The 55,602-nt window shown below is 67.6% G+C and carries 57 protein-coding genes and 2 tRNA genes (1 of these 59 running past the window's edge); 29 read left to right on the forward strand and 30 right to left on the reverse strand.

Features of this window, described 5'->3' with window-relative positions:
• The first annotated feature begins 421 nt into the window (after positions 1-421).
• The 5 genes from F5X71_RS07700 (at position 422) to F5X71_RS07720 (ending at position 4,951) form a co-directional block, all read left to right on the forward strand.
• Positions 422-640, forward strand: coding sequence for a helix-turn-helix transcriptional regulator (locus F5X71_RS07700; RefSeq protein WP_203218271.1), 219 nt, complete (start codon positions 422-424; stop codon positions 638-640).
• Entirely contained in the window at positions 637-1,824 is a 1,188-nt protein-coding gene (locus F5X71_RS07705; protein ID WP_167461314.1) for a type II toxin-antitoxin system HipA family toxin, read from the forward strand. The genes F5X71_RS07700 and F5X71_RS07705 overlap by 4 nt, the downstream gene beginning before the upstream one ends.
• A 68-nt stretch (positions 1,825-1,892) precedes the next feature.
• Complete coding sequence (locus F5X71_RS07710) at positions 1,893-2,279, forward strand: hypothetical protein (RefSeq protein WP_167461315.1); 387 nt, start codon at positions 1,893-1,895, stop codon at positions 2,277-2,279.
• Between the two features lie 298 nt (positions 2,280-2,577).
• Positions 2,578-3,402 carry an acetoacetate decarboxylase family protein gene (locus F5X71_RS07715; protein ID WP_167461316.1) on the forward strand — a complete coding sequence of 275 codons (825 nt, stop codon included), beginning with the start codon at positions 2,578-2,580 and terminating at the stop codon, positions 3,400-3,402.
• A gap of 49 nt (positions 3,403-3,451) precedes the next feature.
• The gene (locus F5X71_RS07720) at positions 3,452-4,951 is read left to right on the forward strand and encodes a GMC oxidoreductase (RefSeq protein WP_167461317.1); all 1,500 of its coding nucleotides are present in this window, start codon (positions 3,452-3,454) and stop codon (positions 4,949-4,951) included.
• Between the two features lie 54 nt (positions 4,952-5,005).
• Here the strand turns inward: F5X71_RS07720 and F5X71_RS07725 are convergent, their stop codons facing one another.
• Together F5X71_RS07725 and F5X71_RS07730 are read right to left on the reverse strand one after the other, a co-directional pair.
• Positions 5,006-6,280: a GGDEF domain-containing protein gene (locus tag F5X71_RS07725; RefSeq protein ID WP_167461318.1), complete on the reverse strand. Its 1,275-nt coding sequence runs from the start codon at positions 6,278-6,280 to the stop codon at positions 5,006-5,008.
• Positions 6,281-6,443: 163 nt separating this feature from the next.
• Positions 6,444-7,463: an aldo/keto reductase gene (locus F5X71_RS07730; protein ID WP_167461319.1), complete on the reverse strand. Its 1,020-nt coding sequence runs from the start codon at positions 7,461-7,463 to the stop codon at positions 6,444-6,446.
• Positions 7,464-7,620: 157 nt separating this feature from the next.
• Between F5X71_RS07730 and F5X71_RS07735 the strand changes: the two genes are divergently transcribed.
• A complete protein-coding gene (locus F5X71_RS07735; protein WP_167461320.1) occupies positions 7,621-8,460 on the forward strand; it encodes a helix-turn-helix transcriptional regulator in 840 nt (279 codons plus the stop codon).
• 90 nt (positions 8,461-8,550) lie between these two features.
• Here the strand turns inward: F5X71_RS07735 and F5X71_RS07740 are convergent, their stop codons facing one another.
• From F5X71_RS07740 to F5X71_RS07765, 6 genes are all read right to left on the reverse strand, one after another.
• Complete coding sequence (locus tag F5X71_RS07740; protein ID WP_167461321.1) at positions 8,551-8,871, reverse strand: hypothetical protein; 321 nt, start codon at positions 8,869-8,871, stop codon at positions 8,551-8,553.
• A 368-nt stretch (positions 8,872-9,239) separates the two neighbouring features.
• A complete protein-coding gene (locus F5X71_RS07745; RefSeq protein ID WP_167461322.1) occupies positions 9,240-10,547 on the reverse strand; it encodes a sensor histidine kinase in 1,308 nt (435 codons plus the stop codon).
• Between the two features lie 56 nt (positions 10,548-10,603).
• A complete protein-coding gene (locus tag F5X71_RS07750; RefSeq protein ID WP_167461323.1) occupies positions 10,604-11,287 on the reverse strand; it encodes a response regulator transcription factor in 684 nt (227 codons plus the stop codon).
• A gap of 329 nt (positions 11,288-11,616) precedes the next feature.
• Positions 11,617-11,784 (reverse strand): hypothetical protein, encoded by a 168-nt coding sequence (locus F5X71_RS07755; RefSeq protein ID WP_167461324.1) that lies wholly within the window; start codon positions 11,782-11,784, stop codon positions 11,617-11,619.
• A 2-nt stretch (positions 11,785-11,786) separates the two neighbouring features.
• Positions 11,787-12,179 (reverse strand): type II toxin-antitoxin system VapC family toxin, encoded by a 393-nt coding sequence (locus F5X71_RS07760; protein ID WP_167461325.1) that lies wholly within the window; start codon positions 12,177-12,179, stop codon positions 11,787-11,789.
• Positions 12,179-12,478 (reverse strand): type II toxin-antitoxin system Phd/YefM family antitoxin, encoded by a 300-nt coding sequence (locus tag F5X71_RS07765; RefSeq protein WP_167461326.1) that lies wholly within the window; start codon positions 12,476-12,478, stop codon positions 12,179-12,181. The genes F5X71_RS07760 and F5X71_RS07765 overlap by 1 nt, the downstream gene beginning before the upstream one ends.
• A 316-nt stretch (positions 12,479-12,794) precedes the next feature.
• Here F5X71_RS07765 and F5X71_RS07770 point away from each other — a divergent pair, with 316 nt between their 5' ends.
• Both F5X71_RS07770 and F5X71_RS07775 read left to right on the forward strand, forming a co-directional pair.
• Entirely contained in the window at positions 12,795-13,040 is a 246-nt protein-coding gene (locus tag F5X71_RS07770) for an IS3 family transposase (protein WP_167461327.1), read from the forward strand.
• The gene (locus F5X71_RS07775; protein WP_167461328.1) at positions 13,024-13,167 is read left to right on the forward strand and encodes a hypothetical protein; all 144 of its coding nucleotides are present in this window, start codon (positions 13,024-13,026) and stop codon (positions 13,165-13,167) included. Before F5X71_RS07770 ends, F5X71_RS07775 begins: the two co-directional genes overlap by 17 nt.
• Positions 13,168-13,328: 161 nt before the next feature.
• Here the strand turns inward: F5X71_RS07775 and F5X71_RS07780 are convergent.
• Positions 13,329-13,404: transfer RNA gene (locus tag F5X71_RS07780), tRNA-Lys, on the reverse strand.
• Between the two features lie 335 nt (positions 13,405-13,739).
• On the opposite strand from F5X71_RS07780, the gene F5X71_RS07785 reads away from it, so the two are divergent.
• A complete protein-coding gene (locus F5X71_RS07785) occupies positions 13,740-14,924 on the forward strand; it encodes a L,D-transpeptidase (protein WP_428981455.1) in 1,185 nt (394 codons plus the stop codon).
• A 47-nt stretch (positions 14,925-14,971) separates the two neighbouring features.
• Here the strand turns inward: F5X71_RS07785 and F5X71_RS07790 are convergent, their stop codons facing one another.
• The 3 genes from F5X71_RS07790 to orn all read right to left on the reverse strand — a co-directional run bounded on the left by F5X71_RS07790 (position 14,972) and on the right by orn (position 17,773).
• The gene (locus tag F5X71_RS07790; protein WP_174817022.1) at positions 14,972-16,639 is read right to left on the reverse strand and encodes a bifunctional 3'-5' exonuclease/DNA polymerase; all 1,668 of its coding nucleotides are present in this window, start codon (positions 16,637-16,639) and stop codon (positions 14,972-14,974) included.
• 358 nt (positions 16,640-16,997) lie between these two features.
• A tRNA-His gene (locus tag F5X71_RS07795) sits at positions 16,998-17,070 on the reverse strand.
• Positions 17,071-17,125: 55 nt separating this feature from the next.
• A complete protein-coding gene (gene orn, locus F5X71_RS07800; RefSeq protein ID WP_167461330.1) occupies positions 17,126-17,773 on the reverse strand; it encodes an oligoribonuclease in 648 nt (215 codons plus the stop codon).
• A 220-nt stretch (positions 17,774-17,993) separates the two neighbouring features.
• On the opposite strand from orn, the gene F5X71_RS07805 reads away from it, so the two are divergent.
• Positions 17,994-19,817, forward strand: a complete 1,824-nt coding sequence (locus F5X71_RS07805; RefSeq protein WP_167461331.1) for a helicase HerA-like domain-containing protein — start codon at positions 17,994-17,996, stop codon at positions 19,815-19,817.
• A gap of 57 nt (positions 19,818-19,874) precedes the next feature.
• On the opposite strand, the gene F5X71_RS07810 is transcribed toward F5X71_RS07805, so the two are convergent.
• The 4 genes from F5X71_RS07810 to F5X71_RS07825 form a co-directional block, all read right to left on the reverse strand.
• Positions 19,875-21,143, reverse strand: a complete 1,269-nt coding sequence (locus F5X71_RS07810) for a diaminopimelate decarboxylase family protein (protein ID WP_238815774.1) — start codon at positions 21,141-21,143, stop codon at positions 19,875-19,877.
• 145 nt (positions 21,144-21,288) lie between these two features.
• Positions 21,289-22,632: a diaminopimelate decarboxylase gene (gene lysA, locus F5X71_RS07815; RefSeq protein WP_167461332.1), complete on the reverse strand. Its 1,344-nt coding sequence runs from the start codon at positions 22,630-22,632 to the stop codon at positions 21,289-21,291.
• Between the two features lie 229 nt (positions 22,633-22,861).
• Positions 22,862-23,665: a mycolate reductase gene (gene cmrA, locus F5X71_RS07820; RefSeq protein WP_167461333.1), complete on the reverse strand. Its 804-nt coding sequence runs from the start codon at positions 23,663-23,665 to the stop codon at positions 22,862-22,864.
• A gap of 49 nt (positions 23,666-23,714) precedes the next feature.
• Positions 23,715-25,073, reverse strand: a complete 1,359-nt coding sequence (locus tag F5X71_RS07825) for an MFS transporter (protein ID WP_167461334.1) — start codon at positions 25,071-25,073, stop codon at positions 23,715-23,717.
• 131 nt (positions 25,074-25,204) lie between these two features.
• On the opposite strand from F5X71_RS07825, the gene F5X71_RS07830 reads away from it, so the two are divergent.
• Positions 25,205-25,762, forward strand: a complete 558-nt coding sequence (locus F5X71_RS07830; RefSeq protein WP_167461335.1) for a PadR family transcriptional regulator — start codon at positions 25,205-25,207, stop codon at positions 25,760-25,762.
• A 19-nt stretch (positions 25,763-25,781) separates the two neighbouring features.
• Positions 25,782-27,812: an NADPH-dependent 2,4-dienoyl-CoA reductase gene (locus tag F5X71_RS07835; RefSeq protein WP_167461336.1), complete on the forward strand. Its 2,031-nt coding sequence runs from the start codon at positions 25,782-25,784 to the stop codon at positions 27,810-27,812.
• Positions 27,813-27,849: 37 nt separating this feature from the next.
• On the opposite strand, the gene F5X71_RS07840 is transcribed toward F5X71_RS07835, so the two are convergent.
• The gene (locus F5X71_RS07840; protein WP_167461337.1) at positions 27,850-28,308 is read right to left on the reverse strand and encodes a hypothetical protein; all 459 of its coding nucleotides are present in this window, start codon (positions 28,306-28,308) and stop codon (positions 27,850-27,852) included.
• 336 nt (positions 28,309-28,644) lie between these two features.
• Here F5X71_RS07840 and F5X71_RS07845 point away from each other — a divergent pair, with 336 nt between their 5' ends.
• Complete coding sequence (locus F5X71_RS07845) at positions 28,645-28,854, forward strand: hypothetical protein (protein ID WP_167461338.1); 210 nt, start codon at positions 28,645-28,647, stop codon at positions 28,852-28,854.
• 165 nt (positions 28,855-29,019) lie between these two features.
• Here the strand turns inward: F5X71_RS07845 and F5X71_RS07850 are convergent, their stop codons facing one another.
• The 3 genes from F5X71_RS07850 to F5X71_RS07860 all read right to left on the reverse strand — a co-directional run bounded on the left by F5X71_RS07850 (position 29,020) and on the right by F5X71_RS07860 (position 30,292).
• Positions 29,020-29,355: a YnfA family protein gene (locus tag F5X71_RS07850; RefSeq protein WP_167461339.1), complete on the reverse strand. Its 336-nt coding sequence runs from the start codon at positions 29,353-29,355 to the stop codon at positions 29,020-29,022.
• A gap of 200 nt (positions 29,356-29,555) precedes the next feature.
• Complete coding sequence (locus F5X71_RS07855) at positions 29,556-29,951, reverse strand: MerR family transcriptional regulator (RefSeq protein ID WP_167461340.1); 396 nt, start codon at positions 29,949-29,951, stop codon at positions 29,556-29,558.
• A complete protein-coding gene (locus F5X71_RS07860) occupies positions 29,948-30,292 on the reverse strand; it encodes a hypothetical protein (protein WP_167461341.1) in 345 nt (114 codons plus the stop codon). Before F5X71_RS07860 ends, F5X71_RS07855 begins: the two co-directional genes overlap by 4 nt.
• Positions 30,293-30,594: 302 nt before the next feature.
• Here F5X71_RS07860 and thrS point away from each other — a divergent pair, with 302 nt between their 5' ends.
• From thrS to F5X71_RS07880, 4 genes are all read left to right on the forward strand, one after another.
• Entirely contained in the window at positions 30,595-31,812 is a 1,218-nt protein-coding gene (gene thrS / locus F5X71_RS07865; RefSeq protein WP_167461342.1) for a threonine--tRNA ligase, read from the forward strand.
• An 81-nt stretch (positions 31,813-31,893) separates the two neighbouring features.
• Positions 31,894-32,538, forward strand: a complete 645-nt coding sequence (locus F5X71_RS07870) for a glyoxalase (RefSeq protein WP_167461343.1) — start codon at positions 31,894-31,896, stop codon at positions 32,536-32,538.
• Positions 32,539-32,572: 34 nt separating this feature from the next.
• Positions 32,573-33,523, forward strand: a complete 951-nt coding sequence (locus F5X71_RS07875; RefSeq protein WP_167461344.1) for an ADP-ribosylglycohydrolase family protein — start codon at positions 32,573-32,575, stop codon at positions 33,521-33,523.
• Positions 33,524-33,661: 138 nt separating this feature from the next.
• Positions 33,662-34,504: an alkylmercury lyase family protein gene (locus F5X71_RS07880; protein ID WP_167461345.1), complete on the forward strand. Its 843-nt coding sequence runs from the start codon at positions 33,662-33,664 to the stop codon at positions 34,502-34,504.
• Between the two features lie 13 nt (positions 34,505-34,517).
• Here the strand turns inward: F5X71_RS07880 and F5X71_RS07885 are convergent, their stop codons facing one another.
• The 3 genes from F5X71_RS07885 to F5X71_RS07895 form a co-directional block, all read right to left on the reverse strand.
• Entirely contained in the window at positions 34,518-35,117 is a 600-nt protein-coding gene (locus F5X71_RS07885; protein WP_167461346.1) for a TetR/AcrR family transcriptional regulator, read from the reverse strand.
• Positions 35,118-35,153: 36 nt separating this feature from the next.
• The gene (locus F5X71_RS07890; RefSeq protein WP_174817023.1) at positions 35,154-36,938 is read right to left on the reverse strand and encodes an N-acyl-D-amino-acid deacylase family protein; all 1,785 of its coding nucleotides are present in this window, start codon (positions 36,936-36,938) and stop codon (positions 35,154-35,156) included.
• Positions 36,939-37,067: 129 nt separating this feature from the next.
• Entirely contained in the window at positions 37,068-37,676 is a 609-nt protein-coding gene (locus F5X71_RS07895; RefSeq protein ID WP_167461348.1) for a TetR/AcrR family transcriptional regulator, read from the reverse strand.
• 103 nt (positions 37,677-37,779) lie between these two features.
• On the opposite strand from F5X71_RS07895, the gene F5X71_RS07900 reads away from it, so the two are divergent.
• Positions 37,780-38,175 carry a nuclear transport factor 2 family protein gene (locus tag F5X71_RS07900; RefSeq protein WP_167461349.1) on the forward strand — a complete coding sequence of 132 codons (396 nt, stop codon included), beginning with the start codon at positions 37,780-37,782 and terminating at the stop codon, positions 38,173-38,175.
• Between the two features lie 145 nt (positions 38,176-38,320).
• Positions 38,321-40,075: a flavin monoamine oxidase family protein gene (locus F5X71_RS07905; RefSeq protein WP_167461350.1), complete on the forward strand. Its 1,755-nt coding sequence runs from the start codon at positions 38,321-38,323 to the stop codon at positions 40,073-40,075.
• Positions 40,076-40,091: 16 nt separating this feature from the next.
• Here F5X71_RS07905 and F5X71_RS07910 read toward each other — a convergent pair whose 3' ends face one another.
• Entirely contained in the window at positions 40,092-40,511 is a 420-nt protein-coding gene (locus F5X71_RS07910; RefSeq protein WP_167461351.1) for a nitroreductase family deazaflavin-dependent oxidoreductase, read from the reverse strand.
• A 109-nt stretch (positions 40,512-40,620) separates the two neighbouring features.
• Positions 40,621-41,241 carry a TetR family transcriptional regulator gene (locus tag F5X71_RS07915; RefSeq protein WP_238815775.1) on the reverse strand — a complete coding sequence of 207 codons (621 nt, stop codon included), beginning with the start codon at positions 41,239-41,241 and terminating at the stop codon, positions 40,621-40,623.
• Positions 41,242-41,441: 200 nt separating this feature from the next.
• On the opposite strand from F5X71_RS07915, the gene F5X71_RS07920 reads away from it, so the two are divergent.
• The 3 genes from F5X71_RS07920 to F5X71_RS07930 are packed head-to-tail and all read left to right on the forward strand — an operon-like array spanning position 41,442 to position 44,050.
• A complete protein-coding gene (locus F5X71_RS07920; RefSeq protein WP_167461353.1) occupies positions 41,442-42,557 on the forward strand; it encodes a ferredoxin reductase in 1,116 nt (371 codons plus the stop codon).
• A gap of 20 nt (positions 42,558-42,577) precedes the next feature.
• The gene (locus F5X71_RS07925; RefSeq protein ID WP_029894585.1) at positions 42,578-43,726 is read left to right on the forward strand and encodes a fatty acid desaturase family protein; all 1,149 of its coding nucleotides are present in this window, start codon (positions 42,578-42,580) and stop codon (positions 43,724-43,726) included.
• The gene (locus F5X71_RS07930) at positions 43,727-44,050 is read left to right on the forward strand and encodes a hypothetical protein (protein WP_029894587.1); all 324 of its coding nucleotides are present in this window, start codon (positions 43,727-43,729) and stop codon (positions 44,048-44,050) included. It begins immediately after the preceding gene.
• Positions 44,051-44,067: 17 nt separating this feature from the next.
• Here F5X71_RS07930 and F5X71_RS07935 read toward each other — a convergent pair whose 3' ends face one another.
• The gene (locus tag F5X71_RS07935) at positions 44,068-44,592 is read right to left on the reverse strand and encodes a DUF4254 domain-containing protein (RefSeq protein ID WP_238815776.1); all 525 of its coding nucleotides are present in this window, start codon (positions 44,590-44,592) and stop codon (positions 44,068-44,070) included.
• A 392-nt stretch (positions 44,593-44,984) separates the two neighbouring features.
• Here F5X71_RS07935 and F5X71_RS07940 point away from each other — a divergent pair, with 392 nt between their 5' ends.
• Positions 44,985-45,305, forward strand: a complete 321-nt coding sequence (locus F5X71_RS07940) for a hypothetical protein (protein WP_029894591.1) — start codon at positions 44,985-44,987, stop codon at positions 45,303-45,305.
• A 109-nt stretch (positions 45,306-45,414) separates the two neighbouring features.
• On the opposite strand, the gene F5X71_RS07945 is transcribed toward F5X71_RS07940, so the two are convergent.
• Positions 45,415-46,080 (reverse strand): TetR/AcrR family transcriptional regulator, encoded by a 666-nt coding sequence (locus F5X71_RS07945; protein ID WP_029894592.1) that lies wholly within the window; start codon positions 46,078-46,080, stop codon positions 45,415-45,417.
• Positions 46,081-46,212: 132 nt separating this feature from the next.
• Here F5X71_RS07945 and F5X71_RS07950 point away from each other — a divergent pair, with 132 nt between their 5' ends.
• Positions 46,213-48,270 carry a CocE/NonD family hydrolase gene (locus tag F5X71_RS07950; protein WP_238815777.1) on the forward strand — a complete coding sequence of 686 codons (2,058 nt, stop codon included), beginning with the start codon at positions 46,213-46,215 and terminating at the stop codon, positions 48,268-48,270.
• Between the two features lie 184 nt (positions 48,271-48,454).
• Positions 48,455-49,153 carry a DUF4389 domain-containing protein gene (locus F5X71_RS07955; protein ID WP_051727625.1) on the forward strand — a complete coding sequence of 233 codons (699 nt, stop codon included), beginning with the start codon at positions 48,455-48,457 and terminating at the stop codon, positions 49,151-49,153.
• A gap of 36 nt (positions 49,154-49,189) precedes the next feature.
• Here the strand turns inward: F5X71_RS07955 and F5X71_RS07960 are convergent, their stop codons facing one another.
• From F5X71_RS07960 to F5X71_RS07970, 3 genes are read right to left on the reverse strand one after another with little or no spacing between them, the layout of a single operon-like run.
• Positions 49,190-50,179 (reverse strand): ABC transporter ATP-binding protein, encoded by a 990-nt coding sequence (locus tag F5X71_RS07960; RefSeq protein ID WP_029894597.1) that lies wholly within the window; start codon positions 50,177-50,179, stop codon positions 49,190-49,192.
• 1 nt (position 50,180) lies between these two features.
• Positions 50,181-51,005: an ABC transporter permease gene (locus F5X71_RS07965; protein ID WP_029894599.1), complete on the reverse strand. Its 825-nt coding sequence runs from the start codon at positions 51,003-51,005 to the stop codon at positions 50,181-50,183.
• Positions 50,998-51,852: an ABC transporter permease gene (locus F5X71_RS07970; protein WP_203218272.1), complete on the reverse strand. Its 855-nt coding sequence runs from the start codon at positions 51,850-51,852 to the stop codon at positions 50,998-51,000. The genes F5X71_RS07965 and F5X71_RS07970 overlap by 8 nt, the downstream gene beginning before the upstream one ends.
• Positions 51,853-52,066: 214 nt before the next feature.
• On the opposite strand from F5X71_RS07970, the gene F5X71_RS07975 reads away from it, so the two are divergent.
• From F5X71_RS07975 to F5X71_RS07990, 4 genes are all read left to right on the forward strand, one after another.
• Entirely contained in the window at positions 52,067-52,390 is a 324-nt protein-coding gene (locus F5X71_RS07975; RefSeq protein WP_167461355.1) for a hypothetical protein, read from the forward strand.
• The gene (locus tag F5X71_RS07980) at positions 52,387-53,766 is read left to right on the forward strand and encodes a hypothetical protein (RefSeq protein ID WP_167461356.1); all 1,380 of its coding nucleotides are present in this window, start codon (positions 52,387-52,389) and stop codon (positions 53,764-53,766) included. The genes F5X71_RS07975 and F5X71_RS07980 overlap by 4 nt, the downstream gene beginning before the upstream one ends.
• Positions 53,753-54,760 carry a hypothetical protein gene (locus F5X71_RS07985; RefSeq protein ID WP_167461357.1) on the forward strand — a complete coding sequence of 336 codons (1,008 nt, stop codon included), beginning with the start codon at positions 53,753-53,755 and terminating at the stop codon, positions 54,758-54,760. Before F5X71_RS07980 ends, F5X71_RS07985 begins: the two co-directional genes overlap by 14 nt.
• Positions 54,761-55,114: 354 nt before the next feature.
• Positions 55,115-55,602 carry the 5' portion of a respiratory nitrate reductase subunit gamma gene (locus F5X71_RS07990; protein WP_167461358.1) on the forward strand. The gene runs 214 nt beyond the window's last position, so the window shows 488 of its 702 coding nt (coding positions 1-488); the start codon lies at positions 55,115-55,117; its stop codon lies beyond the right edge, outside the window.

A 55,602-nucleotide genomic window follows, 5' to 3' on the forward strand; every position in this document is an offset into this window, starting at 1 on the left:
CAGAAGGCCCGTCACCCTTTGATCTTCTCCACGCGCTCGCCGTGCGAACGTCTACTTCTCGATTCGTGAACGCGAGATTTCGACGCGCTCGGACCGGGCGCACTGGGCGTCTCCGAGCAGCGCATCTACCTGCTCCGTGCAAGGTGCCCTCACGCCCGGTCCAGCGGTAGCGTCTGTATAGCAGGTCCGAGACTGTACGCATCACTCCGAAGCTCTTGACCGGGCAGCTTGGTGCCACGAGGTCGTCGCGGGGATCGATCACATCTGGACCGTAGGCCTGTATCGGCAATATGCTGCCGATTTCCCCTTGTCATGCCGCGCAGTGTGGGTGTACCGGTAAGGAATCGGCAGTATTTCGCCGATTTCGTGATGGATTGCGGTAACCTAGTGGAGTCTGCGCCGTATCGGCAGAATATTGCCGATGAATGGAGGTGATGCGATGGCCGGGGTAGCGAGCATTGGAGATGCCATTCGTGCGGCACGCCGCCGTCATCGGCTGACGCAGGAGCAGTTGGCGGAGTTGGCGGGCACCTCGACTCGTACGGTCCGCGAGATCGAACACGGCAGTGGCTCGACGAGCATTTCCACTGTCGCCACGGTGGCCGACGTGGTCGGACTCACCCTGGGTGTGGTCGGTTGACGGATCTCGAAGAGTTTCGGCGGGTTGCCCGAGCGGATGTGTACAAGGCCGGTCGGCATGCCGCTGTGTTGGCGCGGACCCCGGATGGTGGCATCGAATTTCGTTACGAGAAGGACTATCTCGCCGACGGTACGCCGGTAGCCACGACGCTCCCGCTCGGCCCGGACCCGGTGCGTAGCATCGCCGGTGCGGTGCCGCCATTCTTCGAAGGTCTTCTGCCCGAGGGGCATCGGCTCACGGTGTTGCGGCGTGCCATCAAAACCAGCGTCAACGATGAACTGAGCTTGCTGCTGGCGGTCGGTAGTGATGTGCCCGGGGATGTGCAGATCGTTCCTGCTGATCAGCCACTCGCCGACATTCCGGCACTGGTTGAAGGAGACTCGCCCGCTGAACTCGAGTTCGCGCGATTCGTAGACGAGATAGATACCCATGCGCTGCCGGGAGTGCAGCGTAAGGCCAGTGCGTCGATGATCAGTGTGCCGTTCTCTGCGCAGTATGGGCGGTTTATTCTCAAGCTCTCACAACCGGAGTACCCCCATCTGGTGGAAAACGAAGCCGTGCATCTGAAGGCCGCGAGGTTGATGAAAATCCCTGTGGCCGAGGCGAACCTGGTAACTGACCGTGTTGGCGACACCGGTCTGCTGGTGCGGCGGTTCGATCGGGTACGCGAGGGACAGTCGTGGCGGCGCTTGGCATTCGAGGATGCGACACAGGTGCTGGGCTTACCTCCGGCGTCGAAGTATCAGCACGATGCGGTCACTGTGGTCAACGCACTAGCGGGGATCGCTGAGGCTCCGATAGTGGCCCGTCGCAACCTCTACTTGCAGTTTCTCTTTGCCTGGCTCACCGGAAACGGTGACCTACACGCGAAGAACGTCGGTGTGGTCGAGGGGCCCGGTGGGAAATGGGATATCGCACCGATATTCGACATACCGTGCACTCTGGTCTACGGGGACAACTCGATGGCGCTGCCGATCTGTGGCCGGACCCGCAAGTTACGCTCCCGCGACTGGGCGGCGTTCGCCGCGGAGGTCGGGCTCACCGAGCGAGCCGCGGTTGCGGCACGCGCTGTCGCACTCCGAGCGGCCACAGCCGTCGATTACGCCGCCCTGCCGTTTCGGGGGTCTCCCGTGCACCAGTTGGAGCGCGAGTTGCGTTGGCGACGTGCCGAACTCGGGCACTGAGAGGCGTTGGCATCCATCCGGCCGTGAACCCGTCGCCGGGGATTGCCGCGTCGGTTACGTTCGGTGGGGTGATCTATCCACGGAGGGGCTCGGCGGGGCGGGTGGCGCGGCTGGCGAACGTGGCGAGGGAGAGCTGGATGCAGGATTGGCCGATTGAGGTGGCTGATCCGCGGCGGCTCGGTGAGTTCGTCGAGTTGCTCAACGCGAACAAGGCGGATTGGGAGCTGAGTTTCTGGCTGCTGGATCTGGTGCTCGAGTCGGCCGAGGGTGGTCTGCCCGAACGGATTGAGCCGTTGGTCGACACTCTGGTCGCGGTGTGGGCGGCCACTCGGGCGCCGGGAATCGCGCACAGACTCGAGTACTGGGCGCTGCCGGACGCCTGCGACCCCGAGGAGATGTTCGCCGTGACGCCGCTGGTGCGGGAGGTTCGCCGGCGAATCGGGCACGATACGTGACACTTTCGGGGCGTCGGCGAGGTCGGCGCGCCCCGTAGCGGGCACGGACCAGTCGATGCGCGATCGTCAGCAATGACCTGAACTCGGACGGAATCACGTCCTATATAGGTTTACGCAGCCGCCGGTTCACTGTCTGTATTTGTCGAAAGCGCCTGACCTTAAAAGTATTTCAAGGTCAGCTAACAATGTGTTTTCGGGACTGCGTTCGGAAGACGGAGCTGTTACGGTTCGTTGCCGAGGGAAAGGACTTTCGGTGGCTGCTGAAGTAAAGCATCGAAATCGTAGGCGCTGGAATATCTTGGCAGCGGTACTACTCGCCGGATTCACGACGATCACCATGAGCCCCGCCGCGGTCGCCGCGCCGGAGCATTGCGCATCCGACGCCTGGGAGTCGATCACCTCGACCATCCCGGAGGCGAGGCTGACCGATTCGATGCGGCAGCAGATCCGGAAGGGGCCGGACGTCGGCGGATCGTGGGATCTGAGTTCGACCGACGGGTTCGTCATCTGGATGATGGCCCCCAGATTGGGCGGGCCGTCCCTGCTGCCGAAGGACGTCGCCGACGGTGCGCTGCCGCTCGCGAAATACGGCTTCGCCACCAGGTATTCGAATACGCCTGTGGGACCGTACAACGAGATCACCGGTATGCTCTCCTACGCGCGGTTGCGTAACCCGGGGATGTTCGCGCATTCGCCGTTCATGGTGGTGGACAGTCCGGAGACCGCCAAGAACGGGCGCAACAACTGGGGTTTCCCCAAGTCGCTCGCCGACTTCGTCGGCACCCCGCGCATCGGGGAGACGCTCACCGCCGGCGGCGACGGATGGTCGGTGTCGGTGTCGTCGAAACCCTTGCTCTTCGATATTCATATGAGTCTGCCGGAATTCCTCGGCTACATTCAGATGCCGGAGCAGATCTCGTTCGAGCAGCCCTCGCCGGCGTGCGGTATCAAGAAAATGCGCAGCCTGCGTCTCGGTGGTCTGTCGGGTTCGGTGCAGGTCGCGCTCATCACGGTGAAAACCGAAGGCAGTGACGAGTTGCGCGCGTTGCTGCCGAGCGGGGTATATCCGGGCGGATACATCACGTTCGATCATCTGGGTTTCGACAAACCCGGCATGAATTAGCCCGATGTACGGATCCTCATCGACGCGCCGCGCCGTACTGAAAAGTGGTGTGGCGATCGCCGCGGCGGCGTGGGGCGCGCCGCTCCTGTCGCCCGCGCGGGCTCGAGGGCAGGCGCGGTCCCGGTACGACGCGATCGTCATCGGCAGCGGGTTCGGGGGCGCGATCGCGGCCTACCGGCTGGCCTCGGCGGGAGTCGATGTCCTCACCCTCGAGCGTGGCCGCGCCTGGTGTCAGAGCGACGACGCGATCGTTTACGACTCCGCCCTGGACTACCGCGACCCGCGGTGGCTGTGGGATCCGGCGCTGACCAAGACGGCAGGACTGGTGCAGCCGTATCTCGCGGGCTCGGTCGGTATCGCGACCACGGCCTGCGTCGGCGGCGGGTCCGTCGTCTACGCCGGAGCCACGGTGGCGCCGGTGCGCCGGTACTTCGAGAAGATCTTTCCGGCGGCGCTGAGCTACGACGAGCTCGAAAAGGTCTACTGGCCAAGAGTTTTCGATCGTCTAGGGGCGAGCACCGTGCCCGCTGACCTGCTCGCCGGCGCCGCCTTCGCGCACGTGCGGTCCGCTGACGCGCAGCTGGCGCGCGCGGGGATCGCGACCGGGCCGGTGCGCTCCACGTTCGACTGGGACATCGTGCGGCAGGTGTTCGACCGCTCGGGCGGGTCGCCGACCGTCGACGCCGCGGCGTGCTCCTGGAACCGGAACTCCGCCAAGAAGTCCGTGACCCGCAACTACCTCCGCTGGGCGGCCGAACGGCCTAACTGGAGCATGCTGACGCTGCGGGATGTGCGCCACATCGCGCACGAGAACGGCAGGTTCGTCCTCGACGTAGCAGCGCTCGATCACGACGGCGGCGTCGAAACCTACACCTGTAAAAGCCTTTTCGTCGCCGCCGGGTCGCTCGGGACCACTCGGCTCCTGCTGCGGTCGAGATCCGACGGTGGATTACCCGATCTCAACGAGCACCTCGGCACGATGGTCGGCGACAATGGTGACCAGATGACCTGGCGATTCGCCGACGATCTGACCGCCGCCGGGCCGCAGGCCAGCGCGATCGTCAGCTCCGCGCTGGTCGACGACGAGGCGGAGCACCCGCCGATCCGAGTCGAGGCGGTGGGCTTGCCCGGCCCGCCCGGGTCGGCACCGATTCTGGCGCAGTTGTCGACCACCGCCGACTGGGAGAATCGGGCGTCCTGGACCATGCGCGACGGCGAGCCGGCGCTGTCGTTCGCGCCGGACAGCTGGCGGGACTCGCTGGCCGCGGCACTGCGCGTGCACGAACGGGTCGGTGCGTCGGCGAGCGCGCTGCCCCGGTTCGATGGCGCCCCGTTTGTGCCGGAGATCTCGCTCACCGCGCACCCACTTGGCGGCGTGCCGATCGGACTCGCGACGGATCTCGACGGCCGCGTATTCGGTTGTCCCAACCTGTATGTCGTCGACGGTGCGCTGATACCGGGCAATTGCGCGGCCGCCAATCCGTCGCTCACCATCGCCGGTATCGCCGAACGAGTGCTGGACCGGGTGCTCCCGGACGTCGTCGCGTAGGTTTTGGCGACCGCGGTAAGCGTCGTGGCCGGGCCAGCGCCAGGCGACGGCCGATCAGGAGCGGCCGATCGTTCTCGAGAAGTGTTGCCGACTGTCGGCATCGGCGGTGCTCTCCGGCTCTTCGATCGCTACGGTATTGCCGCCCATGCGTTTCGCCTCGTACATCGCGAAGTCGCAGCGGTGCAGGGTGTGTCGCGCGACCATCGGGTCGCGCAGCCCGGCGATGGGGCACAGAGACGCACCGACGCTGGCGGTGACGGCGACCGGTAAGCCGGGCATGGTTTCGATCGCGCCGCGCAGCCGCTCGGCGACCGCGACGAGCGGCTCGTCGCGCAGCCGGCCCAGAACCACGAATTCCTCACCGCCGGTGCGTGCGACGATGGCGTCCGGGTCCGCGGCCGAGCGCAACCGCTCTGCTGTGCGCACCAGGACCTCGTCGCCGAACGAGTGGCCGAACGTGTCGTTGACGTCTTTGAAGCGATCCAGATCGAGCGTGGCCATGTAGGCGTATTCCGTGGTGTCGGAGCGGAATACGTAGGACAGGTGGTAGTCGAGCCCGCGCCGGTTCAACAGCATGGTCAGCGGGTCGAGCAACGCGTGCTGCCGCCACAACCAGTGACAGAACTGCACGGTGGGCAGTCCGACCACATTGAGCGCCACCAGGATCAGCATGATCGCGACGGCGAGCCGGACATCGCCCGCGGCGACGCCGGTGTGGACCGGGTCGTCGGTCACCAGCAGCACGACGAGCACCAAGCCCGACAGCAGCGACCAGCAGATGTGCAGGCCGAGGATGAGCGGCCCCTGGAAGATCACGAACATGCCGACGACCACCATCAGCGTCGACACGAGGGCGCCGTAGACGCGGTGTTCGGCGGCCAGCGCCCCGAAGGTGATGGCGAGATCGGCTCCGGCGCACCACAGCAGCGCCTCCACCCGGCTCGGCCAGGGAAACAGCCACCAGCGCAGCGCCCACAGCGCGGTGAGCCCGACGATCAGCCAGCAGCCGACCGCGAAGAAGGCATTGCGCGGGCCGATGTTCGAGACCAGCGACACAGCGGTGACCAGACACATCACCGCGCCGCCCGCGCCGATCATCGCCCGCACGGAGCGCAAGGCCGAGTGGAGTCCGAGCACGTCGACCAGCCAGTCGTAACCGGCTCGGTCATGCCACCAGCTTCGCATCAGTGTTCGGCTGTCGGCCATCAGAACCACCGCCTTGTTCGGCGGACCCGCGGTCCGCCGTTGTACTGTGCTCAGCGCCACAGCTGAGTAGCTGGATAGTAACTGTTCTGTGACCTTTTTCCAACTGGAATTATCGGTACCCATACGACTTCGATGGGGGCCGGAAAGCGCCCGCCGCCGCACGCGCACCGAGCGGTCGGCAGGGCCTAGGAGTCACCCGCGTATACGCCTGCGTGACCGGCTCATCGCCGACCCTGGCCTTCGCGCCGGCGTAGGGGATTCGGGTTCTGGAAGACTTCCCGGCTGGTCAGGCCGCCGCTCGGTCGCCAGCCGGTCGGCGGCGCAGGCGGGGGTCCTGGATCGCTGGAGGCTGGTACTGCTGGTCGAGCGCGCTGACATCCGTGCCCGGCGGGACGATCGTATCGATCCTGTCGAGCAGGTCGTCGGACAGCTCTACCTCGACCCCGGCGAGCAGGTCGTCGAGGTGGGCCATGGTGCGCGGGCCCAGCAGCGCGCTGGTGACGCCCGGGTGGGCGATGGTGAACGCCATCGCGAGGTGGGTCATCGGCAGGCCCGCCGCGCGAGCGAGCGGTACGAGCTGCTCGACGACATCGAGGCGGCGCTCGTCGGTGAGATGGCGGGCGAACCGGGCGCGGGTGAGGTCGTTGTCGCCGCCCCTACGGACCCGCCCTGTGAGCAACCCCTGGCCGAACGGTCCCCACACCATCGTCCCCATGCCGTATTCCTGGGCGATCGGCAGGACCTCGCGCTCGATGCCGCGGTTGAGGATCGAGTACGGCGGTTGCTCGGTGCGCAACCGATGCAACCCGCGCCGCTCGGCGATCCACTGCGCCTGGACGATCATCGACGGCGGCGTTGTCGATGACCCGATGGCCCGTACCTTGCCGGCCTGGACGAGATCGGTCAGGGCCGACAGGGTTTCCTCGAGATCGGTCGCCGGGTCGGGGCGATGGAGCTGGTAGATGTCGATGTAGTCGGTGCCGAGCCGGCGCAGGGATCCCTCGACGGCGGCGGTGATCCAGCGGCGCGAGCCACCCTGATGATTGGGATCATCGCTCATCGGCATACCGACCTTGGTGGCCAGCACGACCCGGTCCCGGCGGCCCTGGAGCGCCTTGCCGACGATCTCCTCGGAGTCGCCGTACCGGTCGGCGCTGTCGACCAGGTTGATACCCGCATCGAGCGCCTTGTGGATGATCCGCACTGACTCGGCGCGGTCGTTGCCCAGCGTGGAGGCGAACATCAACGTCCCGAGCGCGTACGGGCTCACCCGGATTCCGGTGCGGCCGAGGCTGCGGTACTCCATCATGTGCTCCTGTCGACGTGGACCGGCGGGCGGCACTGTTTCCGACCGCACAGGACCGGCAGCGCGCCGGCACCTCCACACTGCGTGCGCCGCGACGCGGCAACCAGTGCCCTGCCGGTACCAGGACCGGCCACGCGGCACGGCCGATACTGGAGACATGAGCGCAACCACCGACCTCGGCCGCGCCCTGCATGCGTGGCGGGACCGTCTCGAGCCGACCGAGGTGGGCTTGCCCGCCGACAGCCCCCGACGCGCGCCCGGACTGCGGCGCGAGGAACTCGCCCGGCTGGCGAACCTGTCGGTGGACTACATCATCCGGCTCGAGCAGGGCCGGGCGACGAACCCGTCACGGCAGGTGCTGTCCGCTCTCACCCGCGCCCTGCGACTGTCCGTGGCCGAACGCGAGCACCTCTACGTTCTGGCCGGCCACGCGGCGCCGAACCCGGCCCATGTATCCGACCACGTCCCACCCGGCGTCCAGCGCCTGCTCGACCAACTCACCGCAACCCCGCTGAGCGTGTACGACGCCGCATGGAACCTGATCACATGGAATCCGCTGTGGGCCGCGCTGTTCGGCGACCCGACACCGCTGCGTGGCCTCGAACGCAACGCCGTGTGGTGGGCCTTCGTCGACATGCCCGCCGAATTCCCGCCGGCGGTGAACCGGGGCTCCGGCGCCAGGGCCGCCTACGTCTGCGACCTGCGGACCGCGTCGGCCCGCTACCCGCACGACCGCGCCCTGCATCACCTGATCCGCGAGATACGCACCGCCAGCGCCGATTTCGCCGCCCTCTGGGACGCCGCCGCGGTCGGTGTGCACGAACCGATGACCAAAACTGTCGAGCACGCGGAAATCGGCCCGATCACACTGGACTGCGACATCCTCGCGGCACTCGGCACCGACCTGCGCATCATCGCCCTCAGTGCGCCGACCGGCAGCCCACCCGCCGAACAGCTCAGGATGCTCGACGTCTCTCGGCGCCTCGCAGCGACATAGCCGACCCTGCGGCGGATGCTGGGTGATCAGAAAAGTAGGGGTGAGCATCCGGCCGGTTCGGCGTGCCCGGCCGGATGCTTGGGGATCGCGCTACTTCCCGTACTTGTCCATGATTTCCTGCACCATCTGTTGATAAATCGGAGATTCGGGATTGAGCAGGTGCAGCCGCTGCGCGACCGTGAGATCGGGTTCGGTAAACGGGTCCACCGGAAGGCAGGCCTCTACGCCGGGGGCCATGTTTCCATCAGCATCCATGTATTCGGTACACGGGCGCAGCTGGCTGATGTCGAAGTCCGGCTCGGCATTGGCGCCACTGGCCAGCGCGACCCCGCCCAGAACAACACTGGTTGCCACCGCGGACGCAGCCAGAATCCGGTTGAATCGACTCCGGTAAGCGGGTTTCGAACTCATTCTCCATCTCCCTGTCTCTATGTTCGCCGCACTTCTGTGCGACGCCAACTACGTTGCCGATGGCATGTAACAGGAATGTCCCAGTTGGGAACTGGCGCGGTCGCAACCAAGCGGGCAATCGCCGTGACAATGGCAATTCGAATTTGTTGCCCTGAGCCGCTTTCGCGTCGCTGGGGCGATGTCAGCCAGCGGCGATGGTGGCCGAGGCGATAGCGGCGGTCACGCCGCTGGTCGGCAGCATCCGGTAGCGACGAGTCCGAGCCGGTAGCGCAAGCAGCAGGCCGGTCGCGGCGGCGATATGGCCGCTGGGGAAGCCTGGGCAGCCGGTTGCCGTGCGGCTGGTGCTCGCCCGCCGAGCGTCGCAGATCTCATCGGGGCAGGACGCAGCGGAAAACGGTCGTATCGCCTTCGCGGTGGTAGACGACATCGCCGCCCAGGAGCCTGGCGTTCTCCCTCGCGATGGCCAGCCCGAGACCTGCTCCGCCGGTGCGGGTTCGCGATTCCGATACCTTGTACATCCGTTCGAAGACGCGATCGGCCTGTTCGGCGGGTATACCAACGCCGTGGTCACGGACTTCGACCCACGACGAGGCCGCAGAGCTGCCGATGGTGATGGTGACCGGTGGGTGTCCGTGCCGGAGCGCATTGCCGACGAGGTTCGCGATGATGGCCTCCAGGCGGCGCGGGTCGCTGTTAATCGTTGGGCCCACACCGGTTTCGGGCAGCACCGTTACCCGATGAGACCAACCACGCAGCCGTAGCGTGCGAAGCGTCAGGTTGGCGAGATCGACCGATTCCGACAGGACCGACGCGGTGCCGCGGTCGCGTTGCGACATTTCGAGCAGGTCGTCCACCAGGCGCGCGAGATCCGTGATCTGCGAACCGATCAGCCGCGCGGCGGTTCCGGCGTGGCCGCCTTGCCCGGCCAGCTCCTCGTCGAGTACCTCCGCGGCCGGCACGAGTGCGGCGAGCGGACTGCGCAATTCATGTGCGACGTCGCTGACGAAGCGCTTGGCGCGTTCGTCCTGTTCCGTCAAGCCGCGGATGGTTTCCCGTTGCCGCTCCACCATGTCGTTGAATGTGGTTGTGACATCCTGGAATTCGTCGATATCGGTGTCCGGCAGCCGGCTGTCCGGCGCGCCGTCGGCGACTTCGCGGGCGGCACTCTGGATGCCGCGCAGGGGGCGGACGATGGATCGCGTGAGAGCGAATCCCAGTGCTGTGCCGATGACCGCGCAGCCGAGTACCGACAGCACGATGATCCACAGGAGCTGGTGCAGTTTCTCCTGCACTCCGGCTAACTCGCGAACGGTATAGATGGAGACGTAACGGTCTGTGGCACCGCTTGTTTCGGGAGCGGAATAGCCGATGGCCACTCTCCGGCCCGGCAACCGTTGGAACAGATACATGTCTCGCGAGCGGTCGAGCTTCTCGCGCAGCCCGGCGGAGATCTCGCCCAGCTGAGTGTCCCCTTGACGCACCACCGCGCCGTTCACCGTCACGGTGTAGTTGTTGTACGGGGAATTGAGGTAGTCGGTCCCGTGGCCCGACTTCTCGATATCCCGCCGAAACTCGGTGTAGACACTCTGCTGCGCACCTTCGTAGACCCAGCCCCGCACCTTCACCGCGAGCGCACCACCGGTCGACATGGCCGTCACACAGGCGACGAAGATCATGGCCACCAGGATTCGGTCGCGCATGCTCGTGAGCACGCGCCACCGCGCCCGTCGTCTCACGGCGCGGCTCGGAATCGGTAGCCGAATCCGCGGACCGTCTCGATCATGCTGTCCCCGTTCGCATCGTCGAGCTTGCCGCGCAGTCGTAGGACGGCATTGTCGACGAGCCGCGAATCGCCGAGAAAGTCCTGTTTCCAGGCCAATTCGAACAGCTGCTCGCGACTGAGCACCTGTCCCGGGTGGTCGGCGAGCACGAACAGCAGGCGCTTCTCGGTCGGGCTGAGGCGCAACGGGACACCGTCGCGGGTGACCTCGGCGGCGAGCCGATCGATTCGCACGCCCGATCCGGCGCCGTCCGCCGGTGGCGGATCGGCAACGGCCGACGACGACTGCCGCCTGACGAGTGCCTTGATCCGGGCGTCGAGCACGCGCGGACTGACCGGCTTGATCACATACTCGTCCGCCCCGACCTCCAGCCCGGCCACGATGTCGACGTCGTCGGATCGTGCCGTGAGCATCAGGATCGGGATCGAACTCCACCGCCGGATATTCCGGCAGATCGCGAACCCGTCCTCGCCCGGCAAACCCACATCCAGCACGACGACATCGGCCTCGGCCACTCGCGCCGCGAGATCCGCCGTCGCCTCCGACAGATGGTCGACGTGATGTCCGAGACGTTCCAGCGACATCACAAGAGCCTCGACAATCTGCGGGTCATCCTCCACCAGTAGTAGGTTCATCGACCAATTGTCTCCCGCGGACCACGCTGTTCCTCGAAGAGGCACGCCAGCCCAGCGTCCACCGGCATCGGGTTCAGGCGGCGGACAGCCCGGACGGCGGTGAGTTCGAAATGCCAGAACTCGTTCGCATATGTCTGGCAAAAGCCGTAGTCGCCGACATACCGCGCCACCCAATCGACTGCCTGCACCGCCGGTCCGAGACCACCGACCACACCAGCGACAGCAAGGCGGCCGACTTCATCGAAGTGTGGAAGTCGCGGCAGGGTACGAACCGAAAGGGGTTGCGGGGGTGAGCTGGTCGGCGCCGTCGCTACTGGTGGGTGTGCCGCTCATGACTCTGTGGCCTCGTCGATGGCCTCATCGAGGCCGATGGTGATGGCCCGTGCTTCGAACTGTGCCCAGGCGTAGAGGTCATCGAGGCGGGAACGAACGGGATCGCCGAAGAGTGGAACGGCAATCGCCCTGATGGGGTTGGTGTGGAAGAACTTCTCCGACACCGTCAGTGAGGTGCTTCCCAGGCCAGTCCAGCGGCTTCCGCCGCCTCGCCGAGGCGTTTGTCGTATGCGACCACCGCGGTGAGGTCCGCGCCCATCTCGAGGGCTGTGGCGAGATGGATCGCATCCAGGCTGCGCACTGATGCTGGTGATACAGCGGCTGCGTTCGCCCGGACGATGCCATCGATTTCGAGCATGTCTATCCGGGCGAGCACTCCGGGTACGTGGACGAGATCAGCTGGTTCGGCGGCCCGCACGGCACGGGCCAGTTCGACCTCGACGAGAGAGGATGCGACCCAGGGCAAGTCGGGTCGTTCATCGAGCCACCGGACGAGCGCCGCCGTCTCGGCTTCCGGATGGACCAACTTGACCAGGGCGCTGGTATCGAGATAGAGCATCAGTACCGCTCGTTATCGCGCAGAGCCTGCAGGGCGGCGCCCACTCGGTTCGCGTTATCGGCGGGTGCGCGATCGAGCCGGCGACGAATATCAGCGAGTAGGTCTGCGCGTCCCCTCGAGGCCGGACGCATTCTGCCTTCGGCCGTCAATCGGGCCCGCGCATCACGCGTCGGATCGACCGGGACGATTCGGCCGACGATCGTGCCCCGCTCGGTGATGTCTACGGTCTCTCCCGCCTTGACCAGAGCCAAGGTCCGCGCGGTGTGGTGTGAGAGTTCGCGGATTGGGATGGCGGTCATATACCGATTGTGACACAAAAATGTGTAACAGAGATGGAAAGGAGGCACGGATCGCGCGCGGGACAGGACTGGTCGAAAGCCGGATCGCCGCGGTGGCCGACCGAGGCGCCGCCAGCGTATCGCTGTTCGTCGGCACCCTGGCCTCGCCGCGGCACGCGCTCGCCCGCCTGGGCACCGTTCGGTGCGAGCTCGCCGCCGCCCTCACCCTACCGACCCGAACACAGTGGACAGGCTGGGATTCCAAGCCAGCTGCCCGAACCCGGAAATCCGATCACACCATCACCGCCTCGGAGCTCGGCCAGACCCGGCGGTGATCGTGGCGTTCGTCAGCGAACACCCGCAGCACCCGGCCGAGCTCCTCATGGAGAACTTCTTCTCTACCTTGAAGACCGAGCCGGCGCATCGGAACAGTTGGCGGATAAGGGAAGATGCAGAGAGCGCACTGTTCGCCTACATCGATGGCTGGTACAACACCCAGCGGATCCAGAAGAAGCTCGGTTGGCGGTCACCCGACGAGTACGAAGCCAGTTATCATCACCGGGTTCATGCTGGAACCAGATAATCCGCTCTCCGTATTGGCGGGGGTTCCTCAGATCGTCGAGGCGTCGGATTCGAAGACCGCCGCCAAGCAACTGGGGCACTCCCGCGAGGGGATCACCGAGCGGCACTACATCGCGTCACCCGAGTAAGCGCAGGACTCATCGGCGGTGCTGGAGTTGGGTTTCGGCGGAGCCAGCTGACGAACACGGCTGGGTGCGCGAAGGTTTGGGATATTTTTGGGAACGGTCCGATTCACCCGGTCAAACAACACGGCCCCTGACCTGGCATGCCAAGTCAGGGGCCGTGTTTGTGGTGCGCCATCAGGGACTCGAACCCCGAACCCGCTGATTAAGAGTCAGCTGCTCTGCCAATTGAGCTAATGGCGCTTGCTCCGTGTTCCGGTGCGTGAGAAACCTTAACAGGCCGAGGGTGCAGATGTGAAATCGCGCCCTGACCGGCGCGAATGGGTGCCTGGGTTGTCGTGTTAACAACCGAGGGGGTGGTTCGGATCTATCCCGTGTAACACCACAGTGTCGACGCGGGATTCGCGTTGGTGCGGGACCCGCGGACTGGCAGAATGTCCGAATGTGGTCTCGACCGTTCCGCGGACACGGCTGGTTGAGCTGTAGCGGTCGGGATCCGAAGCCATCGGTGTGCTTCTGATGCGCCGAGACTTGAAACGGGGTTGGAGATGAGCGTTGGTCGAGGTCAGCGTCGGTGGATGCGACATATCAGCGGGCCTGTTGCCGTGCTTGCGGTGGCAGCACTGGCCCTGTCCGGTTGCTCGTCGTCGAGCACGACGGACTCGTCCACGGCCATGATCGACCGTAATCCGGTACTGGAGCTGATCAAGCCGAAGTTGCTGTCCCCGATCAAAGATGGCGATGTCGGTGTGTCGCCGGGTGTGCCGTTGGCCTTCAACGTGGAGGACGGCCGGTTCACCAATGTGACGTTGGTCAACGCGCAGGACAAGCCGGTGGCGGGCAAGCTGGCCGCCGACGGCAGGTCGTGGGAGACCACCGAGGTGCTCGGCTACGGCAAGACCTACCGGTTGAAGGCGGACGCGATCGGCCTGGGCGGCGCGAATTCGGCCACGTTGAGCTTCACCACCAGTTCCCCGGACAGTCAGACCAAGCCGTATCTGCTGCCCGGCGAGGGTGATGTCGTCGGCATCGGCCAGCCGGTGGCGATCCAGTTCGATGAGAACATTCCGGACCGCAGGGCCGCGCAGGACGCGATCAAGATCACCACCGAGCCGCCGGTGGAGGGCGCGTTCTACTGGGTGAACAACCGCGAGGTCCGGTGGCGGCCGGAGAACTTCTGGGCGCCGGGGACCAAGGTCACCGTCAATGTGAACGTCTATGGCCGTGATCTCGGTAACGGGCTGTACGGCCAGGACAACATCCAGTCGTTCTTCACCATCGGCGACGCCCAGATCTTCACCGCCGACGACAACACCAAGCAGGTGGTGGTCGAGCGCAACGGCGAGGTGATCAAGACCATGCCCACCTCGATGGGTAAGAACAGCACGCCCACCGACAATGGCATCTACATCGTGGGCGACAAGTTCGACAAGATGATCATGGACTCCTCGACCTACGGCGTCGCGGTGAACTCGCCGGACGGATACAAGACGCCGGTCGACTATGCGACCCGAATCTCCTACAGCGGCATCTTCTTCCACTCCGCGCCGTGGTCGGTCGGGCAGCAGGGCTACAGCAACACCAGCCACGGTTGCCTGAACCTGAGCCCCGCCAACGCGCAGTGGGTGTACCAGAACGCCAAGCGCGGCGACATCACCATCGTCAAGAACACCGTCGGCGGAACGCTTTCCGGCACGGACGGGCTCGGTGACTGGAACATCCCGTGGTCGGTCTGGAAGGCAGGCAACGCCGACCGCGGCTGACGGTGGGACTCGGACGGGCCATCAGTGCGAACTGGTGGCCCGTTCGTCTATTTGGCGTCGAAATAGCTCTCGACGATCGCCGTGGTGAACGGGAAGCGGACCGGTGTGCGGCCGAAGGTGAGGTGGCCCGCGTTCTCGGCCGCGGTGCTGATCGCGGCGGCGACCGTTTCGGCCTCCTCGGCCGGACAGTGCACGATGACCTCGTCGTGCTGGAAGAAGACGAGTTCGGCGCGCAGGCCGGCCTGTGACATCGCGTGCCGCAGACCGGCGAGCAGCAGCAGTGCCCAGTCGGCGGCGCTGCCCTGCACAACGAAGTTCCTGGTGAAGCGGCCGCGCGCCCGGGCGGCGGAGGTGCCGAACCCGCGGAACTCCTCCTCGTCATGGATCGGTTCGACCTCGGGCGCGGTGACCGGCGGGCAGGTGCGGCCCAGCCAGGTGCGCACCAGGCGACCCTCCTCGCCCGCGTGCGCGGCGTCGTCGACGTAGGCCATCGCGGCCGGGTAGCGGCGCCGGAGTTCGGCCAGGTGCGTGAGCGCATCGCCGGAGGTCTGGCCGTACATCGCGCCCAGCATGGCGATCTTGGCCTGGTCGCGTTCGCCGCCGAACGCGTGGGCCGCTAGATCCGCGTACAGGTCGTGGCCGCGGCCCGCGAGTTCCATCAGCCCGGGGTCGCGGGACACCGCGGCGAGCACGCGCGGCTCCATCTGCGCGGCGTCGGCGACCACCAATCGCCAGCCGGGATCGGCGCGAATGGCCTGGCGGATCACCTTCGGGATCTGTAGTGCGCCGCCGCCGTTGGTGGTCCAGCGGCCCGAAACCGTGCCGCCGGGCAAGTATTCGGGTCGGAATCGTCCGTCGTGCACCCACTGTTCCAGCCAGGACCAGCCGTTCGCGGTGTGCAGCCGGTAGAGCGACTTGTACGCCAGCAGCGGCGCGATCGCCGGATGATCGATGCGCTGCAGCTCCCACTTTCGCGTGGACGACAGCGGAATCCCCACCCGGGCAAAGGCTCTGATGATGTCCTGGGGCAGGTCGGGGCGAACCCGCACGCCGTTGCCGAACGCGCGGGAGACCTCGTCGGCGAGCTCGGCCATCCGGCGTGGCTCCAGCCCACCCGGAAAGCGTTCGCCCAGTAGGTTGTCCAGCAGTTCGCGGTGGACGTCCGCGCGCCAGGGGATGCCGGCGCGGTTGAGTTCGGTGGCCACCAGCATGCCCGCCGACTCGGCCGCGAGCAGCAGCCGCATCCGGTCCGGATGCTCGGTTTTCGCGGTCCTGGCCACCTGCGCCGCGTACACCTCGAGCAGCGCGGTGAACTCGTCGACGCCGGGCGGCGGTGGCGCCGGGCCGGAATCGAACAGTGACGGTTGGGTTTCCGCGGCCCGCACCGGCGCGTCCGGTGGGACGGGCAGGTTGTGCAGCCGGGCCCAAGCGGCCGCGAGCGAGCGGGGTTGGCCCGACTGGCCTTCCTCGTGGCCGATCAGCAGGGACTCGGCGGCCTGCACGTCGTAGCAGCGCGCCACGCGCACGCCCGCCGCCAGCAACGGCCGGTAGATATCGGTGGTACTGCGCCAGACCCACCGTTCGACCTCGGGCCGGGACCGCACGGCATCGATGAGCGACGGCTCGTGCCGCACCGGGCCCGCGGGTCTGCCGTCGGCATCGAGCGGGCACAGCCGGGCGCCGCCCTCGCCTGTTTCCGCCACCGCCCACCGCATGCCCAGAGTCTGTCAGCCAGGACCGACAATCTCGGCCCGGAACGCAGCGCGTTGCCGAGTACCTGCGCGCTGCGGTTCGGACGCGACAAAGTGAGATGCCGATGCCCGAGCGGGTGCGGTGCACTCGACGCGTGAGGATCAGACCAGAAGCCCGCCAGGACGCCGGGGCCGTCGCGGCACTGCACACGAAACGCTGGACGAACGCCCCGCCCACTTCGACCAACGTTTCGAGTTGACCGAGCTCGAATACACCTGGCTCCTAAAGGATCCGCCGGGGTAGGCGGGGAGCGCGGTGGCGGAGGCACTCGGTATGCAAAGAAAAGGGCCAGGTCAGGGGAAACCTGACCTGGCCCGTTCGGGTGACCGACGGGACTCGAACCCGCGACAGCCAGGATCACAACCTGGTGCTCTACCAACTGAACTACGGTCACCATCGCCGGTGTAATACCGGCGCCGTCGATATTAGCGTGTCAACCCTTCGAGTCCCTAATCGGTTTCCGGCGAGCCGCTGACCTGGGCCGATTCTGCGGTCGACGCGCCGCCGATCTCGGCGGCGACGGCGGCGATCTCCGCGGTGGACGGGCCGGGGGCCGCGACGAACGCCGTGCGGCGGTAGTACTCGAGTTCGCGGATCGACTCCTTGATGTCGGCGAGCGCGCGGTGCGCCAGGCCTTTTTCCGGCTGACCGAAGTAGATGCGCGGGTACCAGCGACGGCACAGCTCCTTGATCGAGCTCACGTCGATCATGCGGTAGTGCAGGTGCGCGTCGAGCGCGGGCATGTCACGGGCGATGAAGCCGCGATCGGTTGCGATCGAGTTGCCGGCGAGCGGGACCGTGCGCGGTGTCGGCACGTATTGGCGGATGTAGTCGAGCACCTGCTCCTCGGCCTCGGCCATGGTGACGGTGGAGCGGCGCACCTCTTCGGTCAGTCCGGAGCGCGCGTGCATGTCGACGACCACCGGGGGCATGGCGGCCAGGGCCGCGTCATCGGCGTGGATCACGATGTCCACGCCCTCGCCGAGGATATTGAGATCGCTGTCGGTGACGAGCGCGGCCACCTCGATCAGCTTGTCGCTCTCCAGGCGCAGGCCTGTCATCTCGCAATCCATCCACACCACATATTTGTCCGACACGGCAGCAACATTAGCTCTGTCCCGTTTGCGGTGCCGTCGCGCCGCGTGTCCGCGGCGGGGTGTCGCGGGGGGTCACCGGTGTGGCGACAATCTCGCTGGGGCGTGCCGCGCCCGATCCGGCGTCGCGGAGATACAGTTTCGGGCAGATCGGCACGGGCGTTTTCGGTACGACAGCAAACACTGCGTTACGCAGTTCGAGTCAGACCAGACGGAGGGCGCAATGGAGGCAGAGTCGCGCAGCGATTCGACGGGCGGCGGTCAAGAGGCGGGCGAGCTCACGCCTCAGGAAAAAGCTGCCGCGGCGCGTAAGGCTGCCGAGGAGGCGGCGCGGATCGCGGCGGAGGCGGCGGCCGCCGCCGAGGCGGCCGAGCGCGAACTCGCCGAGCAGGAGGCGGGGGCGAGCAAGGCGAAGGCACAGAGCGCGGCGGCCAAGGCCGACGAGACCGCCGCTGCCGCCGAAGCCGCCGCGACCAAGGCCGACAAGAAGGAAGCCGCTGCCGCGCAGGCCGACAGCCCTTCGGGGTCGGCGGCCGCGCAGGAGATCGCCGCCGGGTACGCGTTCGACGGGGTGGCGCTGGAGCTCGGCACCGTCGTGGTCGACGGTGCGGTGGATTCCACGGCGCGCGTGCGGATTCCGATGCGCACGATGAACCGGCACGGCCTGGTTGCGGGTGCGACGGGTACCGGTAAGACGAAGACGTTGCAGGGCATTGCCGAACAGCTCTCGCGCGCAGGCGTTCCCGTGGTCCTCGCCGACATCAAGGGCGACCTGTCCGGCCTTTCCCAGCCGGGCCAGACCAACGACAAACTCAGTGCCAGGGCGGCCGAGACCGGCGCGGACGACTGGGCGCCCACCGGATACCCGACCGAGTTCGTCTCGCTCGGCACCAACGGTATCGGCGTGCCGATTCGCGCGACGATCACCTCGTTCGGCCCGGTGCTGCTCAGTAAAGTGCTGGGGCTCAACGAGACTCAGGAGTCCACGCTTGGCCTGATCTTCCACTGGGCGGACAAGAACGGCCTGGCGCTGCTCGATCTGAAGGACCTGCGCGCCGTCATCACGCACCTCACCAGCCCGGAGGGCAAGGAGGACCTCAAGGGCATCGGCGGTGTCTCCGCGGCGACCGCGGGCGTGATCCTGCGCGCGCTGGTCAACCTGGAGGCCGACGGTGGCGACACGTTCTTCGGTGAGCCGGAACTGGATCCGAGTGACCTGGTGCGGGTCGTGGGCGGGCAGGGTGTGATCACGCTGTTCGAGCTCGGCGCGCAGGCGGCGCGGCCGGTGATGTTCTCCACCTTCCTGATGTGGGTGCTCGCCGACCTGTTCCAGACGCTGCCCGAGGTGGGCGACGTGGACAAGCCGAAGCTGGTGTTCATCTTCGACGAGGCGCACCTGCTGTTCGCCGACGCTTCCAAGGCGTTCCTGGACCAGGTGGAGCAGACCGTCAAGCTGATCCGCTCCAAGGGCGTCGGCGTGTTCTTCTGCACCCAGCTGCCCACCGATATCCCGAATCCGGTGCTGTCCCAACTGGGTGCGCGCATCCAGCACGCGCTTCGCGCCTTCACCCCCGACGATCAGAAGGCGCTGTCGAAGACGGTCCGTACCTACCCGAAGACCAGCACCTACGATCTGGAGAAGGCGCTCACCTCGCTCGGCACGGGCGAGGCGGTGGTGACGGTGCTTTCGGAGAAGGGCGCGCCGACACCGGTGGCGTGGACCAGGATTCAGCCGCCGCGTTCGCTGATGGACACCATCGGGGACGACGCGATCAAGTCGCGCGCACTGTCGAGCGCGCTGCACGGCAAGTACGGCCAGACCGTCGACCGGGAATCCGCCTACGAGATTCTCGCCGCGAAAGTGGCGGCGGCAGAACAGAATCCGGAGGTAGCCGCGCCCGCCCCCGGTCGCTCCTCGAAGGGCGACGACGAGTCGACGGCCGAGCGCATCATGAAGAACCCCGCGGTGAAGAGCTTCCTGCGGTCGGCCGCCACCGCCGCCGGGCGCGAGATCAGCCGCAGCATCTTCGGCACCCGCAAGCGCTGACCGCTGCCCGCCCCCGATCCGGCTCGGGGGCGGGAAGTCGTTGGTGGCGCCGATATTTCAGCTCGCGTCGCGATCCAGCAGGTGTGGTTCGCGGCGCAGCAGTTCGACGCATCGGCCGCCCCGCACGCCGATCACCGACATGGCAGGCCCGCTATGGTAGGCGCCGGTGCACGGCACGGCCAGCAGTTCGCCGGGCCGCAGATCCGCGGGCAGCCGGGCATCGGTCACGAGAATGACGTCGCCCGCGCGGCCCGCCAGGGTCGCGGTGCACAGCGGTCCGGCCGCCTTGCGATTCGCCACGACCGCCCCGGCGTAGGCGCCGCCGCGTTCCTCGCTGTCGATGACGACCGAAATGCGCCCGCCGTCACCGCGTTTCACCGAGAGCACGCGATACAGCGTGACGCCCGCGCGGGCGACGATGCCGCGGCCCGGTTCCAGCGCGATCTTCGGCCGGGGGAAATGCTGCCGAGCGCAGGCGGCGTCGAGCGCGTCCTCGATGATCGCCGACAACTCGGTGAGGTTCATCTCCGCGTCGCCGCCGCGCCGCGCGACCGCGTGCCCGCCGCCGAGGTCGAGGTCGGTGAGCAGGCGCCCGTGCTCGCGGCGGACCTGCGCCATTTCCGCGACCAGTCGCCGGATGGCCTCCCCGTAGTGATCCGGGTTGTAGACCTGTGCACCGAGATGGCAGTGCAGGCCGATCAATTCGAGTGTCGGTGTGCCGAGCACCCTGGCCACCGCCGTGGCCAGCTCGTCGAGCGGGAAGCCGGGCGCCGCGGCGTCGTCCCAGGTCGGATAGCCGTCGCGGCCGATCCCCGGCGCGACGCGCAGCAGCACGCGCTGGGGACGGGTGGCGATCGAGGCGAGCACGCCGATCTCGTCCAATGACCCGAGCACCACCCGGCCGACCCGGTGCGCCGCCGCCGTCTCGAGCGTCGCGCGTGGCAGGCCGCGGGCGTGCAGGATGATCCGCTGCGGATCGACGCCTGCGGCCAGCGCGGTGGTCAGGTCGTCCTCGGTGGACGCGACCACCGAGAGCCCCTCGGCGGTGATCCGGTCAACGACGCCATGCACCGGCAAAGCGGCTGCGGCGTAGCCGATCTCGGCCTCGGCGAAGGTCTTGCGGTAGACCCGGCATCGCTGTCTGACCTCGTGTTCGTCGACCACCCGCAGCGCGGTGCCGTAGGTGTCGGCGATCTCGGTGAGCGCGACGCCGCCGAGCACGATCCCGTCGTCCGCGTCGTACGCGGCGCCTGCCGGCCACACCGCGGAATCCAGCGGCGCCGCCGTTTCCGGCCGGGGTGGCGACAAGAAGTCCACTAGCGTCACGGCTGATCTCCTGACCCGCTCCCCGCTTTCTCCGTTCTGCGGGGCCTACCAACTACTACGTCCTTGCGTAGACCCTGAGTGGGTCGCTTAGCACAACCTTGACCCCGCGTGCGGCGATCTTGACGAATCACTGACACGCCGCCGCTCAGTAGCCCACGTCGCGACTCAGCAGGTCCGCGGTGGTTTCCCGGCGGACCAGCTCGCGGCACTGGCCGTGGCGCACCGCGACGATCGGCGGGCGGCCGACGCTGTTGTACGACGAGGCGAGGCTGTGGTGGTACGCGCCCGTGCTCGGCACCGCGAGCACTTCGCCGGGGCGCAGGTCGACCGGCAGTTGTACGTCGGTGGCCAGGATGTCGCCCGCCTCGCAGAACCGGCCCGCGACCGTCGCGGTCATGCTCGCGCAGGTGGGGTGTCGGTTCGCCACGACGACGGTGTAGCGCGCCCCGTACAGCGCGACGCGCGGGTTGTCGCTCATGCCGCCGTCCACCGTGACGTAGGTGTGCCCGCCCTCGATGTGCTTGACCGAGAGCACTCGGTACAGCGTCACCCCGGCGTGCGCGACGATCGCGCGGCCCGGTTCCAGCGCGAGGGTCGGGCGGGGAAAGTGCCTGCGCGCACAGGCCGCGTCGAGCGCGTCCTCGACGATGGCGGCCAGGTCGGTCAGGTCCATCGCGGAATCGCCGGTGCGGTAGGCGACGGCGTGCCCGCCGCCGAGATCGAGCTCGGTGAGCAGGTGGCCGTGGTCGGTACGAACCCGCGCCATCTCGGTGATCATCCGGCGCACCGCCTCGCCGTAGTAGTCCGGGTCGTGGATCTGCGAGCCGAGGTGGCAGTGGAAGCCGACCAGGTGCAATTTGGGCTGGCGCAGGATCCGGGCGACCGCCTCGGCCGCCGCCGCGCCACCCAGCGGGAAGCCGAACTTCTGGTCGGTGACACCGGTTTTCACCGCGGGATGGCCGTGCACATCGATGCCGGGGGACAGGCGCAGCAGGACATTCTGCGAATCGGTGACCAACGCCGAGAGCAGGGTGATCTCGGCCAGCGAGTCGACCACGATCCGGCCGACCCCGGCCTGTACCGCGGCGGTCAGCTCGTCGAACGATTTGCCGTTGCCGTGCATGATGATGCGCCGCGGTGCGACGCCCGCGGCCAACGCGATGGCCAGCTCCCCTGCGGAGCACACGTCTACCGACAGTCCCTCCTGGGAGACCCAGTTGGCGACCGCGCGGATCATCAAAGCCTTACCGGCGTAGATGATCTCGGCCTGGGGGAAGGCCTTGCGGTAGGCCCGGCAGCGTTCCCTGACCTCGCGCTCGTCCAGGACATAGGTCGGAGTTCCGTACTGGTCGGCGATATCGGCGAGGGCGACTCCGCCGATCGTTATGCGGCCCGCATCGTCGTAATGGGTGTCGTGCGGCCATACCGCCGAGTCGAGGCGCGAGGGCATTCCCGACTTCAGCGACGGGAAGATTTCGAGCAGCGTCACGGTGTCTCCTGTGTGCGTCCCCGCTATTCCGTATGCGGGGCCGCTGTCAGGACTACGCCGATTCCACCAGGCCAAACATCCAGCTTACGTCTACTTGACGATCCCGCCCCCGATCTTGACGCAACCTTGACCCCGCCCGTGAGCTGGACGACAGATCAGGAGGAACTGGTGGCGGCATCGTCCGAGAGCGCGCCGCCACCAATTCCTCCTGATCGAGTGACCAGAGCGCTCAGCCACCCAGCTTTCGGTAGAAGGCGCCCGCGATGGGCGCGGTGACGGCGCGCGGACCGTACTGGCCCGCGACACTCATGCCCTTGCTGATCAAGCCGGGCACCACCCGCATCTTGTTGCGGGCCAGGGCGTCGATGGAGACCTTCGCGGTGTATTCCGAGGAGACCCACATGAAGTCGGGCACCAGCCGGTCGACGATCGACGCCTCGGCGGGATCGGGCGTCTCGGTGCGCACCGGGCCCGGCGCCAGCAGCGTGACGTGCACGCCGGAATCCTTCAGCTCGCCACGCAGCGACTCGCAGAAGGTGTTGGCGAAGGCCTTGCTCGCGGCATAGGTCGCGTTGTTCGGGATCGGCATGTTCCCCGCGGCCGAGCCGCTGATCAGGATGCCGCCGCCACCGCGAGCGATCATGCCGGGCAGCACGGCGAGCGTGAGATCGTGCACCGCAACGGCATTGAGCTCCATCTGCGCCCGCTCGTAGGCGAGATCGAGCTCGGCGACCGCGCCGAAGGTGGCGATGCCCGCGTTGTTGCACAGGATCGCGATGTCGCGGGCGCCGAGTTCCTCGACCAGCGCGCCGCGTTGCGTGCGATCGGACAGGTCGACCGCGCGCACCTCGGCGGTGATGCCGTGCGCCAGCGTCAGCCGCTGGGCGAGCTCGGTGAGCACGTCCCCGCGCCGGGCGACCAGGATCAGCGAATAGCCGCGGGCGGCGAGGTCGGCGGCCAGCGCGGTGCCGATGCCGGAGGAGGCGCCGGTGACCACGGCGCGGTTCTCGGAGGTGGGGGAGGGCAGGCTCACGTCAGGGAGCCTAAGCGATGTTTCAGAACGGCCGGGCGTGCGGTCTCGGCTATCCGGCGGCCTTGTCCGCGTGGCCGGGTTGCACGTCCGTCGGTTCCGGCGACCGGACCGGCAGCAGTGCGGCCAGCCCGAGCACGAGCACCAGGACCAGCCCGACGATGCCCGCGCGATCGGCGTCGAACACCACAACGAACACCCCGAACAGGACCGGCGCGAGGAACGACACCGCACGCCCGGTGGTGGTGTAGAGGCCGAAGATCTGCCCTTCGCGCCCGGGCGGGGCCAGGCGGGCGAGGAATGATCGGGACGCCGACTGCGCCGGGCCGACGAACACGGTGAGCAGCAGCCCGAATATCCAGAACAGCAACGGCCCCGACACCGCGAGCAGCACCAGCCCGCACACGATCATCGCCACCAGCGAGACCACGATGACGGTCTTCGGTCCGCTGCGGTCGTCGAGCCGTCCCGCGACGATCGCGCCGAGCGCCGCGACCACATTGGCGGCGATGCCGAACAGCAGCACATCGGCGTCGGCGATGCCGTACACCCGGACCGCGAGCACCGCACCGAAGGTGAACACGCCCGCGAGTCCGTCGCGGAACACCGCGCTGGCCAACAGGAACCAGACAACGCGCTGATCGGCTCGCCACAGCTCGCCGAGATCGCGGAACAGCACCCGGTAGGACGCGACGAAGCCGGCGTTCGCGGCGCCGGGATCGGCGTCGGTGCGCGGCAATTCGGGGACGCTGAACAGCACCGGCAGCGCGAACGCGGCGAACCAGACCGCGGCGACCACGGCGACCAGCCGGATGTTGAGCCCGTCGTCGGTGGGTATGCCGAGCAGTCCGCGATTGTCGCCGCTGCCGGAGATGAAGCCGAAGTAGCAGATCAGCAGCAGGAAGATGCCGCCGAAATAGCCCATCGCCCAGCCGAATCCGGAGACCCGGCCGACGTTCTCCGGGGTCGACACCTGACGCAGCATCGCGTTGTAGGGCACGCTCGCCAGCTCGAAGAACGCCGAGCCGAGCCCGAGCAGCAGCAGGCCGTACCAGAGGTAGTGGTAGTCGTCGTGCACGAAGAACATCAGCGTCATCGCCGCGATGCAGAGCCCGGTCAGGAAGGCAAGGGAGCGTTTGCGTTTCGCGGACGCGTCGAACCGCTGCCCGAAAACCGGCGCGGTCACGGCCACTATGAGTCCGGCGAGCCCGAGCGCCCAGCCGAGCCACGCGCTCGCCGAGATGCCGCCGGGCAGATCGTCGCCGACCTTGTCGGTGAGATACACGGAGAAGACGAAGGTGAGGATCACGGCGTTGAACGCGGACGATCCCCAATCCCAGAATCCCCACGCCACCACCTGCGCGCGCCCGGCGGCCTGTCCGACAGTCGCTCGCGCGTTCACCTCGGTCATGCCGCGCAGCCTATCCGTCGTAGGCCCGCGTCGGTGGCGGACAACTGGTGCCACGCGCCGATTTGATACCGGGGAGCTACTGGCTATGCACTCAGTTGCATAGTACTGGGTGTTACGACTAATCTGACGCCATGGCCCTCGAGCATGCGTTGCTGGTATCGCTGACCGAGCGTGCCGGCTCGGGGTATGAGCTGGCGCGCCGCTTCGAGAAGTCCATCGGCTATTTCTGGAGCGCCACCCACCAGCAGATCTACCGCGTGCTCAAGCGCATGGAGGAGTCCGGCTGGCTCAACAGCGAGTCGGTGGTGCAGGAGGGCAGGCCGGACAAGAAGGTCTACGCGGTGAGCGCGGCGGGCCGGGCCGAACTGGCCCGCTGGATCGCCGAGCCCACCGATACCGGCACGCCGCGCAACGAACTCGCGGTCAAGATCCGCGCCGCCGCTTACGGTGACATCACCGCCCTGTGCGCCGAGGTCGCCCGCCATCGGGACGAGCACGCCCAGCGCCTCGAGGTGTACCGCCTCATCGAAAAACGCGACTTTCCGGTCCCGGATCAGCTCTCCGGGACGGCTCTGCACCAGTTCCTCGTTCTGCGCGCGGGTATCCGCGTGGAGGCGGGGTTCATCGAATGGTGCGACGAAGTACTGCAAGCCCTGCGCCCGGGTGCGACAGCCCCGCACCTGGATTGACCGAAAGCGAGACGCGCCGATGAGTTCTTACCCGCACCTTTTCGAGCCGTTGGACCTCGGCTACACCACCCTGCGCAACCGCGTGGTGATGGGGTCGATGCACACCGGCCTGGAAGACCGGGCCTGGGACACCAACAAGCTGGCGGCCTACTTCGCCGAACGTGCCCGCGGCGGTGTCGGTCTGATCATCACCGGTGGATACGCGCCCAACCGCACCGGGTGGCTGCTGCCCTTCGGCTCCAAGCTGACCAACAAGACCGAGGCCTACCGGCACCGGGTGATCACCAAGGCGGTGCACAAGGAAGGCGGCAAGATCGCCATCCAGATCCTGCACGCGGGCCGCTACTCCTACGTGCCGGGCAGTGTTTCCGCTTCCTCGATCAAGGCGCCGATCAACCCGTTCCGGCCGCGCAAGCTGTCGGCCAAGGGCATCGAGAGCACCATCGACGACTACGTGCGCTGTGCGCGGCTCGCCCAGTTCGCCGGCTACGACGGCTGCGAGATCATGGGCGGTGAAGGCTATTTCATCAACCAGTTCCTCGCACCGCGCACCAACCGGCGCACCGACAAGTGGGGTGGGTCGGCCGAGAATCGCCGCCGGATCGCGGTGGAGATCGTGCGTCGCACGCGGGCCGCGGTCGGCCCGAAGTTCATCATCGTGTTCCGGCTCTCGATGGCCGAACTGGTCGAGAAGGGACAGACCTTCGACGAGATCGTCGCGCTGGCCAAGGAATTGGAGGCCGCGGGCGCGAACATCCTGAACACCGATATCGGTTGGCACGAGGCGCGGGTGCCGACCATCGTGACCTCGGTGCCGCGCGCGGCCTTCGTCGAGTTCACCGCGAAGATCGCCAAGCAGGTGAGCATTCCGGTCTGCGCGTCGAACCGGATCAACATGCCCGAGATCGCCGAGGAGATCCTCACGCGCGGTGACGCGCAACTGGTTTCGCTGGCTCGCCCGTTCCTCACCGACCCGGAGTGGGTGAACAAGGCCAAGCAGGACCGGGTCGACGAGATCAACACCTGCATCGCCTGCAACCAGGCCTGCCTCGACCACGCCTTCCAGCGCAAGACCGTGTCCTGCCTGCTCAACCCGCGGGCCGGCCACGAGACCGAGCTGAAACTGCTGCCCACCCGCCGGACCAAGCGGATCGCGGTGGTCGGCGCGGGACCGGCCGGCTTGTCCGCCGCGGTCAACCTGGCCGAGCGCGGTCATCGCGTCGACCTGTTCGAAGCCGACGACAAGATCGGTGGACAGTTCGATATCGCCCGCCGCATCCCCGGCAAGGAAGAGTTCGACGAGTCCATCCGCTACTTCCGCCGCAAGCTCGAAGTCACCGGCGTGACAGTGCATTTGAACAAGCGGGTGAGCGCGGCCGAGCTCATCGAGGCGCGCTACGACGAGGTGGTGCTCGCCACCGGCGTCAAGCCGCGCATCCCGAACATCCCCGGCATCGACCACCCGATGGTGCTGTCCTATGCCGAACTGGTCCGGGAGGAGCGTCCGGTCGGTAAGCGCGTCGCGGTGATCGGCGCGGGCGGCATCGGCTATGACGTCAGCGAATTCCTCACGGTGGAGGGCCATCCCACGCTGAAGCTCGACGAGTGGAAGGAAGAGTGGGGCGTCGACGCCGACAACGAGCAGGCGCCCGGTCAGCTCACCAAGCCCAAGCCGGCTCCGGCCGCGCGTGAAGTCGTTCTCCTGCAACGCAAGACGACACCCTTCGGCAAGGATCTCGGCAAGACAACCGGGTGGGTGCACCGCGCCGCGCTGAAGGCCAAGGGCGTCGATCACATCGGCGGGGTCAATTACGAGCGCATCGACGACAACGGCCTGCACATCAGCTTCGGCGAGAAACGCCAACGCCCGCAGCTGATCCCGGTCGACAACGTGATCGTCTGCGCGGGACAGGAATCGGTGCGCGACCTGGAGGACGAGCTCCGTGCCGCGGGCGTGCAGCCGCATCTCATCGGCGGTGCCGAGCTCGCCGCCGAGCTGGATGCCAAGCGCGCCATCGATCAGGGCACGCGACTGGCTGCCCGCCTCTGAGAATCCGAAACCGGCTCGGCACCAGCGGAATTCGGCGCTAGCGGAACATCGCCAAACCGCCGGTGTTCGGATCGATCGGCAACGGCACGCCGTTGGCGATGCAGGAGCTGCCCGCGTTGACCCCGACTCGCCAGACTTCGATGTCGAGTCGGGTTCGCTCCTCGGGTCCGTCGGCGGGGGCGTAGACGACCTCGAGCGTGTGCCACCCGAGACGGTCGGGCACCCAGGTGGTGCGCACGCCGCTAGGGCCCGCCTCGGGGCGCGTGTCCGCCTGCACCGGTGTGATGGGGACGCCGTCGTCCAGGATCTGGGTCGCGGCCCAGTCCTGGTTCGGCACGCTCGCGGCGACGGTGTGCGGGCAGCCGAGGACAGGGCCCTGCGAGCCGGTGAACAGGACGGTGGGGCCGCCGACGTAGGCGGTGGCGGGGCCGGACGCGACCACCGCGCCCACCACCGCGGCCGCGGCGAGACCGAGTCGAGCGATGGAGCTGTTCATCGTGATCACTCCCAACGTGGTGGCGAAACGTGCTGTGAAAGAGCTGTTCGGCAAGTGTGGGGAATGCGGCTGCGCTCGTCGTCGCCGGATCGGACGGAAACGGTACCGATGCGGGCCGGACGCGTGTCCAATTGATCTTACTGAGCTGCCGCGATGATGGCGACGCCGAGCATATGGTGCGGTCCCAGTGGTCCGGCTCAGCTGCGTTCCGCAGAGCAGCCTGCGACAAAGACCCGCTGTACACGACGAGGTTTGGTCCGGCGACGGCGGCGGGCGCCGGCCCGATCGTGAGTTTCGCTGCCGTCGGGTACCCGCCGGCCTGATTACTGTGGGAGCGTGGGGTTCTCCGATTACGCGCCAGGTGACGTCGTCTACGTCCCGGAGGGGCCGTTCAGCGGCGTCCGCGCGGTCGTACGGGAGGTGGACGCGCGCAAGGGTCGGTTGCGGATCGACTTCGGTGAGGGGCTGACACATCGGGAAGGTGGTGTGCTCAGGGAGCGGCGCCATCACCTCACCGTGGGGTTCGACGAGGTCGAGTTGGGTTAGGCCCTGGGTTCTGTGTCGAGGTCCCATCCGGCGCCGCCACGGTCCAGCGCGCCGCTTGGCCGCGTTGTCGTCGTCCTCGATACCACTCCGGTATCGGCTTCTGCTCCGCCTTGCCAGGCGACGAGCTGAACCGCGGATGCATCCGGCCGGACTTCGAGACCGAACCTAGGCACCGCGGGGTGCATACATGATGACGGCGACGCCGAGCAGGCAGATGAGGGCGCCGGTGAGGTCCCAGCGATCCGGTTCGAAGCCGTCCAGCGCCATGCCCCAGAGCAGCGAACCCGCGACGAAGACGCCGCCGTATGCGGCGAGGATGCGGCCGAAGTTGGCGTCGGGCTGCAGGGTCGCGACGAATCCGTAGAGGCCGAGCGCGGTGACCCCGGCCCCCATCCAAGCCCAGCCGCGGTGCTCGCGCACGCCCTGCCAGACCAGCCAGGCCCCGCCGATCTCGGCCACCGCGGCCAACGCGAACAGCAGGATCGAGCGCAAGATGGTCATAGGAACGCAGCGTAGAAGATCAGCCCTGGTCAGGCCCCGCGGGCGGGCGCGGGGTGAGGTGCGTCGGGTGGGGGATGGATCGAGGCACGCGGAGCGCGCTCACGCATCGCAGGTCGGTGAACGTGTGCACGCTTCCGTGGAACTCGCATGCTGTCGAGCGGGTAGCGATCCGGCGGCGCGGTGCGCCGCGCACCGTAGGGTCAAGCGGTGAAAGGCATTGGACAGGAAGGGTTCTCGCTACAGCCGACCAGGTCCGCGCAGCCTGCGGTGAGCATCGCGCGCAGCGTGTCGCGCACCTCGGTCAGCTCGGCGAGCTTCGCGTCGACCTCGACGAGCTTGTCCGCGGCGCGTGCCGGCAGATCGGTCCTGCCCCGTGGTTGGGCGTGCAGTAGCGGGGCGAGTTCGTCGAGGCGGAACCCGAGCCGTTGCGCGGCCTTGATGATCCGCAGGACGGTCAGCGCCTGCTCGGGGTAGCGCCGGTGCCCGCCCAGCGAACGGTCGGGGCGACTCAGCAATCCGCGTCGCTCGTAGTAGCGCAGGGTCTGCACATTCACTCCCGCCGCCGCGGCCAGCTCGCCCGAGCGCAGCCCGTTCATGCCGCGCTCGCCTGGGCGGCGAGGCCGTCGAGTACGTCGACCCGCGACGCCGGGACCTCGATGTTCAGCCACACCGTCTCCGAGTCCCGGGGCGTGAAGGTGAAGGTGAAGAACGAACAGCACCCGGACTCCCGCGCCGCGAGCTCCCGCGCGGTCCGCTCCGCGGCGGCGGCCAAGCCCAAGCGCAGCAGGGTGGGCGAACATCGCTGGACTGTCCGTACCGCCGCGGCGAACAGCGCGGCGAACTCGGCCTCGCGCAGCGGCTGTGCCGCGGTGGGCAGCGTGCACCCGTCCACCGGAGCCCAGGACCGTGCGGACCTGTCGTCCCGTTCGGCGACCATGGCAAACCTCCCGCACCGCAAGCGCCGATCGGCGCCGTGTCCTTCGATGCTAAGCCCGTACCGGGGTACCGGATGCAACCTCGAATCCGATCGCTCGGCGGCGGCCGCGTTGTCGGGGCAGTGCGAAATCCCCTTGTTCCGTACGAGTGACGGGTGTACCGTCCACCGCATGCAGCGCGCTTTGTGCACCACGACGCCGGACGACGTCCCGGCGCGCTGAATCTTGTTCTGAAGCTGAGCCCCGGGCGGATGCCCGGGGCTTTTCCGTGTGGTCATCCGTCTGCTATCCGGAGGAGACCCGCATGCACGACCATCGAAAACTGGGCCGCGAACTCGGCCTGTTCGACACCGACCCGCTGATCGGGGCCGGGCTGCCGTACTGGTTGCCCGACGGCGCGATTGTGCGCCAATGCCTGGAGGACTACATCCGGCGCGTCGAACGGCAGGCGGGCTACCAGCATGTCTATTCCCCGGCGCTGGGCAAGCGTGAGCTGTACGAAATATCCGGGCACTGGGCGCATTACCACGAGGACATGTACCCGCCGATGGACCTGGGCGGCGAGCAGGTCTTGCTGCGGCCCAGCCTGTGCCCGCATCACGCGGTGATCTATCGATCCCGCTCGCACAGCTACCGCGAACTGCCGCTGCGAATGGCCGAACTCGGCGCGATGTATCGCTCCGAATTGTCCGGCGTGCTGGGCGGTTTGACCAGGGTGCGGTGTATCAACCTCAACGACGCGCATATCTTCTGCACCCTCGATCAGGTCGCCGACGAGGCGGCGAACGCGCTCGCCCTGATCGGGTCCGCGTATCGAGCGATGGGTCTCAGCGCGGTGCGCTACCGACTTTCGCTGCCGGGCCCCGGCGGCAAATATGTTGCGGCACCGGACATGTGGGCGCGGGCGAGCAAGATCCTCACCGATGTGCTCGACCGGGCCCGCGTGCCCTACGAGTCCGCCGAGGGGGAGGCCGCGTTCTACGGGCCGAAGATCGACGTCCAGGTGCGCGATCACGCCGGACGCGAGTCGACCCTGTCGACCGTGCAGGTGGACTTCTATCAACCCGAGCAGTTCGACCTGCACTACGTGGGGGCCGACGGTGCCAAGCATCGACCGGTCATGGTGCACCGCAGCATCATCGGGAGCGTGGAACGTGCCGTCGCCCAGCTGATCGAGGAGCACGGCGGGGCGTTCCCGGCGTGGCTGGCCCCGAATCAGGTTGCCGTGCTGCCGATCTCGGCTGCCGATGAACCCGCCGCGATCGAGTTGCGTGCTCGGTGTGCGCGGGCGGGCCTGCGCGCCGAGGTCATCGGGGCGGACTCGGGGAGCCTGGCCGCCCGGATTCGGGAAACTCGGTCTGCGCCGTACCAATTCGTGCTCGGCCCGGCCGAGATCGCGGACGACGCCGTCGCGGTGCGGCTGCGGGGCGGACGCCGGCTGCCGGTGCAGTCCGCGCACGGCGCGATCGCGCATATCAGGGCACTGGTCGAAAGTCATGACACCCGGCTGTGGGCCGACTGACCGAGGGCCGGTGCCCGGTGCTCGCGAACCGATCAGGAATCGAGAAGCGCTGGTCACCGGCTCGCACATAGCGTTATCGACATGAACATCACCACTGAACAGACCACCATCGCCGCCGTCACCCTCGAGGTCACCGATCCCGCCGCCGCGGCGGTCTTCTACGACGCCGCGTTCGGCCTCGGCGACAAGCTGCGGGTGCGTGCCTCGGACGCCCCGACGAGCGGGTTCCGCGGCTTCATCCTCTCCCTGGTCGTTTCCCAGCCCAGCACCGTCGACAGCCTGGTCGACAGCGCTGTGCGGGCGGGCGCGACGATCGTCAAGCCCGCGAAGAAGAGCTTCTGGGGCTACGGCGCGGTCGTGCAGGCGCCCGACGGTGCGATCTGGAAGATCGCGACCTCGGCGAAGAAGGACACCGGCCCGGCCACCCGCGAGATCGACGAGTTCGTCGTGCTGTTCGGCGTGGACAACGTGAAGGCGACCAAGCAGTTCTACGCCGATCGCGGGTTGCCGGTCGGTAAGAGCTTCGGGAGCAAGTACGTCGAGTTCGCGGCGCCGTCCGCGGCGATCAAGCTGGCGCTGTACGGGCGCAAGGCCGCGGCCAAGGACGCAGGCGTCGCCCCGGAGGGCTCCGGTTCGCACCGCATCGTCCTCGCGAGCGGCCTGGGTTCGTTCGTGGACCCGGACGGTTTCGAGGGGGAGCCCACCCCGGCGCCGTCCGCGCAGTGAGCGCCTACTAGCGGCCTCGATGCACAGGAATTTGATGCTCGATTCGTTGGACGGGCTGTCGGTGGGGGATGCGCTGGGGTGGGAGTTCCCCATCATGCGCCGCTCGCTGCACGACGTGCGCACCGGCGAGCTCCCCGCCGGGCCGTGGCGCTGGTCCGACGACACCGAAATGGCCTGCACCGTGGTCGCCGAACTGGGCAGGCACGACCGAATCGACCAGGATCGGCTCGCGGCCGCGTTCGCCCGCAGGCTCGACCCAGCCCGCGACTACGGCTTCCTCGCGATCGCCACGTTGCGTCGCATCAGCGAGGGCGTGCCATGGCGGACGGCCGCAGGCGCCGCGTACGACCAGCAGGGCTCGTGCGGCAACGGCGCGGCGATGCGGGTCGCTCCGTTAGGGGCCTACTATGCCGGCGATCCGGAAAGGATTGTCGCCGAGGCGATCCGGTCCGCCGAGGTGACCCATCTGCACCGCGAGGGCATCCACGGTGCGGTGGCGGTGGCATTGGCCGCCGGCCTGGCCGCGCAGGCGCGCTCGGCCGGAACTCGCCCCGCCCCAACCGAATTCATTACCGCGGTGCTCGACCGAATGGACCGCGGCGAGACCACCGACCTGATCGCACATGCCCGCACCCTGCTCGGCGCCCCGGTGACTGTCGCCGCGGCCGAACTGGGGAACGGATCGCAGGTCACCGCGCAGAATACGGTCCCGTTCACGCTGTGGGTCGCGGCGACGCATCTGGCCGACTATCCGAGCGCGATCACCACTTGCCTTGCGGCAGATGGCGATATCGACACCACAGGTGCCATCGCGGGCGGGATCGTCGCCGCCTACACCGGCGTCGGCAACCGCGACGCCGCGATCGTGGGAGTGCCGCAGGCCTGGCTCGCGGCCCGCGAAGCGCTGCCCGGATGGTTCGACCTCACCCGTGCGGCGCGCCGGCGCGGGGGGCGGCTGCGGAGCTGGTTCGCCCGCACATCCTGACTGCGCCTCTCCCCGTCAGAACCGCACCTTCGTTGACATCTTCTGTTCCTCCGCGCATTATTGCGTGAACAGTGATTACAAAGTAATCAGTGATTGCACTAGGTGGGATGTCGCGACGGTGATCAGCAGGAGGTAGTGATGGCGGAGCTCACCGACCGTGCCAGACAGATCAGGCAGCGGATCATGACCCAGGTGCGGCTGGACGGGACGGCACCGACGCTGGCCGAGCTCAGAGCGGAGTTCGCGCTGTCGGAGGCGGAACTCGCCGCCGATCTGCGGGATCTGGAAGGGGCCATCTGCGTGGCGCGTCAGGATCGGGAGCACGCGGACAGTCCTGTATTCCAGGACGAGCCGCTGGCGCATCCGCAACCCGCGGTGGGGGAGCTGGTGTACGCGCGCCCGTTCGCGACGTTCGCGAACCACTACCGGGTCACGGTCGACGGTGTGCAGCGCTGGTATGCCGAATGCGCCGTCGAGGCCTGCGCGATCTCGGGACAGTTCCCCGGCGCGGAGGTGGTCGTCGAATCGGTGTGCAGGCAGACCGGGCAGCCGGTGCGTCTGGTCGGGCGCGACGGAGTACTGCTCGACTACGCGCCGCGGACATTGCGGGTGCACCTGGGGTATCCGCTGCGGGAGATGCCGCGCCGGGTGGTCGGATGGTGTGACTACAACAGCTTCTTCGCTTCCGAGCAGGCCGCCGATCAGTGGCGCCGGACGCATCCGGAGATCAAGGGGCTGACCCGTTCGCCCGAACAGATGGGCCGACTCATCACCGAATTGCTCGGCAAGGGCAGGCTGGATTACGACTACCAGCCCGTGCTGCCGCTGCTGTCGGTGCTGCGCGATTCGAGCAGGTTCGGGCTCGTCGGATTGGCGCGGCAAGGCTTTCCGCGCCCCGAAACATTCTGGCTGCCAACACTTCCGATGATCCTCGACTGGCGTCGGCGACTGGGCGCGTTCATTCGGTTGCGCTTGCGCTGAGGCGAACGGTGGGTCAGCTGGTCGGGCGGAGGGAGTCGATCATGGTGATGAGCAACTGGATTCGGCGTTCGGTCAGCTCCGGGTAGGGGCGGACGTGCCGGAAGAGGTGCTCGGCGTCGAACATGTCGCTGATCATGAACACCACGGTGGCGAAGTCGGCCGGATCGATGGCGGGATCCGGGTCCGTGGTCGCCACCGCGAGCTGCAGAATCCGCACGCCGTAGGTGAACAGCGCCGGTTGCAGTCCGGCACGTAGCTTCTCGTCGGTGCGAGCCGCCAGTTGCAGCTCGTAGATCGCGGTGTTGACGGTGTTGCCCGCGAGCTCGTATTGCAGGCGCAGCACCGTTTCCATGGTGCGCTCCTGCTCCGGAATGGCGGCGAACCGGGTCTCGAAGGCGTCGAGCTGGCGGCGGAACGCCTCCTCGGCGGTGGCGACCATGAAGTCCGCCGTGGTCTCGAAATGCCGGAACAGTGCACCGTAGGACAGCCCGGCCCTCGCCGCGATGGTCTTGACCGAGGCACGCGCGTAACCCTTCTCGCTGATCGTCGCGATGCTCGCGTCGATCAGCTTGGCGATGGTGGTCTCGCGCCGTTCGCGCTGGGTGCGGCTCATACGCGCGATCGTAAGGGCACGGTGCGCCGGAGCCGATCAGGAGACGACGGAATGGCGGACCTCGGCGGGTTTGCGCGCGGGCTGGTCGACCCGCAGGAACTGCCCGGTGCCCCAGTCGGTGCCGAAGCCTTCCGCGAATTGCCCTCGGCGATAGACGGTTACGCCGTTGACGACGGTCGCGGTCACCGCGGCGTCGTTGCGATTGACCATGCGGTTGAGTCCGAACTCCGGCATCGGGTGCTCGTGCAGGCCGTGCACGGACTGGTCGAGTCCGGCCGGGTCGATGACGACCAGGTCGGCGCGGTCACCGACGCGCAGGTGGCCGGCGTCGAGGCCGTACCAGTCGGCGAGTTCGCCGGTCAGCCGGTGGATGGCCTGTTCGATCCGCATGATGGGCTTGCGGCCGGCCTGCGCGGCTTGCACGCGTTCGAGCAGCCGCAGGTGATAGTTGTAGAACGCCATGTTGCGCAGATGCGCGCCCGCGTCGCCGAAACCCATCTGCACGCCGGGGTTCGTGGCGAGCTTGTCCAGGTACTTGCGCCGGTGGTTGGCCACCGTGGTGCGCCACCGCAGCCGGGCGCCGTACGCCACGACCAGGTCGAGGTAGGCGTCCACCGGGTGCAGCCCGCGGTCCTTGCCGACCTGCCCGATGGTCTTGCCGATCACGCTTTCGTCCGGGCAGGCGACGATGGTGGCGTCGAAGAAGTCGCGGTGCCAGATCCGAGGGCTGAACTTGTTGTCGTAGTCCTTGCGGAACCAGCGGCGATACTCCTCGTCCCGCAACAGTTCATCGCGCTCGACCTGGTCCTTGAGGTGCAGTGCCGCGGCGCCCGCGCCGAACTCCTCGAACACCACCAGGTCGATGCCGTCGGCATAGACGGTGAACGGCACCGGCAGGTGCTGCCACCGGAACTCGGTGCGCGCGAACCGGTTCAGCAGCGGCGCGGCGTAGAGCATGAAGAACACGATCGGCGGATACGCCTTCGAGTCCGCGGCCGACAGCAGCGAGGTCCGCAACGGCTTGCGGCCGAACAGCCCCGAGCTCGCCGCGAAGAACTTCCAGATGTTGGGCCGGAAGTTGATGGTCGGCGCGCTCTGCAGGATGCGGCCGCGCCTGCGCAATACCGCGTTGAGCGCCCGGAATTCCCGGCCGCGCGCGTAGGTCGAGGGCAGCGAGCGGGAACGGTAGATCTTGCCGTCGATCTTGTCCAGGGTATTGGTCATCGAGGACAACCCGAGGAAGCCCGCGTCGATGGCCTGCTCCAAAAGCGTTTGCATGCGGGCAAGTTCGTCCGCGCTGGGACGGGTGTCGCGGGTGACGGCCCGATCGAGGCCGAGCACGTGCGTCCGCAGATCCGAATGGCCGAGGAAGGCGGCCACATTGGGCCCCAACCGCAGTCGCTCCAGCGACGCGGCGTACTCGGCAGGCGTGCGCCAGTCGCGGTGGGACTCCAGGACACCGTGCACGGCGTCGCGGGGCACGGCCTCGACCCTGCTGAAGAAGTCCGCGCAGTCCTCGTTGGCGGCGAGGATGGTCGACAGCGAGCAGTTGCCGATGAACACCGTCGTCACGCCGTGCCGCACCGACTCCGAGAGGTCGGGTCGGGCAAGGAGTTCGGCGTCGTAGTGGGTGTGCACGTCGACGAAACCCGGTGCGACCCATTTGCCCTCGGCCTCGATCACCTCGGTGTCCGGGCCGCTCGGCAGCGGCTGTGCCGAGATCGCCGTCACGACGCCGCGCTGGATGCCGAGGTCGCGCCGCTGCGGTGGCGCGCCGGTCCCGTCGAACCAGAGTCCGTCTCGCACGATCATGTCGAACATCGCATGCCTCCTGGCCCGTTTCGCCCACGCTAACATAGATAGTGATTGATCACTATCTAAAATGGACAAATCAATGGTCCCGGCCGACTTCCGCTGGGAGCGCGCGGGCCTGTGCTGGACGGGTGTGGTCTAGGAATTGATCGCGAGGCCGGTGATCAGGTCTTCGATCACCGCGCGGACGGCGGCCGTGTCTTCGGTGGATTCCGTTGGGTGGGCGAGGATTTGGGCAGTCTCGTCGAGTGCGCCGACGATGATCAATGCCAGTGGGCGCACGGGTTGGGGGCGGATGCGTCCGGCGGCGATCGCCCCGGCCAAAGCGTTCTCGACCAGGCCGATCGTGTGGCGCAGTTCGATCTCGCGCCACCGCTGCCAGCCGAGCACCGCGGGGCCGTCGAGTAACGCGATGCGACGCACTTCCGGCGCGGTCGACGCCTGCAGCCACGCCAGGCAGCCCACGATCAGGCCGGCGATCGGGTCGGCGGCGCGGGCCTCGGCGACCGCGCTGCCGATCACCTCGACCAGGCTGCGCTCGAGATCCTCGAAGACCGCCTCGAACAGCTCGCGCTTCTCGCTGAACTGGTGGTAGAGCGCGCCACGGCTGACCCCGGCCGCCTCGGCGACCGCGACGGTGCTCACCGCGCCGTATCCGAACCGGCCGAACAGTTCTCGCGCGGCACGGATCACCGCCGCGCGGGTCGAAGCCGAGCGTTCGGCCTGGGTTCGTCGATCAGGGTTCATGGCGACGTAGCAGTCTAGCCACGCCGCCGCACCCCTTGACCGACGCGGCTGCGGTCGTGGAACATACAGTCAGACTGTTTGTATCTTAGAAGGATTCCGGCCCATGTCCGCTGACACCAAGGATCTGTTCGAGCGCTACCACGCCTGCTGGGCGGATCGCGATCCTGACCGCATCGTCGCGATGCACACGCCCGACTCGATTTTCCATCTGCACTCCGGCGGTGAGCCCGCGCACGGACGTGCCGAGATCCGCGCCGCCGCGGCGCAAACCTTCGCCCTGGTCCCCGATTTGACCTTCCATCTGATCAATCTGCGGGTGGGGGATGATTTCTGGGCGGTGCAGTGGAAGTTGTCCGGTACCTCGATCACCGGCGCGCCCGTCGACGTCGACATCGCGGACCTGGTCTTCGTAGCCGACGGCGCGGTGCGCGAAAAGCACACCTACATCGACGGCGTAGCGATGCAGGCCGCACTGGCGGCCCCGGCCGACATCGCCTGATCGATCCACCGCACCGTCGACGGACGAATCGCCCGGCCTACCGGCCGTGGCGGTGAGATCCGCTGGGGGCGGCGCGGATTCGGGTACCGTCTGCGGCCGTCACAACGGAGGCGAGGCGGCGCCCGCGGATCGGGGAGGCTGGGGAATGGGGAACGGCGCGGTGTCGCGGCGTCGAGTGCTCGGCGCCGCGCTGGCCTCGGGGGCGCTTGCCGCAGGCGCGTTCGCGACGACGCGGTGCGCGCCCGCCGCGTCGGTCGGGGGCAGCTCGCGCAGCGAATGGCTGGCCCGGCAATTGCTCGGGGTCGAGGCCGATGGATCCGACCTCACGTTGACCTACCTGAAGACGCTCGTCGACACCGGCCTGTCCGCGCCCGACCGGCCTAAGCGGATCGTCGTCGTCGGCGCGGGCCCGGCTGGGCTGAGCGCGGCGAGCCTGCTCGCCGCGGCCGGACATCGGGTGACGGTGTTGGAGGCCAACCGAAATCGTGTCGGCGGCCGGGTCAAGACGTTCCGGGGTGTCTTCACCGATCCGGCCCTGTATGCCGAGGGCGGGGCGATGCGGCTGTCCAGCGCGCAACCGCTGGCACTGGCGCTGGCCGACCGGCTCGGCCTCCGGCGCAGGCCGTTCTACAGCGCCGATGTGCACCCCGAGACCGCGACACCTGACACCCCGCCGGTGTTCTATCGCTCCTTCACCGGCGAGGAGTGGTCCAATGGACCCGTAATGCGTTACGTGCCACCGGCTCCGGCGGGCCGCGGCCTGATCCGGGTGAACGGCACCCTCGTCACGCGCGCCGACTACGCCGCGGATCCGGGCAAGGTGCACGCGGGCTTCGGGTGCGGGCTGCGCATCCCGAGTAGCGCCGCTCTCGATGCCGAACTACGCAAAGACGCCGTGGTGCACCGTGATTCGATCCAGCGGCAGGTCGAGAGCTGGACCGGACTGCTCGACACCTACGAGAACCATTCGCTGCGTGACTATCTGCGCGAGCAGGGCTGGTCGAAGCAGCAGATCGACGCGGTCGGCACGCTGGAGAACCTGACCGCCCGGTTGCGCCACAGTGTCGTCTTTCCGCTCGTCGACCACACCCTGATCCCGCCCGGCGCCACCTACTGGGAATTGGCGGGCGGCATGGCGACGCTCACCGACGCGCTGGCCAGACAGCTCGGACCGGCCGTGCTGCTGGGGAAACGCATGACCCGGCTGGAGCAGACCGAGCACGGCGTGCGGATCTGGACCACCGCGGAGTCCGGCGACGAGAGCACCGACGGCCGCCCGGTCGGTCCGGGCGAGTCGTTCGACGCGGACTACGCGATCGTGGCGATCCCGTTCCCCGCGGCGCGATTCTGCGCGTTCGACCCGCCGCTGAGCTACGCCAAACGCAGGGCGATCATCGAACTGCAGCACGACTCGGCGACAAAAGTGTTGCTGGAGTTCAAGAGTCGATTCTGGGAGCAGGGGCCCGCCGGGTTCCGCGGCGGGCGTTGCGTCAGTGACTCTCCGAACCGGTCCACCTATTTCCCTTCCCACGTAGCCGATTCCGACGGCGGTGTGGTGCTGGCGTCCTACACCTTCGCCGAGGATGCGATGCGCTGGGACGCGCTCACCGATGGTGAGCGCATCCACTTCGCCCTGGCCGGGCTGCGTGACCTGTTCGGCCGCCGCGTCGATGCCGAATTCACCGGTGTCGGTGTGACCCAGAGCTGGGCGCGGGCCCGCTACGCGCTCGGTGAAGCCGCCATGCCTGCACCGGGACAGCTCCACGAGCACCATCTCGCCGCTCGCGCGGCCGAGGGCCGCGTGCATTTCGCCGGCGACCACACCAGCCTCAACACCGCGTGGATCGAGGGCGCCTTGGAGAGCGGGGTGCGCAGTGCACTGGAGGTGCACCGGCGTTGACCGGCAACCGGCTTCGTCAGTTCGCCGCGATATCGGCGACGAACAGCTGGAGCCGCTTGCCGGTGGTCGCCGCGACGAGGCCGATCTCCAGGCGGGGCGCGAGCGGCAGTCTCGGTATTGCCGCGCTGTCGACGATGCGCGGGTTGGTGAGCCGGATGGCCGCGCCGCCGCGGCGCACCTCGGCGCCGCCCGCCGCGAGCACGTTGCGCGCCCAGTCGGTGGTGCCGTGTCCGAGCACCACGCCCAGTTTGCCGTCGATGCTGAACGTGCTGACCGGCGTCCGGTAGTGCTTGCCCGACTTGCGTCCCCGATGCTCGATCACCGCGAACGTTGTCAGGTGCGGCGCTAGGCGCAGTGCGAGCGGGTTCAGGTACCGGCTCTGCCAGCGACCGAACCAGGCTGGAAAGAACCGCGGCCCACGATCTTTCTGCGTCATGCGTCCTCCGTGCGCTGTCGGCCGGTGCCACGTCGCTGCCGAGCATAGAAGGCCCGCGCCCCGCCCGCATCCACCCCAGGGCGGCGAACGCGCCGCGAACGGGCCTGGCTCAGCGTTGTTTCGGGGGCGACCAGGCGCCCATGCCGAGGGCGATCAGGCGCATTTGCCGCACGGTGCGGTCGACGAGAAGTTCTTGCTCGCGCGGGGGCGCCGAGACGTAGGCGGCGATGCCGTCGGAGACCGTGGCGACCAGGAGGTCGGCGGCGATCTCGAGATCCGCGGGGGACCAGGAGTCCAGCGCGCGGATGCGGGAGAGGTCGGCGACGAGTTCGCGCACGATCAGTTGGATCTCCAGCGCGATGGATTTGCGCAGCGCCGCCGAGCCGCCGTGGCGTTCCCTGGTGAGGAAGCCGAACAGTTCGCGCTTCGGGTCGACCTGCGCGAACACGAACCGCACGGTGGCGGCGAGGCCGGCGTCGGGATTGCGGCGCACCTCGCGCAGCGCGAGGCGAAGGGCGGTGATCCCGTCGTCGACCAACGTCGCGCCGAGATCGTCGAGCGAGGCGAAATGCCGATAGAAGGCGGTCGGCACGATGCCCGCGGAACGGGCGATCTCACGCAGGCTCAGCGCGGCGAAACCGCGGTCGGCGGCCAGCGCCAGGGTGCCGTCCATGAGGGCTTGCCGCGTGCGCTCCTTGCGCTCGCCTCGGGTTGCTGACTGCTCGCTCATCACGGTGAGCATACATCCGTTCACCATTCCACTTATCCAAAGGTGTTGTTCGGGTCACATGTTTTGCCGGTTGACACCCGACCCCTGTCATCGGTCACACTAGTTTAGTGTACAGATGTGCACTGAAATTGGAACGCAACGCCGCAGGACCTGTGCCACAGCCCTGACGCAGGACCCCGACGCGGAGGTACGGAGAACGAATGGTGGATCTCATCAATCTGGTGCAGACCCTGACCACGCCCCATCCGCTGGACCGATACCTGGAACTGGTGCGTCCCACGCTGACCGCGCGGGAGATGCGCGCCGAGATCGTCGACGTCGACCGGTCGGTGCCGGGTTCGGTGACGCTGACCCTGCGCCCGACCCGCCAGTGGCGGGGTCATGTCGCGGGCCAGTACGTGCAGATCGGCGTCGTGATCAACGGCGTCCGGCACACCCGCTGCTATTCGCCGGTCGGCCCGGCGAGCGGGCGGGACAAGCAGCTGCAACTCACCATCAAGGCCCACCCGGAGGGGCTGGTGTCGCAGTACCTGCACCGCAACGCGCGGCCGGGACTGGTGGTCGACCTGGAGCCCGCCGCGGGGACGTTCCGGCTGCCCGACCGGCGGCCCGACCGAGTGCTGCTGATCAGCGGCGGCAGCGGGATCACGCCCGTGCTGTCGATGCTGCGTACTCTGGCCGCCGAGGACTATCCGGGCGAGGTCGTGTTCCTGCACTACGCGAAATCGCCCGAGGTGGTGCCGCATCGCGCCGAACTCGACGCGATCGCGCAGCGGCACAAGAACTTCCGCATCGAACTGCGGTATCCGTGGCGGTCCGACACGAGCAATGTCAACCGTAAGGCGCCGTGGGTCGACGTGGCTACCGCGGCCGCCAGCGGGTATTTCGACTACGACGAACTGGAGCGGGTGGCGCCGTGGTTCGCCGACGCGGAAACCTTTGTCTGCGGCCCGCAGTCGCTGATGGACGCGGTGTGCAAGATCTACCAGGCCGAGCAGCTCGACCAGCGGCTGCACAGTGAGGAATTCACGATCTCCCTCGCTCCGGTCGACGCCGAAGATGCCTACGGCACAGTGAGTTTCACCGCCACCGGCGTCACCGCGGACAACAGCGGCGCCACCCTGCTGGAACAGGCCGAAGCGGCGGGACTCACCCCCGAATACGGCTGCCGGATGGGAATCTGCTTCTCCTGCACGGCCGTTCGCCGTTCCGGTTGCACCCGCAACCTGCGCACCGGCGAGACCGACAGTGACCCGGATCAGCCCATCCAGCTCTGCATCAACGCCCCTGTGGGCGACGTCGCGATCGACATCTGACCGAACAAGAGGAGCAATCGATGACCATCCTCACCGAAACCGAAGACGGACCCCTGGTACTGAGCCCCGATCAGGTCGAAGAGCTCGGCCGGGCGCTGGACGAACTGCGCGCCAAGGTCGTCGCCGATCTGGGCGAGCGTGACCGCGAATACCTGTACTCGATCATCAAGGCGCAGCGTGGTTTCGAGATCGCAGGCCGCGGCCTGATGTATCTCGGCTTCCTGCCGCCGTTCTGGCTGGCCGCCGTCGCCGCGCTGAGTGTGTCGAAGATCCTGGACAACATGGAGATCGGCCACAACGTCATGCACGGCCAGTACGACTGGATGCGTGAGCCCGGCGTGAATTCCCGTGTCTTCGAATGGGATACCGTCTGCCCGGCGGACCAGTGGAAGCATTCGCACAACTACCTGCACCACACCTACACCAACATCCACAACAAAGACCGCGACATCGGCTACAGCATCCTGCGGATGGACGAGGCCCAGTCGTGGAACGTGCTGCGCCTGGGACAGCCGCTGTACGCCTTCGCGCTGATGGTGCTGTTCGAGTGGGGCGTGATGGGGCACGACCTCGAGGTCGAGAACATCGTCGCGGGCAAGCGGAAGTGGTCCGACATCAAGAAATTGGTGAAGGGGCAGTGGCGCAAGGCCGGCAAGCAGGTGCTCAAGGACTACGTGATCTTCCCGGCGCTGAGCGGCCCGCTGTTCTTCAGCACGCTCGCGGGCAACGTGACCGCCAACCTGGTGCGCAACCTGTGGGCCTTCTCGATCATCTTCTGCGGCCATTTCCCTACCGGCGTACAGACGTTCACCGAGGAGGAGACCGCCGACGAGACCCGCGGCGAGTGGTACGTGCGGCAGATGCTCGGCTCGGCCAACATCACCGGCAGCAAACTGTTCCACATCATGTCCGGCAACCTGTCGCACCAGATCGAACATCACCTGTTCCCGGACCTGCCCGCCGCGCGCTATCCGGAGATGGCGCCGGAGGTCCGGGCACTGTGTGAAAAGTACGGATTGCCGTACAACACCGGCCCGCTCGGTAAGCAGATCGGTTCGGTGTGGCTGAAAATTTTCAAGCTCGCACTGCCGCCCGGCTTGGTCAAGAGCGAGCCTTCTCCCGGTGTTATCGTGATGCGTCAGCGAAAGGCAAGCGAAGTGGGCGTGTGAATGATTGGGAAATTCGAAAGCAACAAGGACCTCATTCAAGAATTGACGTCCTCGGGTGCGAAGCATGTCGGCAATATCGCGAGCATCATCGCGGGCACGGTCGCGGAGGTCACCAAGGAGATCGGTGAGTGGATCACCGACGGGATCGAGATGCGGGAAGCCGCCGCGGCCGCGCGCCGGGACGCGGCGGCACAGCGCGATCTCGATCTCGACGATGATCTCGCCCCGCCGGCCGCCGAAGCGGTGGTGAAAGATCCGGTAGCGACCGAGGCGCCCTATGTGGACGCCGAAGTGGTCGAGCCGGAGCCCGGCGAGACGCGCTGATCAACCCGTCGCGCTGATCACCACACCGGCAGCCTGCGCCGGTGCTCGGTGACGTCGGTGATCAGGTCGCGGTATCCGTCGGTCAGTTCGGCGAGCCTGCACCATTGCAGGTGGGCTTCCCCGTCCACCTGCACGCGGTGCGCCTGCTGCGGCGTCGTTCGTAAAGCTTGTTGTGCCGCAATCCATTTCGCCGCCAGTCGATCGATGACCGCGCCGAGGGTCTCGGTGTGCAGCGAGGCGCCGCCGCGGTGCTCGACGTTGCCTGCCACCCAGCTGTCGATGCGCGCGACGAGCTCGGCCCGGTGCTCGTCGATGTCCTCGATGAGCTGACCGCACGCGACCACGCGGCCGGTGGTGACCCCGGGCGCGTGCGCGGCTTCGAGCGCATTGTGCCGTCGCTCATGGCATTCGACGAGTTCGCGGGCGGCGGTGAGCACACTGTGCTTACGGTGATTCGGCTCGTTTCGGAAGGCGCGCAACAACTCCGCGGGTGGTGGCAACTCTTCGATGCCGATACGGACGCCTGCGTATTCGGTAGGCATGTGCACACCCCTGCGGTCACGATCCAATTCTGGATGCGCCAGGGCCGAGGGGGATTTCGGGGAGGGGCACCCCTCGGCTCCGGCGCAGCCCCGCGCTCGGACGTCACCCCCACAGTCCACCAGCACGGCAAAGAAACCGGGAAATCCGCGACGATGCGATGAGGAAGACGGCCCGAGAAATCGGGACTCTTTCAGGAAAGCGCGGTTGTCGAATCCGCGCAATAGTATGGTGTACAAATCTATCCGGCGCCGATGAATCGTTATGATCCGTCACGGAGCGGTCACATGCGGATACCGTCGCAGTTTCCGACATCGCCACCTCAGTTCATGGGCAGCAACCGGTTCGGCGCGGCGGCTGCGGGCCGCCGTGCGATCGGCTAGCCTCGATATTCGTGCCTGCCTACGTGTCATCGCCCGAGCTCACCTTCGGGTTCATGTTCGCGCTGGAAGACCCGGAGCGAATCGGCGAGGTAGTGCGCACCCTCATCGTGCGCAAGACCGTTTCGGTGTTCCGGCTCGCCCGCCTGTCCGACGACGACGGGCCGCCGGAGCGCTACGTGGTGAACTGGGCCGCGATACCGCAGATCTCGATCACCACCGAGGCCCCTGACCCGGACGAACTGCAGGCGCAGCGCATGATGCTGGTGAACGCCTTCCTCAGCGAGGACGGCGAAGTGAGCCTCTATTCGGCGCAGGGCACCGGTCCCGGGTGAACGTGGCGCCCGCCGCGCACATTTCGTCGTCCCGCGTGCGTGTCAGCCGACCGACACGCACGCGCCGTACGAAACCTTGCGCGGCACCCGTGGCGGGCACTGGGTGTGCCTAGTCCTGGCGCCAGTCCGGTACGCCGAACAGGGCCATGGTGATCTGGTACAGATGTGCACCGAGATCTGGTAGCGCCTGCGCCCCAGGGCCGTCCAGGCAGTCGCGGATGCGGTCGTCCACGGCGCCGATGAGCGCCTCGAAGATATCGGGCGGGACGTCTACCGGGATATCGCCCGCGGTGCGGCCGATCCGGAAGGCGGCGTGCATGCGGTTGGCGAGCAGCGTTTTCATCGCCCGCCGCTGCTGCGCGACGATCGGCCCGGCCACCAGGCACTCGATGTGCAGTGCCCGGGCGTAGACGCCGTTTTCGGATAGCACGCGCAGGTAGGTCTCCAGCGTCCGGCGGATCAGGACCCGCCATTCCGAGCGCGGCGTGGCCTGCACGCTGGTGTCGAGTTCGCCGAGCACCAGGTCTACCGCGGCCTCGAAGGCTTCGGTGAAGCAGTCGTCGCGGCCGCGGAACAATTCGTAGAAGGTGCGCCGGGAGACGCTGGCGCGAGCCACGATATCGCCGACTGTCGTTGCAGCATAGCCGCGTTCGGCCACCGCCTCGAGCACGCCGAGATACATCCGCATGCGTTGCGAGTGTGCGACCGCCTCCGGCGCCAGGCCGTGGGTGCCGCGCGGTAGGCGGCCGCGGTCGACGCCGGCCTCGAGTCCCATCCCCTGAGGGTAGTCACCTTCCAGCTGGTGACCCAGCTCATAATTGCCTATCGGGTGTGGTCCCGGTTACTCTCGCATTCGCTTTGGGTACGGCAATGTTTTTAAGCGGGTCTGTCAGGAGGTTCGATGTCGATGAGGACAGTTCGCCGTGTCGCAGCACGGGCCGGGGTCATGGTGGTCGCGGCCGCCATGACCGCGCTATGGGTCGTGCCGAGCACGGCCGTCGCCGAGACGCCGCCCGACGGCGGTGAACTCGCGCAGGCCTGGCTCGCCGCGCACGACGGCCCGCCGAAATATCCCGGACCGGTGCACATCGACTTCGACGTGCCGGTCACCATGAGCGACGGGACGGTGCTGAAGGCGAACATCTATCGTCCGGTGGACGCGGCGGGCCGGATCGTGGACGAACCGCTGCCGACCATCGTCAACCTGACCCCGTACACGAAGTTCGTCTCGCTGCTCGCCGATCTCGCGCTGAACATCCCGGTGCTCTCCGATGCGCTGATCGAGCTGGTGAATCGCTTCGACTTCGGTGGCACGCCGTTCGACTCGATCACCGATCTCACCAGGGCGCTCAGTGGCGGCGCCGCACGGACTTTCGGCGCGGATCGAAAACTGGTGCAGCAGGGCTACACCTACATCGTCGCCGACGTGCGCGGGACCGGGTACTCCCACGGTGACTGGAAGTTCTTCCAGAGCCGGGAAACTCAGGACACCTTGGAAATGATCGACTGGGCGAGCAAGCAGCCGTGGTCGGACGGCAATATCGGTATGTCGGGTATCTCGTACTCCGGTATCAACCAGTTCAAGGCAGCCGAGCAGAACCCGCCCGCGCTCAAGGCCATATTCCCGGTAGAGGGCAGCACCGATACGCTCACCGATGTGGCTTTCCCCGGCGGGGGACTGGGCTTGTTCGGTCCGCTCTACATCGCGGCGGTCGATCTGATCTCGAATTTCCCGGACCCGGTCGGTATTGCGCTCGGTCACCTCGACCTGAAATGGCTGATGGATCGGATCCAGACGCCGCTGGAATTCTTCGACTACATCCTGATGGCGTTGTCGCTCACCGTGGACTCGGTGCCGGAACCGCTGAAACAGCAGCTGTTGCCCGGCAGCCCGCTGCGGTCGGCGTTCACCGACAGTCATCCGGAACAGATTCGGGTGCCGGCCTTTGTCTATGGCGGCTGGCACGACATCTTCGCCGCGTCCAGCGCACGGTCGTTCGACGATATTCCGTTGCCGCCGGAGAAGAAGAAACTGATCATGGGCGACACCTATCACTTCAACCCGGGTTCGGGCCTCGGCAACCCGGGGCGGCCGCCGCGTCTGGACGTGTTGCAGATGGCGTGGTTCGACAAGTGGCTCAAGGGAATCGACAACGGGATCGACCAGTACGGGCCGGTCGCACTGTGGCAGCAGGGCGGCGGCTGGACCACTACCTCCTCGTTCCCGCGCCCCGGCCTGGATCACCAGCGGATGTACCTCTCGCCGGTCCGTAGCGGCACCGCCAACAGTGTCTACGACGGTTCGCTGACCGCGCAGACGCCCCGGGACGCCGCACGATTGACGGTGTCGCCGGTCACCGGGATCACCTCGCTGTGCTCGCGCGACGCGGCGGTCGAGTCCGCGGGCGTCATCAGCCTGGCCAACTTCTGCGGCCGCGACGACCGCATCCACGAGTCGGGCGGGCTCACCTTCACCGGGGCTGCGGTGACCGAGCCGACCGAGCTGTCCGGACCGATCACGGTGCACCTCAACACGATGTACGACAACATCGAGGGCTACTGGGCCGTCAGCGTGAACGATGTTGCGCCGGACGGACAATCGACCGTGCTGGCCAGCGGGCAGCTCGCGGCGTCGCTGCGTGCGGTCGACGAGGAAAAGAGCGAAAAGGACGCGGACGGCGACTACACCCGCACGGTCTACAAGCTGACTCTCGCCGATCGGCAGACGCTGGTGCCGGGGCAGCCGACCACACTCGATGTCGCGGTCAATCCGGTCGATGCCGTGCTCGCGCCGGGACATCGATTGCGCGTCAACGTCTTCGCGAGCAACTTCCCGCGCGGCTTCCTGCCGCCGCCGCTGCTGTTCGACGGTGGCATCGGCAACGCGCTGGCACCGCAGCATCTGGTGCTCGATCCCGCCGCGCCCAGCTTTGTGAACGTGCCGACGAGCAGGCCGCTGGGCTGACCTGATACCGGCGCGCCGCAGCGGACGATCGCGGCGGCCGATAGGCATCTCGCCGCCGCGCACATCTATTCGTCGGCGTGTCGATATCAGATCGTGGCGTTCGCGCACTTCGCGTACGTGACAATCGATGCAGGTCGCATTTGTTTGCGGCGTGGATCGAAAGCATCTGAAAGGGGCGTCGATCATGGAACCCGAAAATCCCGAGATTGCCGCGAAAGCGGTCGACGCGGTCGCTCCGATTCGTGTGCGCGGTGATCTGGATCCGGAACTGTCACGCTGGATGTGGTTGGTGAAATGGATTCTCGCCATTCCGCATTACATCGTGCTGTTCTTCCTGCACATCGGTTATATCGTGCTCACGATAGTCGCGTTCTTCGCGATTCTGTTCACCGCCAGGTATCCGAAGGCGCTGTTCGACTTCAATGTCGGTGTCATGCGCTGGACGTGGCGGGTGGAGTTCTACGCGCTGTCGGTGCTCGGCACCGACAAGTATCCGCCGTTCAGCCTGCAACCGAACGCGGAGTACCCGGCCGATCTCGAGGTCGACTACCCCGAGCGGCTCAGTCGTGGCCTGGTGCTGGTGAAGTGGTGGCTGCTGGCCATTCCGCACTATCTGATCCTGGCCGCGATGATGACCGGTGGCGCGACGTTCGCGATGAGCGACGACGACTCCTGGTACGGCAGCACGAGCATCCCCCTGATCAGCATCCTGCTGATCGTCGCGCTGCTCGGCTTGCTGTTCACCGCCCGGTACCCGCAAGGCGTGTACGACTTCGTCCTCGGCATCAGCCGCTGGAGCATCCGAGTGCAGGCCTACGCCACGCTGATGCGCGACGAGTACCCGCCGTTCCGGCTCGATCAGGGCGCCCGCGAAACCCGCTGACGACCGAGCACCTTCGCACCGGATCCGCCCGCTGGTTCAGCGGGCGGATTCGTATATCCGCCGCACCACGTCTTCGATTTCGGGCTCCTCGATGGACAGGTCCCGCACCTCGGCGCGCTCGGAGACCAGCGCGAGCAGCTGTGCGGCGGTGGTCTGTTCCGGATCGAAGGCCAGCCGCTGACGCATGCCGCCGCCTTCGGATTCGAGCAGCTGCGCGCACGGCAGATCGTCGAGATCCGGTGTGGGCTCGGCCAGATCGACGACGAGGACGCGGCGCGCCCCCACCGTCGCGGCCAGCCCGGTCAGTGACCCGTCGTAGACCAGGTGTCCGTGATCCACCACGAGCACTCGGCCGCACAGTCTTTCGATGTCGCCCATGTCATGGGTGGTGAGCAGCAGCGTGGTGCCGCGCTCGGCGCGCTCGGCCCGCAGGAACTCGCGCAGGCGTTGCTTCGACAGCACGTCGAGTCCGATCGTCGGCTCGTCCAGAATCACCAGTTCGGGGGAGTGCAGCAGGGCCGCGGCCACCTCCGCGCGCATGCGCTGTCCCAGCGAGAGCTGGCGTACCGGCGTGTCCAGCGTCTCGGCCATCTCCAACTGCTCGACCAGCTCGTGCTCGCGTTTGCGCGCGGCATCGGGCTCCAACCGGTGGATGGCCGCGAGGATCGAAAACGATTCGCGCAGTGGCAGATCCCACCAGAGCTGGGAGCGCTGCCCGAATACGACGCCGATCCGGGCGGCCAGTTCGCGCCGCTGCCGGACCGGTTCCAGCCCGCAGGTGCGCACGCTACCGGCGGTGGGCACCAGGATGCCGGTGAGCATTTTGATGGTCGTGGATTTGCCCGCGCCGTTGGCGCCGATATAGCCGACCGCGGCGCCGCGCTCGATCCGGAAAGTCATGCGGTCCACCGCGGTCAAGGTCTCGCGTCGCCGCCGCCATCGGCGACCGTCCTTGCGGGACAGGGTGAATTCTCTGGTCAGGTTCTCGATATCGATGATGGCCTCTGCCGCATCGGAATTCGCCATGTCAGCCGCCCCCTCCTTGGTAGTGCCGGGTACCGAAGCGCCAGAGCACCAGTGCCAGCAGCCACACCCACAACACCGCGAGCGGGACGAACCACGCCAGCCAGGCGGGCAGCAGCGGCGGGCCGGGCAGCCCGAGCAGCGCGACGGTTGGCAGGTAGGCCGTGAACGACACCGGAATCGCGAAGCCGAACAGCAGCCGCAGCGGTGTCGGAAAGACCGCGGCCGGTTGGACCGCGGCGAACGAACCGCCATAGGTGAAACTGTTGGTGAGTTCGGCTCCGTCGATCAGATAGAACTGTAATCCCGCCGCGCACACGAAGATCCCGCCGAACAGCGCGACGCCGCTCACCAACGTGACTACGATCAGGGCGAGAGTCGCTGGGCCCCAATCGATATCGTTGCGCAACAACCCGAAGCCGAGCACCACGATCGCGACCGCCGCCCGGGCGAAGCGGCGCAGCGAGATATCGCTCGTGACCAGTTGCAGCAGCAGCGGCTGCGGGCGCAGATGGTAGGCGTCGAGCTGGCCCATCCGAATCAGTGTCGGCAGCGTGTCCAGATGACCGAACAGGACCTGCGCCAGGGCGAAGGTCGATTGCCCGAAGCCGAAGAGCAGCAGCGCGGCGTTCAGATCCAGCCCCCCGAGCACCCGGACGTTGTGGAAGATCACCCACACCTCGGCGAATTCGACGAGGCCGATCAGGAACGCGCCGAAAACCTCACTGGCGAAAGACAACCGATAGGACCGCTGCGCGCGGATCCGAGAGCGCAGCACCGCCGCGTACGGGGTGAACCAGGTGCCCGCGGCGGCGCTCGGCTCAGCCACCCTGCACCTCCAGCTTGCGTCGGCCCGCGGCCAGCAGCAGCCGCCCGGCCAGGCCGACCAGCAGCACCCAGAACACCTGCACCGCGAGCACACCCACCGCAGCCGAGCCGGTCGTCCGGCCGGACAACACGTCGATCGGGGCTTGCAGGATGGACGGAAACGGCGTCGCCTGCGCGATCGTGCGCAGCCAGAGCGGGAACATGTGCACCGGCACGAAGAGCCCGGCCAGAAACGTGCCGCAGATCTGGTACACCACCCGGATGCCGCGGGTCTCGACCACCCAGAAACCGATCAGCGCGACCACGAACAGGCAGAGGAACGAGAGGGCAACGGCGAGCAGCACACTCACGGTCCCCAGCAGGTAGGGGCCCGGGGTGGTCGGCATCGCCAGACCGAAGGTCAGTACGCCGATCAACACGCTCGGCACCCCGCGCGGCAGGATCGTGCACGCCGCGCGCCCGATATCGCCGGCCAGATAGCCGAGCTGGATGTCGACCGGACGCAGGAAATCGATCGCGATGTCGCCGTTGCGCACTCGATCCGACAGGTCGAGCGGCGGCCCCATGAACTGCAGCGCGCCGAGCAGCCCCTGCGACAACCAGACGTAGGCGCCGATGGAACCCTCGGTGTAGCCGCCGAAGTCGCCCGCCGCCCGCACCGCGGCCAGCATTACCGCCGCCCGCACGAATCCGAACACGCAATTGGTGAACAGTCCGGCGAACATCGCCAACTTGTACTGGGACTGCCGCCGAAATCCGGCCCGCGCCAACTGCGCGTATACCGCGATGACCCGCCAAGGGTGCCCGGTCGCAGCGACTTGCCCGTCCCCCTCCACACTGCCGTGCACAAAGAGTCAAGCCTAGTGCCTCCGGCAACTCGAGGTAACCCCTCGCCGAAGCAATTCGACGAAGTGCCGGGCCAGCGCATGACAGCGCGCACGTTGATTGCCATACTCAGCGGAGCGACAAGCGAAGATCTGACGCATGTGTCCAGGTCGCACAGTAGGCTTGTCTTCGAATCATGTCGCGGTAGCGAAGGACTGGTAACCCGGGAGGGGAACGGTGGACACGCTGAAGCTCGACCCGGCGGCGGTAGCCGCATACACCGCGATCGCGGACGCAGTCTCCCAGCAACTCGCCTCGGCCTCGGCGGTGGCCTCCGGCGCGGTGAATCAAGACCAGCTCGCCGCCGACCTCGGGCTGATCGGCGCCGACTTCGCGGCGCGGTTCGCCACGGCGGTCGCCGAACACGCGCAGGCGTTGTCGACCGCAGGCCAGCTGGTCGGCACCTATGGACAGGTACTGCGCGACTACAGCGCGAAGATGCAGGGTGTCGACGGCGACACCGCGGGCGCCGTCACCCGGACAGGGGAGACGCTGACATGAGAAGCCTTACCGGATTACGCAGGCGGGCGGCGTCCGCCCCGGCGCGCACCGACCACACCGCGCCCGCGACGATCGCGCTCGATCCCGATGTCGACCCGCCGATCGTCGCCGCGCTGGTGCGACCGCTGTTGCAGCTGCGGTCCACGCTCGGTTCGGGGGTCGCCGTGCCGAACCAGACCGCGACCGCCGCACTCTCCGCGGCGAGCACCACGGCCGCCGACACCGAGGGGCCGCATCGCGACGGCTTGCACGCCCTGGAGTCCACCTGGACCTCGCGCGGGGCCGACGCGGCCGTGCCCGCCCTGCGCACCACCCACACCGAGATCGGCGAAATCTCCGACCGCGGACCGGCTTACCTGAGCGTGCTCGGTGACGCGCACGCCACCAGTGCGCGCGCGGCGCGCACGGTCGACCAGATCATCGCCGACTTCCGCAGCGACGCCCGCCAGATCCTCGGCAACGCGACCGCGGCGCCGGACACCGACGCGGTGATCGCGCGGGCCACCCAGGCGCTGCGGGACGCGCTCACCACGGTCAATGCCGCGCAGACGGAAATGGACGACCACAGCAGGCGACTCGACGCGATGGGCCCGCTCACGGTCACCCAGCCCTCCGGTGTCACCACGGCACAGCCCTACGCCGCGGGCCCCTTCACCACGGGCACGTATCCGCCGGGCGTGACGAATCAGTACGCGCCGGGCGGGATCGTCCCCGGCACCGGGCAGCCGATGGACCCGGCGCTGGCCGCGCAGCTGCAGTTGCAGCAGCAGCTGATCTCGGCCGGCGTGCAGGTCGGCACCGCGGCGATCAACGCGGGTGTCGACATCGGCACGAACATCATCGACAAGATCGCCGGTGTCGGCACCCACATCGTGGACAAGGTCGCCGAGGTCGGCACGCACGCCATCGATACCGTCGCGGCCGGCGCGGACAAGGCCGTGACCGAGGCGATCCGGCCGGGCAGCACCGCGAACGACGGGCCGAACGGTTCCTCGAATTCCGGTAGCTCGCCGAAGCTTTTCGATTTCGGCGCGGGGGCGCGAACGCCCGCGCCGGCCGCGCCGAGCGGGCCGAGCAGCGTGATTCCGCCGCAGTCGTCCGCACCGACCGTGCATGAGGCGCCGCCGAAACCGGAGTCCAGGCCCGCGCCCGCGCCCGCCCCGGCACCGCCGGTGGTCAACGACGCCCCGCCGCGCGCGGCCGCGCCGGACCAGCCGCACCCGCCGGGCAGCACCGGAGGTGTCGCGATGCCGCCGTCGCCGCCGCCGGACGATCGGGAGCACAAGCCCCGGGAAGGCCAGCTCGGCGTGACCGTGCCGACCGCGGTGGTCGCGGTGACCCCGGTGCTCGGCGACTACGACGATGACACCCTCTGACCCGAATTCTCCGGGTCGGCAAGAGGGACAGGGCAATCCGTTCGATACCGGGCTGCCCATGGTGCGCACGCCCGTCGGCAAGGCGCGCAAGCGGCGGCGTCCGTCCGGGCGTCGCTCACCGGTGCGTCGTCGTGATCCGGAGGGCGTCGTGACGGAGCCGAATCCGGACCCGCCCGCCGGCCGGCCGCGACGCACCGGTGACTGGGAGCAATGGCTCGATCTGCCGCCGCGCACCGAGCAGCCCGCGCCCGAGCCGCCGGTGGCACCGCAGCGACGACAGGCGCCCGTCGAGGACGACGACCGGTCCGGTGGCTACGACGACAATGTCGCTCCGCCGCCGGCGATCATCAACCGCTCCGGCATCCACCCCGGCGTACCGCTGCGTCATCCGACTCGCCAGCGCGGCAGGCAGTCCAACGGCAATCGGGTTCTCGCCGTGCTGATCGTGCTCGGCGTCGGGATCGCGGTCGTCTCGATCCTCTACACCGCGATCAACGGCTTGGGCGGCGACGACGCACCCGCCGCGGCGAGCTCGACGGCGCGTGCGCCTGGCGTGGTGTCGAGCGCGGCGACCAGCACGCCGCCGCAGGGGCAGGCCGCGGCGATCGCGACGCAGGGATGCGAACAGCGGCGCACCCCCGACGTGGTGTCCGGCACCGATCCGGGCGGCACCGCCAACGGACCCGACGCCATCCTCGCCTTCGAGTACGCCTACTACGTGGAACGCTCCGGCTATCGGGCGCGCGCGGTGGTCGCGGACAACGCGATCGTCTCGCCCGCCGACCAGATTCAGCGCGGTATCAACATGACTCCGGTCGGCACCCGCTACTGCGTCCTGGTCACCCGGGCCAAGGACGGTGACGACGGACTCGCGCACTGGGAGGTGAAGCTCACCGAGCAGTACCCGGGCGAGCAACCGCGCACCTTTACCCAGCTCATCACCACCCGCACGCTCGCCTCCCGCACCCTGATCACCGCGATCGCCTCCGGTTGAGCCGCCGCGCCGGACAACGCCGGTTCCCGGGGCAGGAAAACTATTGTCTGGGAGCGCTGTTCGCGGGTAGATACCGTTCGGTTCGGTAAACGATGTCGATGAGTGTGCGGTGCACAGTTGGGGATGGGGAATGCGTATTTCGAAGCGGACCGTGGCCGAAACCGCGGCGGTGGTGGCATTTATTCTGTCTGCCGTGGTCGCCGCGCCGCCCGCGGAGCCCGTGCCGCCGCGGCACCCCGAATCCGCTGTCGTTCAAAGGTAGTACACGCTGGGTAATGGCGCTTTCGGCGCTTGCTTGGCGCCCTGTGGTCTGCGAAGGTAGTGCACCGGATAGTTTTGTTTTCGATTAGCTCGATGCAGAAGGCGAGTCGGCAGATGATGTCGATGCTGTGGATCATGCTCCCCTACAGTGCGTTTCTGTCGTTCGTCCTCGGTCACGTCTGGCGCTATCGGCACGATCGGTTCAGTTGGTTCGGCACTCGCGAGGAGGCCGACGCCGGTCAGCGGTTCGGCTCGACCGCCCTGCGCGTCGGCATCGGCGTGCTGGCTGCGGCGCGCGTGACCGAACTGCTCGCCTCGGGGCCGCACGGCCATCCCGACGGTGCGCTCTATGTCGTTCTCGCCGTCGTCGAGATCAGCGCGCTGGTCACCGCGTCGATCGGCGCGGTGCTGCTGTTCGTCCCGGACATCATCGGGGGCTCGACCCGGCCGATCATCAGCCCGCTGGACCGCATCACCTTCCCGCTGATGGTGTCCGCGCTGCTGTCCTGGGTGGCGATCAAGTTCGACCCGAACTCCACCGACGGCGGATACCGCACCGCCGAAACGCTTTTCGTCTGGTT

The sequence above is a fragment of the Nocardia brasiliensis genome (assembly GCF_011801125.1).
In the GTDB taxonomy this organism is placed as follows: domain Bacteria; phylum Actinomycetota; class Actinomycetes; order Mycobacteriales; family Mycobacteriaceae; genus Nocardia; species Nocardia brasiliensis_C.

Coding starts and splice junctions, on each gene's coding strand:
- F5X71_RS07700 (WP_203218271.1), top strand. CDS start 422: ATGAATGGAGGTGATGCGATGGCCGGGGTAGCGAGCATTGGAGATGCC.
- F5X71_RS07725 (WP_167461318.1), bottom strand. CDS start 6,280: ATGGGTACCGATAATTCCAGTTGGAAAAAGGTCACAGAACAGTTACTA.
- F5X71_RS07730 (WP_167461319.1), bottom strand. CDS start 7,463: ATGGAGTACCGCAGCCTCGGCCGCACCGGAATCCGGGTGAGCCCGTAC.
- F5X71_RS07735 (WP_167461320.1), top strand. CDS start 7,621: ATGAGCGCAACCACCGACCTCGGCCGCGCCCTGCATGCGTGGCGGGAC.
- F5X71_RS07740 (WP_167461321.1), bottom strand. CDS start 8,871: ATGAGTTCGAAACCCGCTTACCGGAGTCGATTCAACCGGATTCTGGCT.
- F5X71_RS07745 (WP_167461322.1), bottom strand. CDS start 10,547: ATGATCTTCGTCGCCTGTGTGACGGCCATGTCGACCGGTGGTGCGCTC.
- F5X71_RS07750 (WP_167461323.1), bottom strand. CDS start 11,287: ATGAACCTACTACTGGTGGAGGATGACCCGCAGATTGTCGAGGCTCTT.
- F5X71_RS07760 (WP_167461325.1), bottom strand. CDS start 12,179: ATGCTCTATCTCGATACCAGCGCCCTGGTCAAGTTGGTCCATCCGGAA.
- F5X71_RS07765 (WP_167461326.1), bottom strand. CDS start 12,478: ATGACCGCCATCCCAATCCGCGAACTCTCACACCACACCGCGCGGACC.
- F5X71_RS07775 (WP_167461328.1), top strand. CDS start 13,024: ATGCTGGAACCAGATAATCCGCTCTCCGTATTGGCGGGGGTTCCTCAG.
- F5X71_RS07785 (WP_428981455.1), top strand. CDS start 13,740: ATGCGACATATCAGCGGGCCTGTTGCCGTGCTTGCGGTGGCAGCACTG.
- F5X71_RS07790 (WP_174817022.1), bottom strand. CDS start 16,639: ATGCGGTGGGCGGTGGCGGAAACAGGCGAGGGCGGCGCCCGGCTGTGC.
- F5X71_RS07805 (WP_167461331.1), top strand. CDS start 17,994: ATGGAGGCAGAGTCGCGCAGCGATTCGACGGGCGGCGGTCAAGAGGCG.
- F5X71_RS07825 (WP_167461334.1), bottom strand. CDS start 25,073: ATGACCGAGGTGAACGCGCGAGCGACTGTCGGACAGGCCGCCGGGCGC.
- F5X71_RS07830 (WP_167461335.1), top strand. CDS start 25,205: ATGGCCCTCGAGCATGCGTTGCTGGTATCGCTGACCGAGCGTGCCGGC.
- F5X71_RS07835 (WP_167461336.1), top strand. CDS start 25,782: ATGAGTTCTTACCCGCACCTTTTCGAGCCGTTGGACCTCGGCTACACC.
- F5X71_RS07840 (WP_167461337.1), bottom strand. CDS start 28,308: ATGAACAGCTCCATCGCTCGACTCGGTCTCGCCGCGGCCGCGGTGGTG.
- F5X71_RS07850 (WP_167461339.1), bottom strand. CDS start 29,355: ATGACCATCTTGCGCTCGATCCTGCTGTTCGCGTTGGCCGCGGTGGCC.
- F5X71_RS07855 (WP_167461340.1), bottom strand. CDS start 29,951: ATGAACGGGCTGCGCTCGGGCGAGCTGGCCGCGGCGGCGGGAGTGAAT.
- F5X71_RS07860 (WP_167461341.1), bottom strand. CDS start 30,292: ATGGTCGCCGAACGGGACGACAGGTCCGCACGGTCCTGGGCTCCGGTG.
- thrS (WP_167461342.1), top strand. CDS start 30,595: ATGCACGACCATCGAAAACTGGGCCGCGAACTCGGCCTGTTCGACACC.
- F5X71_RS07870 (WP_167461343.1), top strand. CDS start 31,894: ATGAACATCACCACTGAACAGACCACCATCGCCGCCGTCACCCTCGAG.
- F5X71_RS07875 (WP_167461344.1), top strand. CDS start 32,573: ATGCTCGATTCGTTGGACGGGCTGTCGGTGGGGGATGCGCTGGGGTGG.
- F5X71_RS07880 (WP_167461345.1), top strand. CDS start 33,662: ATGGCGGAGCTCACCGACCGTGCCAGACAGATCAGGCAGCGGATCATG.
- F5X71_RS07885 (WP_167461346.1), bottom strand. CDS start 35,117: ATGAGCCGCACCCAGCGCGAACGGCGCGAGACCACCATCGCCAAGCTG.
- F5X71_RS07890 (WP_174817023.1), bottom strand. CDS start 36,938: ATGTTCGACATGATCGTGCGAGACGGACTCTGGTTCGACGGGACCGGC.
- F5X71_RS07895 (WP_167461348.1), bottom strand. CDS start 37,676: ATGAACCCTGATCGACGAACCCAGGCCGAACGCTCGGCTTCGACCCGC.
- F5X71_RS07900 (WP_167461349.1), top strand. CDS start 37,780: ATGTCCGCTGACACCAAGGATCTGTTCGAGCGCTACCACGCCTGCTGG.
- F5X71_RS07905 (WP_167461350.1), top strand. CDS start 38,321: ATGGGGAACGGCGCGGTGTCGCGGCGTCGAGTGCTCGGCGCCGCGCTG.
- F5X71_RS07910 (WP_167461351.1), bottom strand. CDS start 40,511: ATGACGCAGAAAGATCGTGGGCCGCGGTTCTTTCCAGCCTGGTTCGGT.
- F5X71_RS07915 (WP_238815775.1), bottom strand. CDS start 41,241: ATGAGCGAGCAGTCAGCAACCCGAGGCGAGCGCAAGGAGCGCACGCGG.
- F5X71_RS07920 (WP_167461353.1), top strand. CDS start 41,442: ATGGTGGATCTCATCAATCTGGTGCAGACCCTGACCACGCCCCATCCG.
- F5X71_RS07925 (WP_029894585.1), top strand. CDS start 42,578: ATGACCATCCTCACCGAAACCGAAGACGGACCCCTGGTACTGAGCCCC.
- F5X71_RS07930 (WP_029894587.1), top strand. CDS start 43,727: ATGATTGGGAAATTCGAAAGCAACAAGGACCTCATTCAAGAATTGACG.
- F5X71_RS07935 (WP_238815776.1), bottom strand. CDS start 44,592: ATGCCTACCGAATACGCAGGCGTCCGTATCGGCATCGAAGAGTTGCCA.
- F5X71_RS07945 (WP_029894592.1), bottom strand. CDS start 46,080: ATGGGACTCGAGGCCGGCGTCGACCGCGGCCGCCTACCGCGCGGCACC.
- F5X71_RS07950 (WP_238815777.1), top strand. CDS start 46,213: ATGAGGACAGTTCGCCGTGTCGCAGCACGGGCCGGGGTCATGGTGGTC.
- F5X71_RS07955 (WP_051727625.1), top strand. CDS start 48,455: ATGGAACCCGAAAATCCCGAGATTGCCGCGAAAGCGGTCGACGCGGTC.
- F5X71_RS07960 (WP_029894597.1), bottom strand. CDS start 50,179: ATGGCGAATTCCGATGCGGCAGAGGCCATCATCGATATCGAGAACCTG.
- F5X71_RS07980 (WP_167461356.1), top strand. CDS start 52,387: ATGAGAAGCCTTACCGGATTACGCAGGCGGGCGGCGTCCGCCCCGGCG.
- F5X71_RS07985 (WP_167461357.1), top strand. CDS start 53,753: ATGACACCCTCTGACCCGAATTCTCCGGGTCGGCAAGAGGGACAGGGC.